Consider the following 56495-nt stretch of genomic DNA (forward strand, 5'->3'; position numbering starts at 1 on the left):
GCCGCGGGCACCGCCCGGCCTCGCTCGCCCGCCGGGACGTCATGGTCGCCGGCACCGGCGGGATCCTCACGCTGCCCTGGGACGGCGAGGCGGGGACCGTCACCGACGAGACGGGCACCGCGCTGCTCCCGCCCGGCGGCGCCGACGGGTTCGCCGCCCAGATCGCCGCCTGGGCCGACGCCGTCACCGGAGGGCCGCAGGCCGTGACGGGCGCCGACGGGCTGCTGGCCGTGGCCATGGGGGTCGCCGCCGAACGATCGATCGCGACCGGCGCGCCCGTCCGGGTCGCCGACGTCCTGAAGGAGGCGCCCTGATGCGCGCGCTGAGGGTGCTGCCCTGGGGGTCCGGCGGGTTCGGGACCCAGGACCACCAGCACGACATGTACCTTCCCGCGTTCCACGGGCACGCCGGGTTCACGGTCGTGGAGAGCGGGGCCCCCGACCTCACGCGGGCCGTCCGGGAGACGGGCGCCGAGGTCGTGTGCGTGTGCGCGCCTCCGGCCGAGCGCGCGGACCGCGTCGTCGAGGCCCTGCGCGCCGGCTGCCACGTCCTCGCCGACAAGCCGCTCGCCCCGGACGCCGCGGGGGTCGAGGCGATCGCCGCGGCCGCGGCGGAGACGGGCCTGGTCTGCATGCCCGCGCACCACCACCGGTTCGGCGCCGCCGTCCAGGCCGCCGCGAGCGCGCTCGCCTCGGGACGCGTCGGGCTGCCCTGGAACGTGCAGGCCGACTTCCTCGTCGACGGCGGCGACCCGTGCCCGGACGGCGAACTCGTCAACTTCGGCCTCTACCCCGTGGACGTGGTGCGGGCCCTCACCGGGCAGGCCGTCCGCCGCGTGCACGCCCTGCCCGCCGGCGGCCGCGGCGGGATCTTCGTCCTGCTGCTCGACCACGAGCACGGCCTCACCAGCACGATCACCGTCGGCCGGCTGCGCGGGACCGCGGACGCCCCGGGCATGGCGCTGCACCGCTACCGCGTCAGCGGATCCGGCGGGGTCATGGACGTCGACGCCGCCCGGCCGGGCGCGTCCGTCCGGACGGTGACGGGGAACCGCGCCGCCTGGCACGGCCCCGGCACCGTCGGCCGGATGCTCACCGCCCTGCACACCGCCGTCGTCACCGGGCGCCCGCCGGAGGCCGGCCCGGCCGACGCCCTCGCCGCGCTGCGCGTCACCGACGCCGCGGCCCGCTCGCTCGCCCTCGGCACGCCCGTGCCGGTCGACTCCCCGGAGGTCTGATCCATGAAGTTCGCGACGTACCGCCTGCCGGACGGCGGAGTCCGCCACGGCGAGATCGTCGACGGCGGCCGCGTCACCGACCTCGGCCCCGGCGACCTCTCGCCCGTGGTCGCCGCGCTCGCCGGCGGCGGCCCCGGCCCGGCGCCGTCGGGCGGCCCGGTCCGCGCCCTGGACGAGGTGACCCTGCTCGCGCCGCTGCTGCGTCCCGGCAAGGTCCTCGCGGTCGCCGCCAACTACCAGGAGCACGTGACCGAGACCGGCGGGGAGCCGATCGACAAGGCGCGGATCTCGCCGCGGCTGTTCATCAAGCCCGCCACCTCCGTCAGCGGCCCCGGCGAGGAGATCGCGCTGCCGTCCGTCAGCCCCAGCATCGACTGGGAGGCCGAGCTGGTCGCGGTGATCGGGCGCGGCGGCAAGGACATCCCGGTCGAGGACGCCCTCGCCCGCGTCGCCGGCTACACCATCGGCAACGACGTGTCGGCACGGAGGATGGACTACGGCCACGAGCGCGACACCGACGACCCGGCGGTCGCGTTCTTCGACTGGCTGAACGGCAAGTGGCTCGACGGGTTCGCCGCGCTCGGCCCCTACCTCGTCTCCGCCGACGAGGTGCCCGACCCGCAGAAGCTCGACGTGACCCTGGAGGTCAACGGGCGGGTCCGGCAGCACGGCGACACCGGTCAGATGATCTTCAACGTCGCGGAGCTGGTGGCGTTCGCGTCCCGGCTGATGACGCTGGAGCCCGGCGACGTGCTCTACACCGGCACGCCGTCCGGGGTGGGACTGGCATCGGGGGAGTTCCTGTCCGCAGGCGATGAGATGACCGTGCGCGTGAGCGGGCTCGGAAGCCTGGTGAACCGCGTCCGCTGAGCGGACCAGTGGCCGGGCGCGCTCCCGGCCACCGCCGAGAAGAGGGCAAGTCAATGACCATTCGTTCCGGCAGACCGACGGCCGGCGGACCCCGGCGGGCCGTCGCGGCCGTGCTGGGCGGCGTGCTCGCGGCCGCGGCACTGGCCGCGTGCAGCTCCGACCCGACGCAGAACTCCTCCGGCGGGGACGCGGGCGTTCTGAACATGTACCTGTACCAGAAGCCGAAGACGTTCAGCCCGCTCGCGCCGAACAACGGGCCCGACCAGCTGGTCATGTCCTTCGTCTTCGACTCGCTGTACGGCGCGGACGCGTCCTACGGGCTGAAGCCGCACCTGGCCGCCGCCGCGCCGGAGGTGTCCGGCGACGCCAAGACGATCACGTTCAAGCTGAGGCCGGACCTGAAGTGGAGCGACGGCAGGCCGCTCACCTCCAAGGACGTGGTCTTCACCTACACCGCCCTCGCGAACCCGGCCACGGGCAGCGCGCAGGCGGGCAGGTTCGCCGCGGTGACCGGCGCCAAGGCCCTGGCGGAGGGCAAGGCCGACGCGCTGGCGGGGGTGACCGCGCCCGACGCCTCCACCGTGAAGATCACCACGACGCGGCCGGCGGCGGGCCTGCCCGGACTGGTCGGCAACACCCCGATCCTGCCGGAGCACGTCCTCGGCGGCGTCCCGGCGAAGGGGCTCGGCGACAACGGGTTCTTCACCAGGCCGACCGTGGGCTCGGGGGCGTTCGCCTTCGTCGACTACAAGACCGACCAGTACGTGGAGCTGAAGGCCAACCCCCACTTCCGGGAACCGGTGTCGATCAGGAAGGTGTACCTGAAGCCGGTGACCTCGGACGTGGCCACCGCGCAACTGCGCACCGGTGAGATGGACCTCACCCAGGTCTCGCCGACCGACCTGCCGACCGTCAGGAAGATGGACGGCGTCAAGGTGGTGTCGGCCAAGAGCCCCGGCTACACCCGGATCGCCCTCAACCAGACCCAGGGCCGGTTCAAGGACGCGCGCGTCCGGCAGGCGCTGCTCACCGCGATCGACCGCGAGGGGCTGGTGGGCAAGGTGCTCGGCGGCGCCGGCGCGGTCGTGAACTCCAGCTTCTACGGCGACGCCGCGACGTCGGCGAAGGAGGGCTACGCCTACGACCCCGGCAAGGCGAAGAGCCTGCTGGCCGCCGCGGGCTGGGACGGCTCCAAGCCCGTCACGCTGTCGTGGATCCCCGGGCAGCGCGACCGCGACACCGCCGTGACGGTCATCCAGAGCCAGCTCAAGGCCGCCGGCGTGAACGTGGAGCTCAAGCAGGTGCAAGCGGACGAGCTGCTCTCCTCGTACGAGAAGAAGTCGTTCGACATGGCGCTGTTCGGCGGCGGCAACTACGCGACCGAGCCGTCCACCGTCGCGACCATCGACGCCTGCGACCAGGGGTACCCGGCGGGCGGCAACATCGGCCGCTTCTGCGACCCGAAGCTGGACGGCCTGCTGTCCGAGGCCGACGGGGTCGCCGATCCGGCGCGGCGCAAGGGCCTGTTCCAGCAGGCCGCCGAGGTCGAGAACGCGCAGGTCCCGTACCTGTGGCTGTACAACCCGGACGCGGTCTGGGCCTACCGGACGCGCCTTTCGGGCTTCGAGCCGTGCGGCCTGCCGACCAACGAGGTCGGGACCTGGGACTTCGCGAACTGGAAGCTGAGCTGACCGGCCCGGGGCCGGGGCCGCGGGCCCCGGCCCCGGCCGGCACCGACGAGAGGGGGTGAGGCGTGGCGGCCTACGTCGTCCGGCGCCTGCTGGTGAACGCGCTCGTGTTCCTGCTGATCAGCGTCGGGATCTTCGTGCTGGTGCGGGTCGCGCCCGGCGACCCGGTCCGCATGATGGTCGACCCCGAGCAGATGCGCGGCGGCGGCGCCGCCTTCATCGAGGCCAAACGGCACGAGCTCGGCCTGGACCGGTCCGTCGTCGTCCAGTACGGCCGCTGGCTGTCGGGCGCGCTGCACGGCGACTTCGGCTACTCCTACGTCGGGCACCGCCCCGTCTCGGCGGTGCTCGGCGAGCGGGTCGGGCCGACGCTGCAGCTCATGGCCGCCGCCCTGGCGGTCGCGCTGGTGGTGTCGGTCGCGCTCGGCGTCGCAGCCGCGGTGCGCCGCAACACCGCGGTCGACTACGGGGCCACCGCCCTCGGCCTGGCCGCGGTGTCGGTGCCGCCGTTCTTCCTCGGCATCGTCGGCATCTACCTGTTCTCCCTGAAATGGGGCGTGCTGCCGTCGGCCGGGATGACCACGCCGGGCGGGGGCGGCCCCGCCGACCAGCTCCGGCACCTGGTCCTTCCGGGGCTGATCCTGGCGCTCGTCACCGCCGGGCCGTTCACCCGCTACGTGCGCGGCGGCCTGGTGGACGAGCTGGGCGCCGACTACGTCCGCACGGCCGAGGCCAAGGGCGCGTCCCGGGCCCGCGTCGTCCTGCGGCACGCGCTGCGCAACGCGCTGATCCCGCTGATCACCGTGGTGATGTACCAGATCCCGCAGATGCTCGCGGGCGCGGTGGTGATCGAGCAGGTCTTCGCCTGGCCCGGCATGGGGCAGCTCGCGGTCAGCTCGATCGGCCAGCACGACTACCCGGTCATCGTCGGGTTCGCGCTGTACGTGGCGGTGCTCGTGCTGCTCTGCAACCTGATCGCGGACGTGCTGTACGCCGTCGTCGACCCGAGAGTGAGCCTGCGATGACCGCGACGCCCGCCGGCGCGCCGGCCGAGAAACCGAGAAGGTCCGGCAAGGGGGAGGCGGGCCCGCCTCCCCGGAACGCGCCGGGCGGCGGGGGCCGGGCGGGTTCCGCGTCGCCGCGGGCGCGGGCCGTGCGCCGGTTCCGCCGCAACCGGCTCGCCGTCGCCGGGGGCGCCGTGCTCGGCGCGGTGATCCTGGCGTCGCTGCTGGCTCCGCTGATCGCCGGCCATCCGAACGCGGTGGACCTGGACGCGGTCCGCGAGGGCCCGTCCGGCGCGCACTGGTTCGGCACCGACACCTCCGGCCGCGACGTGTTCGCCCGCACCCTGCACGCGGGCCGGGTGTCGCTGCTGGTCGGGCTGGCCGCCGCGCTCGGCGCCGTCGTGGTCGGCACGCTGTTCGGCTCGGTGTCCGGGCTGCTGGGCGGCGTGGTGGACAACGTGATCATGCGGATCGCCGACATCGTCATGTCGTTCCCGACCGTCGTGGTGATCCTGGTGCTCGCCGGGATCGTCGGGCCGAGCGTGACCGTGCTGATCGTCGCCATCGGGCTGACGCAGTGGCCGGTCGCGGGCCGGGTGGTGCGGGGCGTGACGCTGTCGCTGCGCGACCGCGAGTACATCCAGGCGGCCGAGGCGAGCGGGGCGAACGCGTGGTGGCTGATCCGCAAGCACATCGTCCCCGCGGCGCTGGCCCCGGTCACGGTGACCGGCACCCTGGCCGTCGCGCAGGCGATCATGCTGGAGACCACCGCGTCCTTCCTCGGGCTCGGCGTGCGGCCGCCGCAGGCGAGCTGGGGGAACATGCTGAACGACGCGCAGAACCTGACGCTGATCCAGACGATGCCGTGGCTGTGGATCCCGCCGGGCGTCGCGATCGCCCTGACGGTCCTCGCCGTCAACTTCGTCGGGGACGGGCTCCGCGACGCCGTCACGCCGGGAGGGCGCACATGAGCGCGCCCGCCGGGAAGGCGAGCCCGCGGGAGACCCCGGGCGGGGCGGCGGGACGCCCGCTGCTGGAGATCGAGGACCTGGTCGTCGAGTTCGCCGGCGACGAGGGGACCGTCCGGGCCGTGGACGGCGCCGGCTACACCGTCGCGCCGGGCGAGACGCTCGGCGTCGTCGGCGAGTCGGGGTCGGGCAAGAGCGTCACGGCGATGTCCGCGCTCGGGCTGGTCCGGCCGCCGGGCCGGGTCGTCTCGGGACGCGTCGTGTTCGACGGGGCCGACCTGCGCGCGATGCCCCCGCGCGAGCTGCGCCGGCTGCGCGGCGGCCGGATCGCGATGATCTTCCAGGACCCGATGACCGCGCTCAACCCCGTGCTGTCGGTCGGCGCGCAGATCCGCGAGGCGCTGCGGCTGCACCGGCCGGACATGTCGCGCTCGCAGGCGCGCGAGCGGGCCGCCGAGCTGCTGGCCCTGGTCGGGGTGCCGGGTGCGGAGCGGCGGCTGAAGCAGTACCCGCACGAGTTCTCCGGCGGGATGCGGCAGCGCGCGATGATCGCGATGGCCATCGCCAACGACCCCGACCTGCTCATCGCGGACGAGCCGACGACCGCGCTGGACGTGACCGTCCAGGCCCAGGTGCTGGACCTGCTGCGGCTGACCCGGCGGGAGACGGGCGCCGCCACCGTGCTGATCACCCATGACCTCGGCGTGGTCGCCGAGCTCGCCGACCGCGTCGTGGTGATGTACGCCGGGCGGGTCGTCGAGCACGGCCCCGTCGAAGCGATCTTCGACTCGCCCCGGCACCCCTACACGCGGGGGCTGCTGGAGAGCCTGCCCGCGCTGGACGGCGACGCCGGGGAGCTGACCCCCATCCCCGGCGCGCCGCCCGCGCCGGGCGAGATCGCGCGGGGGTGCGCGTTCGCGCCGCGCTGCCCGATGGCGCGGGACCGCTGCCGGGCGGAGCGCCCCGAACCCGTCCAGTCCGGCCCGGGGCGGGCGAGCGCCTGCCACTTCCACCACGAGATGGCCCCGCCCGGCGGGGAGAAGGGAGGCGACCGATGACCGGAACCGGCGGGCCGCGGCCCGAGCCGCGGCCGGACGAGGTGCTCGGCGTCACCGGCCTCACCCGGCACTTCCCGGTGCGGTCGGGGCCGCTGCGCCGGCGGACCGGCAGCGTCCACGCCGTCGACGGCGTCGACTTCTCCCTGCGCGCCGGGCGGACGCTCGGCCTCGTCGGTGAGTCGGGCTGCGGCAAGACGACCACGGGACGGATGGCGGTGCGGCTGCTGGAGCCCACCGCCGGGCGGATCACCGTGGCCGGGCGCGACGTCACCCGCGCGCGCGGCGCCGAGCTCCGCGCGCTGCGCCGCGACCTGCAACTGGTCTTCCAGGACCCGTACGCGTCGCTGTCGCCGCGGATGACCGTCCACGACATCGTCGCCGAGCCGCTGCGCGTCCAGGGCCGCTACGAGGACGGCGGGCCCGAGCGCGTCGCCGAGCTGCTCGACATGGTGCGGCTCGCGCCCTCGCACGCCCGCCGGTACGCGCACGAGTTCTCCGGCGGGCAGCGCCAGCGCATCGGGATCGCCCGCGCGCTCGCTCTCGGCCCGAAGGTCCTCGTGCTGGACGAGCCGGTCAGCGCCCTGGACGTCTCGATCCAGGCGCAGGTCGTCAACACGCTGCGGGAGCTGCAGCGCGAGCTGGGCGTGGCGTACCTGTTCATCTCGCACGACCTTTCGGTGGTGCGGCACGTATCGCACGAGATCGCCGTGATGTACCTCGGGACGATCGTGGAGCGCGGCACCCGGGAGGAGATCTTCGGCGGCCCCGCGCACCCGTACACGCAGGCGCTCCTGTCGGCGGTGCCGCGCACGCGGCCGGGCGCCCGCGGCGGGCGCGAGCGGATCATGCTGACCGGGGACGTGCCGAGCCCGATCGACCCGCCCTCCGGCTGCCGGTTCCGCACCCGCTGCTGGAAGGCGCGCGACATCTGCGCGACCGAGACGCCGCCGCTCGTCGCCCGCCCCGGCACGGGCCATCCGGCCGCCTGCCACTTCGCCGAGCCGGCCGTCGCGCCGGCCACCGCCTGACCTCGCCACCGAAGGAGTCACCATGCACGACGCCGACCAGCGCCTGGCCGCCGCCTCCCCGGACCCCGGGCCTGCGGGGGAGCGCCCGGCCGTCGCCGCGGCGCGCCGCTCGGGGGCGGTCCTCGTCGCCTCCGGACAGGTCGCCGCCCGCGACGGCGGGCTCGTCGCCGAGGGCCGCGTCGGGGACGAGGTCACGCTCGACACGGCCCGCGCCTGCGCGCGGCAGTGCGCCCGCAACGTCCTGGCCGCCGTCCGGGACGAGCTGTCCGGAGACGGCGGGCTCGGGGCGGTCGAGCACGTCGAGTCGGTGTCGGTGTGGGTCGCGTCCGCGCCCGGGTTCACCGACCAGCACCTGGTGGCCGACGCCGCGACCGCGCTGTTCACCGAGGTGCTCGGCGACGGCCCCGGGCGGCACGCGCGGGTCGCGCTCGGCGTCGCCGCCCTGCCCACGGGAAGCCCGGTCGAGGTGGGGGCCACGTTCCGGCTGCGACCGGAGGCGGCCGCGTCGTGACCGATCTGCTCATCACCGGCGGGACGCTCGCCGACGGCACCGGGGCCGCGCCGCGGCGGGCCGACGTCGCCGTCGCCGGCGGGCGGGTCGAGCGGATCGGCGACCTGGCCGGACGTCCCGCGGCGCGGACGATGGACGCGTCGGGGCACGTCGTCGCACCGGGGTTCGTGGACGTCCACACCCACTCCGACCTGACCCTCCTGTCGGCGCCCGAGGCGCGCAGCGCCGTCCGGCAGGGGATCACGACCGTCGTGGTCGGCAACTGCGGCCTCGGCGTGACGCCCGTCGCCGGGCACGATCTGGAGGCGCTGCGCGCCGCCGCCGGCTACCTCGACCTGGACCCGGCCGTCCGCTGGGACTGGACGGACCTGCCCGGCTACCTCGCCGCGCTCGACGCCGCGCGCCCCGCCGTGAACGTGGCCGCGCTCGTCGCGCACACGCCGCTGCGCGCGGCGGCCGTCGGGTTCGGCGACCGCCCGGCGGACGCCGCCGCGCTCGACCGGATGCGGGGGCTGCTCGGCGACGCGCTCGCGGCGGGCGCCGCCGGCGTCTCCACGGGGCTGGTCTACGCGCCCGCCTGCTACGCCCGGGAGGACGAACTGGAGGCGCTCGGCCGCACGGCCGCGGCGCACGGGCGGCTGTTCGCCTGGCACGTCCGCGACTACGCCGACGGGCTGCTCGACTCCGTGCGCCAGGCGCTGCGGGTCGCGGCCGCGACGGGCTGCCGCACCCAGATCTCGCATCTGGTCGCGGTCGGGCGCCGCAACCACGGCTCCGTCGCGCGGGCGCTGGAGCTCATCGACGCGGCGCTGGCCGCCGGCCTGGACGTCGGCTTCGACATCTACCCCTACCTCGCCGGGAACGCGCCGCTGTCGCAGCTGCTCCCCGCATGGGCGCAGGAGGGGGGCGAGGGGGCGATGCGGGCCCGGCTCACCGGCCCCGCCGTGCGTGCCCGCGTCCGGGACGAGTGGCGGGACCTGCCGAACGCGTGGGACGACATCGCCGTCGGGGGCCGCGCCGTCACCGCCCTCGCCGCCGACGCCGGGACCGGCCCGGCGGACCTCGTGCTCGACCTGGTCGCCGAGCACGGCAACGCCGTCCAGATGGTGGCGGGCGGGCGCAGCGAACACGACCTCGCCGACGCGCTGACCCACCCGGCCGGCGTGATCGGCTCGGACGGCCAGGCCCTCGACCCCGCCGGGCCGACCGGCCGCGGCACGCCGCACCCCCGCTCCTACGGCTGCTACCCGCGGCTGTTCGCCGCGCACGTCCGGCCGGGCCGGCTCGGGCTCGCCGAGGCGGTCCGCAAGTGCACGTCCGCGCCCGCCGAACGGGCGGGGCTCGCGGGGCGCGGCGTCCTGCGGCCGGGGGCGGTCGCGGACATCGTCGTTTTCGACCCCGCGCGCATCGCCGATCGGGCTACGTTCGCAGCACCCCAGCGGTATCCGGACGGGATCCGCGCGGTCGTCGTCGGCGGCCGCGCCGTCGTCGAGGACGGCGCGCACGGCGACGCCCGGCCCGGCGAGATCCTGCGCGTCCCCTGAACCGCGCATCCCCAGAACAGAGACGAGGCACCCATGGACAGAGCCAGAGGGACGAGAGCCGCCGGCGCGCGGCCCGCGGCCCGCCGCGCCAACGTGGACGACGACCGCCCGGCGGCGGCCAACTACCACGCCAACGCCCTGGCGCGGGGCCTGGCGCTCCTCGAACGTCTCGCCGCGCAGGGCGGCTCCCTCACCCTGAACGACTTCTCGGCCGGCACCGGCCTGCCGAAGAGCACGCTCGTGCGGCTCCTCGGCGTGCTGGAGGAGATGGGCTACGTGGTCCGCGCCGACGAGCGGCCCGCCTACCGGCTCGGCCACAAGACCCTGACGCTGTCCACCGCGTACCTGACCGGGCTGGACCTGTCCCAGGTGGCGGGCGGCCACCTGGCGAAGGTCGCCGAGGCCACCGGCCAGACCGCGAACCTCGGTGTGCTGGACGGCCGGGAGGTGCTGCACGTGTGCGTCCGCGAGCCCGACCGGCCGATCCGCTTCCACACCATGCCCGGCACCCGCGACGCCGCCCACTGCACCGGACTCGGCAAGATGCTGCTCGCCCGGCTCGCCCCGTCGGGGGTCGCCGCGCATCTGCCGCCCGAGCCGTTCCCGGCCCGCACCGAGCACACCCTCACGACGGCGAGCGCCCTCGCCGAGGACCTGCGGGCCACGGCCGAGCGCGGCCACGCCCTCGACGACAACGAGGGCAGCGTCGGCCTCCGCTGCGTCGCCGTCCCCGTCGAGGTGGACGGCGACTGCGTCGCCGCGCTCAGCGTGTCCGGGCCGTCCGCCGAGTTCGACGGCGACCGCCGCGCCCGCTACCTGGACGGGCTGCGGGCCGCGGCGGCCGGCCTCGCGGCCGACGCCGACGTCGTCGCCGCCCTGGAGTACCTGCGCTCGTCCCTGCGCTCCGGCGCGCCCCGCACCCGGGAGGATGCTTGATCGACTTCCACACCCACTGCCAGCGGCCCGAGCACTGGGGCCCCGAGTGGGACCATCACTGGAAACCCGTCTACGGGCGGGGAGCCCACGAGTTCACCCCCGCCGACTACGACCGCGCGATGGCGGACGTGACCGCGGCGTGCGTGTTCGGCATCCGCGCCACGGCCGCCGGGGTCCTCACCCCGAACGAGTACACCGAGAGGTTCTGCGCGCAGACCTCCACGGAGACGATCGGGTTCATGGCGCTCGACCCCACCGACCCCGACGTGCTCGACCAGCTCGCCGACGGCGTCGCCCGCGGGCTGCGCGGCATCAAGCTGTACCCGGTGCTGGCGCTGTTCGACCCGCGCGACACCGTCCACGACCCGTTCTACCGGGCCGCGGCCGACGCGGGGCTGGTCGTCCTGTGGCACATGGGCGCCACGCCGAGCCCGGCCGGCGACCTGTCGGTCAGCAACCCCCTGGTCGTGGACGACGTCGCGCGCCGCCACCCCGGCCTCGTCCAGATCATCGCGCATCTCGGGCATCCCTGGCAGCGCGAGACGATCGTGACCCTGCGCAAGAACCGCCGGGTGTACTCCGACGTGTCGGCGTGCTGGGCCCGTCCCATGGACGGCTACCTGGCGCTGGCCCGCGCCCAGGAGTGGGACGTGGTCGACCGGCTCGTCTTCGGCTCCGACTTCCCGCTCTGGACGCCCGCCGAGGCCGTGGCCGGGCTGCGCGCGATGGCGGGACAGCGCCCCTCCGGCTTCCCGGAGATCAGGAAGGAGACCGTCGAGTGGCTGCTGGACGGGGACCCGCGGCCCCGGATGGGACTGGCGTGAACGCCGACCTCCCGCCCGGCGGGCTGCCCCTGGACGCCCTGCCGACACCCGCGCTGGTCGTCGACCGGGCCCGCATGGAGGCCAACCTGGCCGCCATGGCGGGCGCGATCGGCGCCGCCGGGGTCGCGCTGCGGCCCCACTTCAAGACGTCCAAGTGCCTCGCGGTCGCGCGGCGCCAACTCGCCCACGGCGCGCGGGGGTTCACCTGCGCCACGCCCGCCGAGGTGCGGCTCCTCCAGGACGCGGGCGTCGAGGACGTCCTGTGGGCGCACCAGCCGGTCGGGCCGGCCAAGGTCGCCATCGCCGTCCAGGCCCTGGCCAGGGGAGGGCTGACCATCGCGCTCGATTCGCTTGAGGTCGCCGAGCCGTTGTCGCAGGCGGCCTCCTCCAGCGGCGTCACCGTGCCCTTCGTCCTGGAGGTCGACACAGGCCTGCACCGGGCGGGAGTCGACCCCGGCAGGGCCGTCGACACCGCCGGCGCGCTCTGCGCGCTGCCCGCTCTGGAGATGCGGGGCGTCCTCACCCATGAAGGGCACCTCGCCGCGCACGGTCCCGACCGGCCCGGGCTGGAGGCTGCCGGCGACCTCGCCGGACGCACGCTGGCGCAGGTCGCCGAGGCGTTGCGCACCGCGGGGCACGAGTGCGGGCTGGTCTCGGTCGGCTCGACGCCCGGCGCCACGTCCGCGCCGTTCGCCGCGGGGGTCACCGAAGCGCGTCCCGGTACCTACGTCTATTTCGACGCGAACCAGGTCGGCCTGGGCAGCGCCGAGATCGGCCAGTGCGCGCAGACCGTCCTGACCCGCGTCACCAGCGCCCAGCGCCCAGGAACGGTGATCATCGACGCCGGGATCAAGGCGATGAGCTCCGACTCCGTCGCGACCGCGGGAACGCTGGGCGTCGTCTGCGACGCGTCGGGCGATCCGCTGGACGGGCTTGAGTTCGCGGGCGGCAACGAGGAGCACGGCTACCTCACCGGGCCCGGCGCCGCCGGCCTGCGCGTGGGCGACCTGCTGCGCGTCGTCCCCAACCACGCCTGCGGCACGACCAACATGTGGAGCGCGCTGTACTTCGCGGACGGCGGCCGCGCCGTAGAACGCCACCCGATCCGGGCGCGCCATTAACCGAATTCGAGCATTGACATGGAATGATATTCCGTGTTCTATCCGGAAACCATGCGAATGCATCGAGGTATTTCCATCGCCGTGGGCGCGCTGCTCGCGCTGGGGCTTCCGGGCGCCGTGGCGCACGCGGGCCCGTCCGCCCCGCCGGCCCCGGACCGTCCCGACGTGATCGTGGCCCAGGCCGCGCCGGGCAAGAAGCTGCACTTCCCCAACATGGAGCGGCTCGCCGACGGGTCCCTCGTCGCGGTGGCGCGGGAGGGGGCCGGGCACACCGGACAGGACGGCCGGCTGCTGATCCTCGACAGCCGGGACGGCGGCCGCACCTGGTCGTCGCCCAAGGCCGTGCACGACTCCCCGTACGACGACCGCGACCCGATGATCACTCAGCTCCGCTCGGGCCGGCTCCTGCTGAGCTGGTTCCAGATCGACTACTCGGTCGCGCCGCCCGAGCCGATGGGCGTGTTCGTCCGGCACAGCGACGACGGCGGGACCACCTGGTCCGAGCCCGCGGCGGTGCGGACCTCGATGAGCGGCGAGTCCGACGTCGTCGACACCTACGAACTGGGATGGGCGGCGAGCCACGGCCAGATCAAGGAGCTGCCCTCCGGCGAGCTGATCATCCCGCTCTACGGCACCGTCCCCGACGACCGCTGGCAGCGCGCCACGGTCGTGCGCAGCCCGGACGGGGGCGAGACCTGGCACGCGAACACCGAATCGCTGATCGCGTCCGCGCAGGGCACCCACTACCAGGAGCCGGTGCTCACCGTCCTGCGCGACGGGACCGTCCACGCCCTGCTGCGCATCGGCACGGCGGCCTCCACGATGGGCGCGGTCCACTCCCAGGAGTCCTGGTCGCGCGACGGCGGCCGCACATGGTCGCCCCCGGCCGAGATCGACCTGGTGACCTCCTCGGCCCACACCGAGGTCCTGCGGAACGGCGACGTCTTCCTCGCCTACGGCGACCTTTCCGGGCACTTCACCAACCGCCGCGGCACCGTCGGCGCCGTCCTGCGCGACCCCGGCCGGCCGTGGACGGGGGCGCCGCGCGAACTGGTGTACGACTCGGGGACCGGCGACCAGGCCAACCCCGCCGTCGCGGAGGTCCGTCCCGGCCGGGTCCTCGTGCTCGGCTTCGACTCGAACCGGAGCCAGCTGGTCGGCGACTTCGTCGACGTGGCGAGCATCCGGCCCGAGCCGGCGGATCCGCGCCGCGTGGACCTCGCCGCCCTGAACGCCGCGGGACGGCTCGGCATCGACACCGACCTGCTGTACACGACTCCGGGCCGGCCGAACGTGGGACGCGCCGGCCCGATCGACGGCGTGGTCGGCTACTACGACGCCGCCTGGAAGGCCACGGCGGCCCCCGCCCAGTACACGATCACGTTCGACGGGCCGACCAGGGTGACCGAGGCGGGCGTCGCGCTCAAGCCGGGCTACGCCGAAGCGGCGAAGGTCAGCGTCCGGACCGCGGACGGCGCGTGGCACAGGGTCGGGGACCTCGACCACACCGTGCGGTGGGGGGACGACCTCACCTGGTTCCGCGTCGACGCCGGCGCCCCGGTCGACAGCATCAAGGTCGAGATCACCCGGTCCGACGGTGCGGCCGTCCTGGCCGAGTTGGGCGTGCGCGCCCCCGCCGCCCCCTGACGCCGAACCCTCGCGTCCCGCCGAACGGCCGGCACGCCGCCCCGCGTGGCGTGCCGGCGCTCGCCGCCGGGCCCGCTCGCGCGGCGGACGGGCGTCACAGCGACTCGATGAGGCGCAGGGACGCCTTGATCTCCTCGTCGGTGGGGGCGACGTCGACGGTCTCTCCGGAGAGGTGGCTCTCGTAGGCGCCGAGGTCCAGCAGCCCGTGTCCGCTGAGACCGGCCAGGACGACCCGCTCCCGGCCCTCCTCGCGCGCCCGTACCGCCTCGTCGATCGCGGCGGCGACGGCGTGGGCCGACTCGGGGGCGGGAACGAGCCCCTCCGCCTTCGCGAACGCGGCGCCGCTCTCGAAGACCCGGGTCTGCGGGTAGGACGTCGCCTCCACCAGGCCGTGGTCGTACATCGCGCTGACGATCGGAGCGGCGCCGTGGTAGCGCAGGCCTCCGGCGTGGATGTGGTACGCCGTGAACGCGTGGCCGAGGGTGTACATCTTGACCGCGGGAGTCACACCGGAGTAGTCGGTGTAATCCATCATGTAGCTGCCCCTGGTCATCTTCGGGCACGCGTCGGGTTCGACCGCCAGGAACCGTGTGCGGACGTTCTCCGCCGGCGCCGCCCGGAAGAAGGGGAAGGTCAGCCCGGCGAAGTTGCTGCCCGCTCCCATCGCGCCGATCACGACGTCGGGGAACTCGCCGGCCAGTTCCATCTGCAGCAGCGCCTCCTCGCCGATGACCGTCTGGTGCATCAGGACGTGGTTCTCCCCGCTGCCGATCGAGAACCGCGCCTGGCTCCGGCCGTTGGCGTACTCGATCGCCTCGGCGTTCGCGATCCCCAGGGTGCCCGGCGACTCCGGGTCGGCGCGCAGGGCGGCCCTGCCGACCTCCGTCCTCGTGCTGGGACTCGGGATCACCTCGGCGCCGTTCAACCGCATCAGCGTGCCCCGGTACGGCTTCTGCTCGTAACTGGACCGCACCATGAAGACGGTGCACGCCATCCCGTACGGGTGGCACGCCATCGCGAGCGCGGTGCCCCACTGGCCGGCGCCGGTGCCCGTCACCATCTCCTCGACGCCGGACCTGCCGTAGTAATAGGCCTGCGCCAGCGCGGTGTTCATCTTGTGGCTGCCGGACGGGCTCGTGCCCTCGTACTTGAAATAGATGTGCGCCGGGGTGCCGAGAGCGGTCTCCAGCCTGGACGCGCGGAAAAGGGGGGTCGGCCGCCAGCGCTGGTATTCGGACCGGACGGGGCCGGGGATCTCGACGAACCGCTCGCGGCCGATGCTCTGGCGGTACATCGACAACGGCAGTTGCGGTCGCAGCGGTGCCGCACCGCCGTTCTCCGGCGGCGCCGGCCGCGCTGGGGGCACCTCGATCGGAAGGTCCGCGAGGACGTTGTACCAGTGCGTGGGAACCCTGTCGCGGTCGAGTTCGAAAGCCTCGCGCATCTTACGCTTTTCCGCCCTCCGCGCCGATGATTCCGCTGATCATGTCGACCAGGCTTCCCACGTTCCTCAGTTCCGCGTCCATGACGTCCTCGTCGTCGATTTCGATGTCGAACTCTTTCTCGATCTCCACGAGGGTGTGCAGCAGGCTCAGCGAGTCCATTCCCACGGTCGGCGAGAAGAGCGAGACGTTCTCGTCGAGCCGTTCGGGGGCGATGTCCAGATCGAGAACGCGGATCATGATGCTCTTGATCCGCGCCGCCAGGTCGACGTTGCCGGCACGATCCATGGCATGCACCTCGTCTGGGGGCGTCGGCCTCGGAAACGGTGAAGGAAAGTCGGCTCGGCGGGAATCGCTCCCTGCGGATGGAATGCGCTCGCCGGGGGGAGAACAGCGCCTCGCATACCGGCGAGCCGGCCGTCCGAGCCTCGGTTCTCGCCGACGAACCGGTGGCGGGCCGTCCATGGCCGGAACGTTTTCCGCTTCGATTGGTTGACGGTCCGTACCGTACGACAGGCGTCCGGGGGGCGCAAGAGGCCGTACGAGGCCCCGCGCCGCGCCCATTTGGCAGAAGTTGGGCTTCTCAAGATCGCTTCACGGATGCACAATGGCAGCGATCGGTGCGGCGCGGCCGGGTTTCCCGCAGTCCGCCCGGCGGACCGGAGGGGCGACGCTTGCGATTCCGCACGGTGGTGGCGCCGACACGGCGATCCGCGGCGCGCGCGTCGCCGGGCGCCCGGCCATGACGCCGCCGTTGTAAAGCAGGCGGTCGTCCGGCGATTCTCGATATGGCATGACATCCCGCTCGGGGTATTGGAGAGCCATGCGGATCGAATGGGACGATGGCCAGGACGGGCTGTACCGCGATTTCCGCGCGTTCGGCGAAGAAGCGCTGAGCAGGGATGTGGCCGAGCGGGACAGGGCCGGAGTGTTCAGCCGCGACGATTGGTCCCGTTGCGCCGGACAAGGCGTGCTCGGACTGCTCCTGCCCTCGGAGTACGGGGGGTCGGGACGCGGTCCCCTCGACTACGTCCAGGCGATGGAGGGGCTCGGCCACGGCTGCCTCGACAACGGCCTCATGATGGCGATCGGCGCCCACGTGCTGGCCGTCGAGGTGCCGGTCTGGAAGTTCGGCGACGAGGGCCAGCGCCGCCGGTACCTGCCCGGACTCGCCGCCGGCCGCCTCGTCGGGGCCAACGCGATGACCGAGCCGGGAAGCGGCTCGGACGCGCTGGCGCTCGCCACCACGGCCGAGCGCGACGGCGACTCCTATCTCCTGACCGGACGCAAGCGGTACGTCACGAACGCGCCGGTCGCCGATGTCTTCATCGTCTACGCGACCGTCGACCCGGAACTCGGATTCACCGGAGTCACCGCCTTTTTGGTGGAGCGGGACGACCCCGGCGTCTCGGTGAAGGAGCAGGCGGAGAAGATGGGCCTTCGCACCGCCCGCTGGGGAGAGGTCGAGCTGGACGCCTGCCGGATCCCCGCCTCCCGCAGGCTAGGCGCCGAAAGGCAGGGATCCGCGGTGTTCGCGCGGACGATGGCGTGGGAACGGGCACTCCTCCTGGCGCCGTGGCTCGGGGTCATGCAGCGCGAGATCGACGAATGCACGCGCTTCTGCCGAAGGCGCCGCCAGTTCGGCAAGCACATCGGGCGCTACCAATCGGTCTCCAACCGCATCGTCGACATGCGGATCCGCTGGGAGATATCCCGCATGCTCCTGCGCCGCGCGGCGGCGGAGCTCGACGGCCCGGAGGCGAGCATCTTTCCCGAAGTCGGCAAGCTGTACGTGAGCGAAGCGGCGGCGGACGTCTTCACCAGCGCGATGCAGGTCTACGGAGCGCTCGGCTACTCCTGCGACGGGCGCGCCGAACGCAATCTCCGGGACGCCCTCGGAATGACGATCTCGTCCGGCACCTCGGACCTGCAGCGAGTGATCATCTCCGGAAAGCTCGGCCTCGCCTGGCCGGACACCGGGGGAGACGGGGAGGGAAGGTGAACGGTCTGAACGACCGCCTGCGCCATTGGGCCCGGGTCCGGCCCGACGCTCCGGCGGTCGAGTCGCAGGGCGAGGCGATGACCTACGGCGAGCTGGATCGGCTCAGCTCGGCCCTGGCCCGCACGCTGATCGACGGCGGAGTCGTCCCCGGTGACAGGGTCGCCCTGTGGCTGCACAAGTCGATCGAGTCGGTCGTCGCCGTGCACGGAGTGCTGAAGGCCGGTGCGGCCTACGTGCCCATCGACCCGAGCGCGCCCTACAAGAGGGCCGGCCACATCATCGCCCACTGCGAGGTCGCCTGTGTGATCGCCCAGGACGACCGGGTCGAATGGCTGCGGAAGAACTCGTCCTGCCGGATCGTGTCCGTCGGCCCCGCGCCGGACGCGTCCGTCATCGGCTGGGAAGAGGCGGTCGCCGCAACCTCGGCGGAAGGCGCGCGCGAACCGGTCGTCGACGTCCACAGCCCTGCCTTCATCCTCCACACCTCGGGATCCGAGGGCATTCCCAAGGGCGTGGTGCTCTCCCACGGAAATGCTCGCGCGTTCGTGGAATGGGCGGTCGACGAGTTCGGCCTCGGCCCCGCCGACCGGGTCTCCAGCCATGCGCCGTTTCACTTCGACCTGTCCGTGCTGGACCTGTTCGCCACCTGCGCGGCGGGCGGCTGCGTGGTGCTGGTGCCGGGGAGCCAGGTCGGGCTCGGGGGCGCCCTCACCAGGTTCGCGGTCGAGTGGCGCATCACCGTCTGGTACTCGGTCCCGGGCGCGCTGACCCGCATGCTCGCCGCGAAGAACGGCGGGCTGCTGGCCGGGTCGCGGCTGCGGGTCGTCCTGTTCGCCGGTGAGACGTTCCCGATCGCCCGGCTCCGGGAGTTGCGCTCGCTCATCCCTGATGCGGACTTCTACAACCTCTACGGTCCGACGGAGACCAACGTCTGCGTCTTCCACCGCGTCCGCGAGTCGGACGTCGCCGGCCACCGCCGGCACCCCGTGCCGATCGGACGCGCCTGCCCGTACGCGGCGACGTTCGTCGTCGACGGGTCCGGGCGCCCGGTGGTGCACGAGCCGGGAGCGTCGGGGGAGCTCTGCGTCGCCGGGGACTCGGTCATGCTCGGCTACTGGCGGGACGGCGGCCTCACGGCGGAGAAGACCGTGCGGATCCCCCGGGACGGCGCGGAGCCGCTGGACGCGTACCGGACCGGGGACCTGGTCCGGCTCGACGACGAGCTGAACTACGTGTTCTGCGGGCGCGAGGACGACATGGTGAAGATCCGCGGCCACCGCGTCGAGATCGGCGAGATCGAGGCGGTGCTGTCGGCAGCGGACAACGTCCGGGAGGCCGCGTGCGTCGCGGTCGACGACGGAACCGGGGAACGGGTCGTCGAAGCGTACGTGGTGCCCGCCGCGCACCCCCTGGACGTCTCCCAGGTGCGCCGGCACTGCCTGACCGAGATCCCGCGCTACATGGTTCCGGAGCGGTTCCATGTCAGGTCGGCGCTCCCGGTCACCGGCACAGGGAAGATCGACCGGAGGCGGCTGGGCGAGACCCGGGCGGACCCGCGATGAAGGTCCTGGCGGAGACCTGGCGGAGCGCCGCGATCGGCCGGGAGAAGACGGTGAACGTCCTTCTGCCGTCGAGGTACTCGTCGGCCGGCCGGGCCTTTCCGGTGCTCTACCTGCTGCACGGCTTCGGCGGCAACCGGAACACTTGGCTCCGGTGCGGCGACCTCTCGACCGCCGTGGACTCGGCCGGGCTGGTCGTGGTCCTTCCCGAGTCCGGCCGCTCATGGTTCATCAACGACGCGCGGGGGCGGCGCTACGAGGACTACCTGGTGGAAGAGGTCGTCGGCCATGTCGACGGCGCCTTCAACACCGTGGCGTCCCGGGACGGGCGGGGCATCGGCGGGTTCTCCATGGGCGGGGCCGCGGCCCTCTACCAGGCGTTGCGGCACGGCGAGGTGTTCTCGGTCGTGTGCAGCAACGCCGGCGCCTTCGAGGCCCCGTTGCGCGAAGGCGATCCCTACGACGATCTGCGGTCCGGGCAGAGGCTGGCCATGCCGACCACGCGGGACCACGAGCGCGTCTGGGGGCCGGTCGGCAGCGAGGTCCGGCGCGAGTACGACCCCTACCGGGCGATCCGGGACCGCGACGCGAAACACGCGATCGACGTGCACCTCGACGTCGGCCTGGACGACTATCCCCGGATGATCGAAATGAACCGCAGAATGCGAGCGGCCCTTTCGGACGGTTCCGTGCCGCACCGGTACCGGGAACGGCCCGGCGGGCACGACTGGGAGTTCGTCAACGCCGGTCTTCCCGACCTCTTCGCGTTCGCCCGGAGCCGCCTCCTGTCCGCCTGATCTGCGCGCACCCCCAAGACGACGACGGAAGGAGCGCACGTGTGCGGCATAACCGGATGGGCCGACTGGACGAGGGACCTCTCCCAGCAGGGCCCCGTCGTGACCGGCATGACGCGGACGCAGGCCCCGCGGGGCCCGGACGACGAGGGCACGTGGCTCTCCCGCCACGCCGCACTGGGCCACCGGCGGCTCGCCGTGATCGACATCGAGGGCGGGCGGCAGCCCATGCTGCGGAACGGGCGGCACGGCGAGCCGGTCGTCATCACGTTCAGCGGCGAGATCTACAACTTCCACGAACTCCGTGCGGAGTTGCGCTCGGCCGGCTGGTCGTTCGGCACCCGGTCGGACACCGAAGTGCTGCTGACGGCGTATCTCCAGTGGGGTGCGGATCTCGTCACGCGACTCAACGGCATGTACGCCTTCGCCATCTGGGATGAACGAGCGCAGCGACTCCTCCTGGTCAGGGACCGCCTCGGCATCAAGCCGCTCTACTACGCCGAGCTGGGCGACGGGCTCATTTTCGGCTCCGAGCCCAAGGCCCTGCTGGCCCACCCCGAGATGAGGGCCGAGGTGGACCTGGAGGGCCTCGCCGAGCTGACGGCCGTCCCGCGCGCGAGGACGCCCGGCCACGCCGTCTACCGCGGGATGCGGGAGCTCAAGCCCGGATGCCTGGTCGTCGCCGACGCCTCCGGCTGCCGCGAACGCCGGTACTGGCAGGTGGAGGCCCGCCCCCACGCCGAGGACTTCCGCACGACGACGGCCGAGATCCGCTCCCTGCTCACCGACGTCGTCGGGCGCCAGATCGTGGCGGACGTACCGGTCGGGACGCTGCTGTCCGGAGGGATCGACTCCAGCGCCATCACGGCCCTGGCAGCCCGGGAGTTCGCGGGAGAACTGGCCAGCTACTCGGTGAGCGTCCCGGCGCCCGCCCGGCCGGGGAGCGACCTGTGGCGGCCCAGCCCGGACGAGCCCTACGCGCGCCTGGTCGCCGAACGGCTCGGGCTCAAGCACTCCGTGGTCCAGGTCGGCACCGACAGCCTCGTCGAGGGGATCGGCCGCGGCCTGCGGGCGCGCGACCTCCCCGGATGGGGCGATCTCGACATCTCGATGTACCACCTGTTCCGCGGGGTCCGGGAGGACTGCACGGTGGCGCTGTCGGGGGAGTCCGCCGACGAGATGTTCGGCGGCTACACCTGGCAGGTCGACGAGCGGTACGTCCGGCACACGTCGTTCCCCTGGATGTACGCGCGGCGCCAGCCGCAGGTCCTGCTCCGCGAGGAGGTGAGGCGCGCGATCCGGCCCGAGGACTACGAGGCCGACCGCTACCGCGAGGCGCTGGCGGAGGTCCCGCGCCTGGACGGCGAGGACCGCGCCGGCCGCCGGCAGCGGGAGGTCTTCCACCTAGGCCTGACCCGCTGGCTGGGCGCGCTGCTGGACCGCAAGGACCGGATGAGCATGGCCGTCGGCCTCGAAGTGCGGGTCCCCTTCGCCGACCACCGGCTCGCCGAGTACCTGTTCAACGTGCCCGCGGACCTGAAGGCCGACGGCGGGACGGAGAAGGCGCTGCTGCGCCGGGCGTGCGCGGACCTGCTGCCGGAGGAGATCGTCGGCCGGCCCAAGAGCGCCTATCCGGCCAGCCGCGACCCCGGCTACGTCGAGACGCTGAAGAACCTGGTCGTCGAGATGACCGGCGAACCGGGCGCCCCGCTCTTCGACCTCATGGACCGGGCGAAGGTGCGCCGGGCGGTCACCTCCGAACTGGACGCGCTGCCCGGTCCGATCACGGCCCGGACCTCCGCGATCGGCCTGTCCTACCTCCTCGAACTGAACCGGTGGCTCACCGGGGTCCGCGTCGTGGCGTGACCCGCGCCGTCACCGCCGCGTCCCCTCCGCCCGCCCGTAGCGCCGCCGCAGGTCCTCTTTCCGGATCTTCCCCGTCGCGGTCGTGGGCAGGACCTCCAGGAGCTCCAGCCGCCGCGGCCAGTACGCCTTGGTCATCCCGGCCTCGCCCAGCGAACTCCGCAGCTCCTCAAGGGTGACCGGGTCGGTCGCGGAGACCGGCGCCACCACGGCGCAGATCGTCTCGTCCTCGTGCTCGTCGGGCAGGCCGATGACCGCGACGTCGCGCACGCCGGGGTGCCGGCCGATGATCGACTCCAGGTCGGCGACCGGCGCGATGTTCGCGTTGCGCAGGATCATGTCCTTGGCCCGGCCGGTGATCCGGATGCCGCCGCGGCCGTCCGGGCGGGCCAGGTCGCCGGTGTCGAACCATCCGTCCTCGTCGAGGTCGGCCGCGTACAGCTCGTCCCGCCGGTAGTAGCCGAGGCACTGCGTCGGCCCCCGCACCCACAGGACGCCCTCGCCTTCGGTCCGGTCCGAGACGGGGTCGATCCGCAGCTCCATGTCCGAGATGGGACTCCCGTCGCTGTGGGCGGCCCAGTCCTCGGGGTCGTCCGGGCGGGTGATCGTCACCGGGCCGTTCTCGGTCATGCCCCACAGCGAGTACAACCGGAGCCCGAAGACGCTCTCGGTCTCGCCGATGAAGTACGGAGGTATCGGCGCCGACCCGCTGACCAGCCACGCCAGCGCGGGCAGCGCGCGCGGCGCGGACCGCTGCTCCTTGAGCAGGCTCAGCAGGTAGAAGGGCGCGCAGTAGAAGAACGTGACCCCGTGCTCGGCCATGAGGTCGAGGGCGTCGCCGGGGTCCTTGGCGTCCTGGAACGCCATGGTGCCGCCCAGTGCCAGCGGCATCAGCATGCCCTGTACGACGCCCGTGTAATGCGTGTAGAGCGCGGTGGTGTACATGACGAGCGACTCGTCGAGGCCGAAGGTCCGCGCCTCGCCGCGAATGGCGGCGTAAAGCGTGTTCTGGCTGTGGAGCACCCCTTTGGGATCGCTCGTCGTGCCCGAGGTGAACAGGACCAGATAAGGGTCGTCGGCGCCGAGTTCCCGCTCGTCGAGCAGATGGCCGTGCCGTTCCTCCCAGGCGGTTCCGAAGAAGAACGACTCGAACTCGTCGGTGCCTTCCGGGCCATGGCCGTCCGCGACGAACACGCGCTCCAGGGACGGCAGTTCGCCGGCCAGCTCGGCGCCGAGCTCGCCCAGCCGGTCCCCGTTGTCCTCGGCCATGGTGACGAGGACCCGCGCCTCGGTGACGCGCAGCATGACGTCGAGCTCGCGGCGCCGGTAGGTCTTCATGAGGGGGCAGTACACGACCCCGGCCCGGATGCAGCCGAGCGTGATCGCGGCGAGTTCCCACCTGTCGGTGAGCTGGGCCGCGAACACGTCGCCGGGACGCAGCCCGAGCTCGACCAGCGCCCCGGCGCACCGGTCGGCCGCCGCGAGGAGCTGCGCGTAGTCGAGCCGGTGCGTCCGACCGTCGGCCTGGCGCCGGGTGACCACCGCCGCCTTTCCCGGCCTTTCGCGCACGTGCCGCCGCAGGTCGTCGGCAAAGGTCTCGTCCCGCCACCAGCCGCGGTCACGGAAGTTCGCAGAGGCCATGGTCATGTCAGCACCGCAATCACATCTTCGGGAAGGGTGGACCGGTCCGCGCGCAAACGGAGATCAACATAACTCGGATTCGCCTTTCGTCACACCCCCCGGAAGTCCGCGCGCGTTGCGGTGACGCCTTTACCCGAGGGCCGCGGCCGCCCGTTCGCTCGGACCGTGCGCCTGGGCTCCATCCACTGCGGGACCAACGTCCTGCGCGCCGCCCCCGCCGGCCTGCGATGGGTGGCGCCGAATCCCGCGGGAGGCGGCGTCAGCGGCCGAGGTCCCGGCCGCCGAACCGCCAGGCGCCGAAGGCGAGGAGCGCCGCGGTGACGGCGGTGAGGACGGCCGCGTCGGTGAGCCGGAATCCGTTCTTCAGCGGTTCGCCGCCGATGTAGTAGTGGAAGGGGGTGAGCGCGCGGAGCCGGTCGGCGCCGATCCGGGGGGCGAAGCCGTTCAGGGCGTAGGCCAGCACTCCCGTCCCGGCGGTGACGCCGAAGACGAAGGCCCGGCCCCTTCCGGTGGCCGCGCCGAGGGCGGTGGACAGGGCGCCGAAGACGAGGGCCAGCAGCGCCAGGTCGAGGGTCTGCGCGGTGAAGCCGGAGACGGTGACGGAGTCCAGTTCGGCGCCGTCGCGGACGGCGAGCATCGCGGCCAGCACCGCGCCGGCGATCGCGACGGCTCCGGCGGCGAGGGCGGCGAAGCGGTGCAGCAGCAGGCGGGTGCGTCCGATCGGGTGGGCCAGCAGCAGGTCCAGGTAGCCGGACTCCTCGTCGGCGGAGATCATGCGGGCGCCGGTGGCGGCGCCGTAGAAGGTGGCCAGCAGCGGCACGAGCAGCCCGAACACCGCGCCCTGGAGGTAGCCGGCGGCCGAGGCCGGGTCGTCGAAGCCGAACCCGCTCACGGCCTCGGGCACGGTGCCGGCGGCGTCCGCGGCGACCTGCGGGTAGAAGCCGGCGTACGCCATGGCCAGCAGGCCGGTGGCCAGGGCCCACGCGGTGAAGACGCGCCGGTTGTCGAAGAGCGTCCTGGTGAACATCGAGCGGCTGAACGCGCGGCCGGGGCCGGAGGCTCCGGGAAGGCCGGCGTCGGGGGCGGTGGTCGTCATCCTGCGTCCTCGGAGGTGGGCTCGGTCACGGGCGGTCAGACACCCCATGTCGTTTGATGTCAAGCGGCATGGAGGTGTGCGTGGTGCGACCAGGCGGTCGCTTCGTCGTAGAGGGTGCGGGTCTTGAGGCATCCGTGGAGGATGCCGACGAGGCGGTTGCCGAGCTGGCGCAGGGCGGGGTTGTAGCCGGTCTCGCGGGCGCGCTGTTTGTCGTAGTAGCGGCGGGCGCCGGGCGAGGCGCGCAGGGCTGAGAACGCCTGGGTCTGCAGCGCGTCGGCGAGGCGGTTGTTGCGGACGTAGCGGGCCTGGACGGTGTGGCTCTTGCCGGAGGCCCGGGTGATGGGGCTGGTGCCGGCGTAGTTCTTGCGGGCTTTGGCGGATGCGTAGCGGGTGGGGTCGTCTCCGAACTCGGCGAGCACCCGGGCGCCGGTGATCTCCGCGATGCCGGGCATCGAGAGGTAGATCTCAGCGTCCGGGTGCGTTCGAAAATGGGCCTTCACCTGCTCCTCCATTGCGGCTATCTGCTCGTTCAGCGCGATGATCAGATGGGCGTGGGCGGTGGCGGTGGCCGCGTAAGCGGCGGTGACCGGCTCGGGCAGGCCGAGCTGCCGTTGGCGCAGCGCGGTCTGGATCGTGGCCGCTTTGGCGTCCCGGTTGCGTCGGCGGGCGCGGGCCAGGACGGCCGTGATCTGGGTGCGGGTCAGCTTCGCCCCGGCTGCCGGGGCGGGCGCCTTGATCAGCAGTTCCAGTGCGTCCGTGCTGGTCAGGGCCAGGTCGGCGTAGGCGTTCAGGGCAGCGGGGAAGTACTCCCGCAGCGTGCTGCGCAGCCGCTGGAAGGCGCGGGTGCGTTCCCAGATCAGGGTCTGGTGGGCGCGGGCGACGACCTTGACGGCCTGGGCCTGGGCGCTGTCCCCGGCCACCGGCCGCAGTTGGGCCCGGTCGATGCGGACCATGTCGGCCAGCGCGTGTGCGTCGCCCTTGTCGCTTTTGGCGCCGGAGGAGGCGTACCGCTCCTTGAACCGGGCCACCTGCCGGGGATTGATCGCATAGACCTGGTAACCGGAGGCGATCAGGGCCTGCACCCATGAGCCGCGGTCGGTCTCGATCCCGACCACGACCTCGGCGGCATCAAGGTCCCCACCGCCGTGCTCGGCGACGAGCTCGTGCAGCTTGGCGATCCCCTCCACGCCCTCGGACAACCTCGCGGCGGCCAGTTTCCGGCCGGTCTCGTCCTGGACCTCGACATCGTGGTGGTCTTCGGCCCAGTCATCGCCGATCAGCAGCACTCGTCCTCCTGGTCAGGTACTTCGCTCCTTGCAGCCTGCGGAAAGCGCGGCACGCGGCCTAATGGATCCAGTGCTCACACCCCACTGGGCGGGCACGCCACCCCATCAGCGGTCTGGCCTCCCGGCCGACCAGCAGGGGCACGGTCTGACCTCAGAAGTCGGACGGCTTCCGGCGGCGGGAGTGCTCACCTGCTGGCGGCTACGGCTACCGAGTCTCTACGACCCGGCAGCTCCCATTAGGCGGCGGCGACGGTGTCGTCGTCGCCGGTGTAGTAGGCGTGGAAGAGCTCTTCGAGGTCCTGCTCGTCGGCGTGCAGCCGGGTCACGGTGTGCCGGGCGGCCGCCTTGACCAGGGCGTCGGGGCTTCCGTCCACGCGGCAGGTGAGGACGCAGCCGCTCCCGGAGGGCTCCACCTCGGCCTCGGCGACGCCGGGCAGGGCCGCGAACTCGGCGCCCGCGACCGGGGCGGCGAAGCCGATCCGGACGCGCAGGGACGAGCGGGCCCGCAGGCCGGCGACGGTGTCGGTGGCGACGAGGCGTCCCTGGCGGATGATGGCGACCCGGTCGGCGACGGCCTCCACCTCGCTCATGATGTGGCTGGACATGAACACCGTCCGCCCGGCGTCGCGGGCCTCGGCGACCATCTCCAGGAACGTGTGCTGCACCAGCGGGTCCAGACCGGAGGTGGGCTCGTCCAGGATCAGCAGTTCGGGGTCGTGCATGAACGCCTGGACCAGGCCGACCTTCTGCCGGTTGCCCTTGGACAGGCTCCTGACGCGGGCCGCCAGGTCCAGTTCCAGCCGTTCGGCCAGCTCGGCGATCCTGCGGGCGGGGACGCCGCCGCGCAGGCGGCCCAGGAACGCCAGGCACTCTCCGGCGCGCTGGCGGCCGTCGGCGACGAAGTCTCCGGGCAGGTAGCCGACGCGCCGGTGCAGCTCCACCGCGTCGGAGCGCGGGTCCAGGCCGAGCACCCGGGCCGTGCCGGAGGTGGGGCGGATCAGGTCCAGCATCAGCCGGATCGTGGTGGACTTCCCGGCGCCGTTGGGGCCCAGGCAGCCGAGCACCTCGCCGGCGCCGACCCGCAGGGACAGGCCCGACAGGCCGCGCCGGGCGCCGTAGTTCTTGGTGAGCTCGGTCAGCTCGATCGCCGTGTGCATGGCTCGAAAGTATCAGAACTTTCAAAGATTTCTGAAGACTTTGAACTGTTAGACTTCCGCGGAGATCGCGAGCAGAGGGAGCGCCGTGGCAGACACCGGAGAGGCCGCCGAGCGGATGGCGCTGACCCTGTCGCAGGGGGGTCTGCAGAAGGCGACCGCGCGGGTCCTGGCGGCGCTGATGTTCGCCGACGCCGACAGCGTCACGGCGCCCGAACTCGCCGAACGGCTCTCCATCAGCTCCGGGTCGGTGTCCGGGGCCGTCAAGATGCTCTCCACCGTCGGGCTGATCGAGCGCGTCCCCGCCCCGGGCAGCCGCCGGGAGCACTACCGGCTCCGCGAGGGCGCCTGGGCCACGCTGATGTCCACGCAGAACGGGTTGATCCAGGCCATGTTCGAGGCCGCCGACCATGGCATCGCCGCCGCCGGCCGCGACAGCCTCGCCGCGCGCCGCCTGGAGGAGATGCGCGACTTCTACGGCTTCATGTTCCGCGAGATGCCCGCCCTGGTCGACCGCTGGCGCGCCGATTACCCCCGCCGGCGGGCGGAGGGCGGGCGGTAACCCGGTACGGGGAACGCGTTCTCGGCGACGCTCGGATCCGACGGCGTTAAGGACGCGTTAAGCGCGGGGTCGCGCGCGCTAAGAACGCGTCAACGGCTCGGGGAGATTTCCGAAAAGTGCCGTTTACTTCCTGATGCACCCCCAAAGCGGGTGCGGGTGCGACGAGCACCCGGCGCTCCACGGCGGCCGCGCGCCGCCCCCCAAGGAATCGAGCAATGTCAGATCTGGCGTTCATCCTGCTGACGGTGGCGGTCTTCGCCCTGTTCGCGCTGGTCGTGAAGGCGGTCGAGCGACTGTGACCGCAGAGAACGGAGTCGGCCTGGCGCTGGCCGTGCTGCTGGTCGCCTTCCTGGTCGCGGCCCTTCTTTTCCCGGAGCGTTTCTAGTGAACCCGACGGTCGCCGGGGTCCTTTTCCTCGGCTCTCTCGTGCTCGCCCTCGTCCTGACGCACAGGCCATTGGGCGACTATATGCACCGGGTCTATTCCGGGACCCGGCATTCGCGTGCGGAGCGCGTGCTCTACCGGCTGGCGGGGGTCGATCCCGAGGCCGAGCAGAGATGGGGCGTCTACGCGCGCAGCGTCCTGGCCTTCTCCGTCGTCAGCGTGCTGTTCCTCTACGGCTTCCAGCGGGTGCAGAACCACCTGCTTCTCGGCCTGGGATTCGACCCCGTCAAGCCCGACCAGGCCTGGAACACCGCCGTCAGCTTCGTGACCAACACGAACTGGCAGTCCTACGCGGGCGAGTCGACGATGGGCCACCTGGTGCAGATGGCGGGGCTGGCGGTGCAGAACTTCGTCTCGGCCGCCGTGGGCATGGCCGTGGCCGTCGCGCTGGTGCGCGGATTCGCGCGCCGCAGGAGCGAGCAACTCGGCAACTTCTGGGTCGACCTGACCAGGGGATCGCTGCGGATCCTGCTGCCCATCGCCTTCGTCGGCGCCGTCATGCTGGTGTCGGGCGGGCTGGTGCAGAACTTCTGGGATCCCGCCCACCACACGGTGGACACGATCGCCGGGGGCGCCCAGACGCTGACGGGCGGGCCGGTGGCGTCCCAGGAAGCGATCAAGGAACTCGGGACGAACGGCGGCGGCTTCACCAACGCCAACTCCGCGCACCCCTTCGAGAACGCGGCGTCGTGGACGAACTGGCTGGAGATCTTCCTGATCCTGGTCATCCCGTTCGCGCTCACCCGGACCTTCGGCCGCATGGTGGGCCAGCCGCGGCAGGGCTACGCGATCGCCGCGGTGATGGGGCTCCTCGCCCTGGTGAGCGTCTCGCTCACGATGATCTTCCAGGGACTGCACCACGGCACGGTGCCCACCGCGGTCGGCGGGGCGACGGAGGGCACGGAAGCGCGTTTCGGGGTGCTGAACTCCGCGGTGTTCGCCGCGGCGACCACGCTGACGTCGACCGGCGCCGTGGACTCCTTCCACGACTCCTACACGAGCCTCGGCGGCATGATGACGCTGGTCAACATGATGCTGGGCGAGGTGGCGCCCGGCGGCGTCGGCTCGGGCCTGTACGGGATGCTGGTGCTCGCCGTGATCACGGTGTTCGTGGCGGGGCTGATGGTGGGCCGCACGCCCGAGTACCTGGGCAAGAGGATCGGCTCGCGGGAGATCAAGTTCGCCGCGCTGTACTTCCTGGTCACGCCCGCGCTCGTGCTGGCCGGGAGCGCCGCGGCGACGGCGACCGGGAGCGGCCGCGCGGGCCTGCTGAACTCCGGGCCGCACGGGCTGTCGGAGATCCTCTACGCCTTCACGTCCGCGTCCAACAACAACGGCTCGGCGTTCGCCGGCCTCACCGTCAACACGGTCTGGTACGACACGGCGCTGGGCCTCTGCATGGCCTTCGGCCGGTTCCTGCCGATCATCTTCGTGCTGGCCCTGGCCGGCTCGCTGGCCCGCCAGGGGCACACCCCCGAATCGGACGGCACCCTGCCCACGCACCGGCCCCAGTTCGTCGGGCTGGTCGCGGGCGTCACCGTCGTCCTCGTCGCGCTCACGTTCCTGCCCGCGCTCGCGCTCGGGCCCCTGGCAGAAGGAATCCACTGATGGCCACGACCCAGACCGAGCGGGCGCCCGCGCAGTCACCCGTCCCCGAACCCCCGGGCCGCGTCCGGGGCGGCCTGCTCGACCCGCGGCAGATGCTGAGGTCCCTGCCGGACGCGGTCCGGAAACTGGACCCCCGGACGCTGTGGCGGAACCCGGTGATGCTGATCGTCGAGATCGGCGCCGTGTGGTCCACGGTTCTGGCGGCCACCGACCCGACCTGGTTCGCCTGGCTGGTCGTCGTCTGGCTGTGGCTCACGGTGGTCTTCGCCAACCTGGCCGAGGCGGTGGCCGAGGGCCGCGGCAAGGCCCAGGCGGACACGCTCCGGCGGGCCAGGCGGGACATGACGGCCCGGCGCCTGGTCGGCTGGCGGCCCGGAGCCGCGGACGCGCGGGAGGAACCGGTCCCCGCGCCCCGGCTCGCGCCGGGCGACATCGTGGTCGTCGAGGCCGGGCAGACCATCCCCGCCGACGGGGACGTGGTCGAGGGCATCGCGAGCGTGGACGAGTCGGCGATCACGGGGGAGTCGGCGCCGGTGATCCGGGAGTCCGGCGGCGACCGCAGCGCGGTGACCGGCGGCACCCGGGTGCTGTCGGACCGCATCGTGGTGCGGGTGACGCAGAAGCCCGGCGAGAGCTTCATCGACCGGATGATCGCGCTGGTGGAGGGGTCGAGCCGGCAGCGGACGCCGAACGAGATCGCGCTGAACATCCTGCTCGCGGCGCTCACGATCGTCTTCCTGCTCGCCACCGCGACGCTGCAACCACTGGCGATCTACTCGAAGGACACCAACCCCGGTGTGCCGGATTCGCCGGCTCTGGATGCTCATGGGGTCACCGGGATCGTGCTGGTGTCGCTGCTGGTGTGTTTGATTCCGACGACGATCGGGGCGTTGTTGTCGGCGATCGGTATCGCGGGGATGGATCGGCTGGTGCAGCGCAACGTGCTGGCGATGTCGGGGCGTGCGGTGGAGGCCGCGGGCGACGTCAACACCCTGCTCTTGGACAAGACCGGCACCATCACCCTCGGCAACCGGCAGGCGGCGGAGTTCCTCCCGCTCGCCGAGGTGCCGGAGGAGGAACTGGCCGACGCGGCGCAACTGGCCAGCCTCGCCGACGAGACGCCCGAGGGCAGGTCGGTCGTCGTCCTGGCCAAGCAGCGGTACGGACTCCGCGAGCGCACGCCCGGGGAGCTCTCCCACGCCGAGTGGGTGCCGTTCACCGCCCAGACCCGCATGTCGGGCGTCGACCTGGACGAGGGGGCGGGGCGGTCGCTGCGCAAGGGCGCGGCCGGCGCGGTCAGCGACTGGGTCCGGCGGCGGGGAGGCGCCGTGCCCCCGATGCTCGGCCAGATCGTGGACGGCATCTCCGCCTCCGGCGGGACACCGCTCGTGGTCGGTGAGTCCGCCGGCGGGGGAGCGCGCGTCCTCGGAGTGATCCACCTCAAGGACGTGGTCAAGCAGGGCATGCGGGAGCGGTTCGCCGCGATGCGGGCGATGGGCATCCGCACCGTCATGATCACCGGCGACAATCCGCTGACCGCCAGGGCGATCGCCGACGAGGCCGGCGTGGACGACTTCCTCGCCGAGGCCCGGCCCGAGGACAAGCTCGCCCTGATCAAGAAGGAGCAGGAGGGCGGACGCCTCGTGGCCATGACGGGCGACGGCACGAACGACGCCCCCGCCCTCGCCCAGGCCGACGTCGGGGTCGCCATGAACACCGGCACCTCCGCCGCCAAGGAGGCCGGGAACATGGTCGACCTGGACTCCGACCCGACCAAGCTGATCGAGATCGTCCAGATCGGCAAGCAACTGCTGATCACGCGCGGCGCGCTGACCACGTTCTCCATCGCCAACGACATCGCCAAGTACTTCGCGATCATCCCGGCGCTGTTCGTGACGCTCTTCCCCGGCCTGGACGCCCTCAACGTCATGCGGCTGTCCAGCCCGCAGTCGGCGATCCTGTCGGCGGTGGTGTTCAACGCGCTGATCATCGTCGCGCTGATCCCGCTGGCGCTGCGCGGCGTGACGTACAAGCCGAGCAACGCCTCCAGGCTGCTGTCGCGCAACCTCGGCGTCTACGGCCTCGGCGGCATCGTCGCCCCGTTCGCCGGCATCAAGCTCATCGATCTCATCGTCCAGTTCCTTCCGGGGATGTCCTGACATGCGTATGCCAACCTGGATCCGCCGCCACGTGGCCGCGCTCCGAGCGCTGCTGGTGCTCACCGCCGTGCTCGGCGTCGCCTACCCGCTCGCCGTCTTCGCGGTCGCCCAGATCCCGGGGCTCAAGAGCCGGGCCGACGGGAGCGTCGTGAAGACCGCCGACGGCCGCACGGCCGGCAGCGCCCTCATCGGCCAGGCGTTCACCGGAAAGGACGGGAACCCGCTCAGGCAGTACTTCCAGAGCCGCCCCTCCGCGGCCGGCGACGGGTACGACCCGACCTCGACGGCCGCGAGCAACCTCGGGCCCGAGGACGTCCTCGACACCCTCGCCGACCCCGCCGCGGGCGTCGAGGGGGAGCAGAGCCTGCTCACCCAGGTCTGCTCCCGGAGCAAGGCCGTCGGCGACCTGGAGGGCGTGGACGGCCGCCGGCCGTACTGCACGCCGGACGGGGCGGGCGCGGTGCTCAAGGTGTTCGGAGCGCGGGCCGCCGACGGGACCATCCCCAAGCCCACCAGGGTCGTCAGCGCCAACCAGGCCTGCCCCGCCGCGCCCTTCACCGCCGCCTACAGGGGAGTCCGGGTCGAGTGCGCCAGGCCGGGCGAGGACCTCGCCTCCGGCCTGACCGTCCCGGTCAGGGGGGACGCGCCCGCGAAGCCGCGGGTGCCGGCCGACGCCGTCACCGCGAGCGGCAGCGGCCTGGACCCGCACATCACGCCCGCCTACGCGAAGCTCCAGGCGCCGCGGGTCGCCAGGGCGCGCGGCGTCTCCGAGGCGCGGGTGCTGGCGGCCGTGCGGCACAACCGGACCGCCCGCGCGCTCGGGTTCATGGGGGAGCCGGTGGTGAACGTCGTCCGGCTCAACCTGGAACTGGACCGCGACCACCCGTACCGGGCACAGGGGGACTGATCATGACGCGCGGGCGGCTCCGCGTCTATCTGGGGGCCGCCCCGGGCGTGGGCAAGACGTACGCGATGCTCGCCGAGGCGCACCGGCGCCGGGCCCGCGGAACCGACGTCGTGGTGGGGTACGCCGAGACGCACGGCCGCCCCCTGACCGTCGAGCGGCTCGCCGGGCTGGAGACGCTTCCGCGCGCGACGGTCGAGTACCGCGGGACGGCCTTCACCGAACTCGACACCGCGGCCGTGGTCGCCCGCCGCCCGCAGGTGGTGCTCGTCGACGAGCTGGCGCACACCAACGTGCCCGGCTCCCGCCACGCCAAGCGCTGGCAGGACGTCGAGGAGATCCTGGAGGCCGGGATCGACGTCGTCTCCACCGTCAACGTGCAGCACCTGGAGTCGGTGAACGACGTCGTCGAGCAGATCACCGGCGTGCCGCAGCGCGAGACCGTCCCGGACGAGGTCGTGCGCCGCGCCGACCAGGTCGAACTCGTCGACATGGCGCCGGAGGCGCTGCGCCGCAGGATGGCGCACGGCAACGTGTACGCCCCCGAGAAGGTCGATGCCGCGCTCGGCAACTACTTCCGCGTCGGGAACCTGACCGCCCTGCGCGAGCTGGCGCTGCTGTGGCTGGCCGACAAGGTCGACGACCAGCTCGACCGGTACCGCGCCGACCACGAGATCCACGGCACCTGGGAGGCCCGGGAACGCGTCGTCGTCGCCCTCACCGGCGGACCCGAGGGCGACACCCTGATCCGCCGCGCCGCCCGCATCGCCGACCGCACCAAGGGCGCCGACCTGCTGGCCGTGCACGTCCTCCCCAGCGACGGCCTCACCGGCGCCGACCCCGCGCACCTCGTGCGGCAGAGGGCGCTCGTGGAGAACCTCGGCGGCGCCTACCACCAGGTCGTCGGCGCGAACGTGCCGGACGCGCTGCTGGACTTCGCCCGCGGCGTCAACGCCACCCAGCTGGTGCTGGGCGCCTCCCGCCGGGGGCGGTTCGCCCAGATGTTCTCCCGGGGGGTCGGGGTGACGACGACGGCCCACTCCGGCCCCATCGACGTCCACCTGGTCACGCACGAGGAGGTCAGCAAGGGGCGCCGGGCCCGGCCGCCTCGCGGGGGGCTCACCCGCCGGCGGCGCACCGCGGGTTTCGTGCTGGCCGCCGCGCTCCTCCCCCTGCTCACCCTGGTCCTCCACCATCTGCAGGGGGAGTTCTCCCTGCCCAGCGACATCCTGCTGTTCCTCGTCCTGGTGATCGGGGTGGCGCTGGTCGGCGGCCTGTATCCCGCGGTCCTCACCGCCGTGTCCGGGTCCCTCCTGCTGAACTACTACTTCACCCCGCCGCTCGACAGGTTCACGATCTCCGAGCAGGAGAACCTGCTCGCCCTGGTGGTCTACGTCGTCGTGGCCGCCGCCGTCAGCGCCGTCGTCGACCTGAACTACCGGCGCAGCCGGGAGGCGTCCCGGACCCGGGCCGAGGCCGAGGTCCTGTCCGCCCTCGCGGGCGGGGTGCTCCGCGGCCAGAGCACGGTGCGCGACATCCTGGAGGACCTGCGGCAGACCTTCGGCCTCACGGCGGTGACCCTGCTGGAGCGCGGGCCGGAGGGCGCCGGGGCACTCGGGACGCACGGCGATCCGGACCGCTGGAGCATCGTGTCGACGGCCGGAGGCCCGCCCTGCACCGCTCCCAAGGCGGGCGAGACCGAGATCCCGATCGGCGACGACCTCGTCCTCGTGGCGCGCGGCCGGACGCCGCGGGCGGAGGACCGCCGGGTGCTGGAGGCCTTCGCGGCGCACGTCGCGGCCGCGCTGCGGCAGCAGCGGCTGTCCGCCGAGGCCGAGCGGGCGCGCCCGCTGGCCGAGGCCGACCGGATCCGCACCGCCCTGCTGGGCGCCGTCAGCCACGACCTGCGGACGCCGCTGTCCTCGGCGAAGGCGGCGGTGGACAGCCTGCGCAGCCCCGACGTCACCTGGATCGAGGATGACCGCGACGAACTGGTGGACACCGCCGCCGAGTCCCTGGCGCGGCTCGACCGGCTGGTGGCCGACCTCCTCGACATGAGCCGGCTGGAGGCCGGTGTGCTCGCCGTCCATCCGCACCCCCTGGCGGTCGAGGACGTCGTGCCCCGCGCCGTGTCCTCCCTCGACCGCCTCGACGCGACCGGCGTGCGCGTCCGGATCTCCGGAGGACTGCCCGAGGTGTCGGCCGATCCGGTCCTGCTCCAACGGGTGCTGGCGAACCTCGTCGCCAACGCCGTCCGGCACAACCCGCCGGGAGAGCCCGTCACGGTGACCGCGAGCGCCCACGCGGACCGGGTCGAGCTGCGCGTGATCGACCGCGGCCCCGGCATCCCCGTGTCCGAGAGGGACGCGGTCTTCGCGCCCTTCCAGAGGCTGGGCGATCGGGACAACGGCACCGGAGTCGGTCTCGGGCTCGCGCTGTCGCGGGGGATGACCGAGGCGATGGGCGGCACACTTCTCGCCGAGGAGACCCCCGGCGGCGGGCTGACGATGGTGGTCGCCCTGCGGGCCGGCCGGTCGCGCGAGCCGGGGCCGCGGCGAGGGGCGCCCGGCGAACGGCAAGAGCCCGCCGGGCGTTAAGAAAACGTCAATTCCTGATTCGCCGGGGCGGACCGCACAGGGGCGCTCACCAGGCTTTGCTAGATTTCGCCAGGCCCCATAAAGGGACGATTCAGGCGAGGGGGAGGCGGCGCTCGGCATGGGCAGGCGGGGCGCATGGCGCATCTATCTGGGCGCGGCGCCCGGGGTGGGCAAGACCTACGCCATGCTGAACGAGGGCCGGCGGCGCGCCGGGCGCGGCACGGACGTGGTCGTCGGAGTCGTCGAGACCCACGGGCGCTCCCGGACGGCCGAGCAGATCGGCGACCTGGAGGTCGTCCCGGCCCGCCGGACGCCCCACCAGGGGGCGTGGCCCACCGAGATGGACGTGGACGCCCTCCTGGCCCGCCGTCCCGAGGTCGCCCTGGTCGACGAACTGGCCCACGCCAACGCCCCGGGAAGCCGCAACGCCCGGCGATGGCAGGACATCGAGGAGCTCCTGCGGGCGGGCATCGACGTGATCTCGACCCTCAACGTCCAGCACCTGGAATCGCTCAGCGACGTCGTGGAGGGCATCACCGGGATCCGGCAGGGCGAGACCGTCCCGGACGCGGTCGTCCGGCGGGCGGACCAGATCGAGCTGGTCGACATGACCGCCGAGGCGCTCCGCCGGAGGCTCGCGCACGGGAACGTCCACGCGGCGGACGAGACCGGCGCCGCGCCGGCCGGCTACTTCCGGGAGGGCAACCTCACCGCCCTGCGCGAGCTGGCGCTGCTGTGGGTGGCCGACCGCGTCGACGAGGGCCTGGCCCGCTACCGCGACCAGCACGGCATCACCGAGCCCTGGGAGGCCCGCGAGCGCATCGTGGTGGCGCTCGGCGGCGGCCCGGAGGGCGACGCGCTGGTCCGGCGCGCGGCCCGCATGGGCGCCCGGGCCGGGCGCGCGGACCTCCTCGCCGTCCGGGTGGTGCGCAGCGGCGGCCTCGACGAGGGTTCCGCGGCCGCGCTCGCGCGCCAGCGCGCCCTGGTGGAGAGCATGAACGGGACGTTCCACCAGGTGGTGGGCGACGACGTGGCGACGGCGCTGCTGGAGTTCGCCCGCGGCGTCAACGCCACGCAGCTCGTCGTCGGGGCCGGGCGCCGCTCCGGCCGGCGGCGGATGCCGGGGCCCGGCATCGGGACCGCCGTGACCCGGGAGTCCGGCCACTTCGACGTCCACATCGTCGGGCACGAGCACTCCGGGAAGCGCCCCGGCGCGGCCCGCGCCGGCGGCCCGGCGCTCAGCCGCCGCCGCAGAGCGGCGGGATGGGCCCTCGCCGTCGCCGGGCCTCCCGCGCTGACCGGCCTCCTGGCCGGCACGGGCCTGGAGGTCGGTCTGGTCATCGACATCCTGTCCTACCTGGTGCTGACCGTCGGGGTCGCCCTCGCGGGAGGGCTGTGGCCGGCCGTCGCCGCCGCCGTCCTGGGCAGCCTTCTGGCCAACTGGTACTTCACCCCGCCCTTCCACACCCTCACCATCGGCGACCGCGACAACGCCCTCGCGCTGCTGATCTTCGTCGGGGTGGCGGCGGCGGTCGCCTCGGTGGTGGACCTGGCCGCGCGCCGCTCCCGGCAGGCGGCGCAGAGCGGCGCCGAGGCCGCGACGCTGAGCATGCTGGCCACGAGCGTGCTGCGCGGCGAGAAGGCGCTGCCCGCCCTGCTGGAACGGATCCGCGAGACCTTCGGCATGGCGTCGGTCGCGCTGCTGGAGAGGTCGGGCGACGGCTGGACGGTCCTCGGGTCGACCGGCGCCGACCCGTGCCCCGACCCCGACGGGGCCGACGCGCAGGCCAGGGTCGGCGAGGGCGAGGGGGCGGACGGGGGCGGCGAGACCGTGCTGGCCCTGCGCGGACGCGTCCTGCCCGCCGCGGACCGCCGGGTGCTGTCGGCCTTCGCGTCCCAGGCCGCCGCCGCGCTGGAGTGGCGGCGGCTGGCCGAGGAGGCGGGGCGGGCGCGGCGGCTCGCCGAGGGCAACCGGATCCGCACCGCCCTGCTCGCCGCGGTCTCCCACGACCTGCGCACCCCGCTGGCCTCGATCAAGGCCGGCGTGAGCAGCCTGCGCCAGACCGACGTCGACTGGGATCCGGAGGACGAGGCCGAACTGCTGGCCACCGTCGAGGAGTCGGCCGACAGGCTCGACGGCCTCATCGGCAACCTGCTCGACATGAGCCGCCTGCAGACGGGCGCCGTCTCCCCGCTGACCCAGCCGGTCTCCCTGGAGCAGGTGGTCGCGCCCGCCCTCCAGGGCGTCCCGGCCGGCCGCGTGGAGGTGGACGTCCCGGAGAGCCTTCCCCCGGTCCTGGCCGACCCCGGGCTGCTGGAACGGGCGCTGGCCAACGTGGTCGAGAACGCCGTCCGGCACGGCGCGGGCGCCGTCGTCCTGTCGGCCGGCGAGCTGCGCGCGGACCGGCGGCCCGGCCGGGTCGAGATCAGGGTCGCGGACCGCGGCCCCGGAGTGCCGGAGCCGGCCAAGGAGCAGATCTTCGCGCCGTTCCAGCGCCTCGGGGACTCCCCCCGGGGCGCCGGCGTGGGGCTGGGCCTGGCCGTGGCCCGGGGCTTCACCGAGGCGATGGGCGGCACCCTGCGGGCCGAGGACACGCCGGGAGGCGGCCTCACCATGGTCTTCGCGCTGCCGGCCGCCGGCGCGTGCGGGGACGGCTCCGCGTCCGGCGGCGAGGACGGGGGATCACCGTGACGCGCGTACTCCTCGTCGAGGACGAGCAGCAGCTCGTCCGGGCGCTGCGCATCAACCTGAGGACGCGCGGCTACGAGGTGGACGCCGCGCCCGACGGCCGCACCGCCCTGGACCTGGCCGCCCAGCGCAGGCCCGACGTGGTGGTGCTCGACCTCGGACTGCCGGACATGGACGGCGTCGAGGTGATCGAGGGGCTGCGCGGCTGGCTGAACGTGCCCATCATCGTGCTCTCCGCGCGGCACGCCTCCGAGCAGAAGGTCCGGGCCCTGGACTCCGGGGCCGACGACTACGTCACCAAGCCGTTCGGCATGGACGAGCTCCTGGCCCGCCTGCGCGCGGCGGTCCGGCGGGCCGCCCCGGCCGAGCGGGCCGCCGCCGTGGTGGAGACCGCGGACTTCACGATCGACCTGGGGGCCAAGCGGGTGACCAGGGAGGGCCGGGAGATCCGCCTGACGCCCACCGAGTGGAACATCCTGGAGGTCCTGGTCCGCCACCCCGGCGCCCTGGTCGGCCAGCGGCAGCTCCTCCACGAGGTGTGGGGCCCCGCCTACGACAAGGAGACCAACTACCTGCGCGTCTACCTCGCCCACCTGCGCCGGAAGCTGGAGCCCGACCCGGCCCGCCCCCGCCACCTGATCACCGAGCCCGGCATGGGCTACCGCTTCGAGCCCTGATCCGGGCCGCCCTCCCCGCGCGGGCGGCTCACCCCCGCGTGACGGCGGCGGGCGGGGGCGGGGTCCAGCGCGCGTTCTTCGGGGCGACCCCGAAGTCGGCCTTGAGCTCCGGGGGAACGGCGTAGTGCATGACGCGGCCTCGCGTCAGCGACGACAGCTCCAGCATGGTGACGAGGTGGCCGAGCCGGTCGGAGATCTGCTCGGCCCACGGCCCGCGGTCCTCGACCCACTCCAGGGCGCCCAGCAGGGCCGGGGCGATCCTGATGAGGGAGTCGAACCGCGTGCGGGGGACCTGGAGCCAGTCCGCGGACGTGTCGCCGATGAGGTAGCGGATGAGCGCGGGCACGACCGGGTCGAGCAGCGTCCCGGGCACGACCTCCTCGTACAGGTCGATCAGCTGCCGGGTCAGGTGCGCCCCCTCGGGGGAGGGGCCCATGTGGCGCACCATGTACCGGTCGGAGAACTCCCTCGCCGCCTCCAGGTCCGGGGGGATGCTGCCGGGCTCGATGCCGAGGATGACGCCGACGACGCGCCAGGCGTAGTAGTAGGCGTCCGCGCCGTCGGCCGTGATGTGGACGCCCATGCGGTGCAGGGCGTCCAGGACCTGGATGCTGAACATCATCAGCCCGCCGAGCATGTCCTCCTGGCAGATCGCGACGGGCTCGGGCCAGCGGTTCTCCTCCTTCAGGTGCCGGCGGATGGAGGCGTGCAGCAGCCGGACCTTCTGCGCCGCCGGGAGGAACCGCCCGCCCGCCTGGAACGCGTCGGGCCGCATGAGGTAGACGGTGAACTGCCCGGTCTCGGCCATCCGCCGCGAGGGGTAGGCCAGTGAGTGCGTGGCCGACAGCAGTCTGGCCACGTGCGGGACGACGTAGCAGGCCGGCATCGCCGCGAACGACAGGGCGGTGGAGACGTGCACGTCGTTGTCGACGAAGAACCGCCGCGCCTGCTCCATGACGCCCCAGTCGATCCAGTCCGGCGGGGCCGCGGTCGCCTGGAGGTAGTCGCGCGCCGCGTCCGGCAGGCCCTCGGGGAGCGCCTGGCCGGACGTCGTGAACCAGCGCATGAGGGTGTTGTACCTGCCCACCTGCCCGCCGCTGAACAGGGCTTCGACGGTCGCGTCGGCGAGCGGGTCGCCCTTCAGCCGCAGAGCGTCCATGTACCGGTCGGTGTAGTCAGTCATCGGCGGTCACCTCGCAGATCAGTCGGGCCAGGGCGTCGGCGGCGTCCGGCCGGGTGCCGGCGAGCGCCGCGCGCGCGGCGCTCGCGCGTTCGTCGATCATCTGCCGGACGCGGGCCGGCGCCCGGGAGCGGAGCATGATCTCCCGGATCTCGGCGGCGCCGGCCGGGGTGAGCGGCCCGTCCAGCAGGTCCCGCAGGCGGCGGCGGTCGGGCTCGGGGGCTTCGGTCAGGGTCAGCGCGAGCAGTGCGGTGGGCTTGCGGCCGGCCAGGTCGTCCAGGAGCGACTTGCCGGTCCGGCACGGGTCGCCGAACACGCCCCACAGGTCGTCCCGCAGCTGGAACGCCTCGCCGAGCGGACGGGCGTAGGCGGCCAGCGCGGCCAGCGTCGGCGCGGCGGCCCCGCCCAGCACCGCGCCGATCCGCAGGGGCCCCTCGACGGTGTAGGAGCCGGTCTTGAACCGCACGATCGTCAGCGAGCGGGCCACGTCCGGCGGCGCGCCGGTCCGCAGGATCTCCAGGCACTCGCCCGCGACCAGCTCGCGGCCCATCGCCGTCCACAGCGGCACCGCCCGGCCGAGGAAGGCCCGCGGCAGGCCCGAGCAGTGGAACAGCTGCGCGGCCCACGCGACCAGCAGGTCGCCGACCATGATCGCGAGGGCGTCGCCGAGCTTCTCCTGCGCGCTCGGCCGCCCGCGCCGCATCGGGCTGCGGTCGATGACGTCGTCGTGGACGATCGCCGCGGCGTGCACCAGTTCCAGGGCCGCGGCGGCGCGGACGACGGCGTCGGTGTCCGGCTGCCCCGCGGCGCGCCACCCCCAGTAGCAGAACGCCGGGCGGATGCGCTTGCCGCCGTCGACCGAGATCCGCAACTGGTCGGCGACGGGCTCCAGCTCGCCGTCCAGGGCGAGCAGCTCGGCGACCTCCGCCTCGACGAACTCCTCCAGCGCCCGGTCGACCCGGGTCCGAAGGTCAGCCATCCTGGGGCCGCGCGGCGGCCTGGCGGGCCAGGACCTCCATGTGCGCCTCCGGAGCCGCGCCGCTGCGCCGCAGCGCCAGCTCTCCGCGCGCGCGGAGCTCCTGCCGCACCTCGGCCGGACCGGGCATGCGCCGGGCCAGGCCCCGCAGTCCCTCCGCCACCACGTCGGCGACCCCGGCCGCCAGGCAGAGCGTTTCGTTACGCGGACCGGCTCTTCCATCAGACTGCGCCATCGTCACCTTCCGCTCATTCGTAGTCGCAGTCAGTGATATCAGGAAAGCGGTGGGACACCACCGAAACGGGCTGTGAGGACTGCCTCGCCGCCGCATGACGGAATAGTCACTCCCAGAGTGTTGCGGCGGGGGACGCGTCCCGGGCGCCGGTCCAGGGACGGAGCTTCTCGGGGTTGCGCACCGCCCAGATGCGCCTGATCCGTCCGTCCGCGATCTCGAACGCGTAGACCGTCACCGTGACGCCGTCCTGCCGGGCGATCAGGCCGGGCCGGCCGTTGACCGTGCGCTCCAGGAGCGTGACGCCGGCCACCCGGCGGATGAGTCCGGCGATCGCGTGCGCGATCCGCTCGCCGCCCTCGATCGGGCGGAGCACGGTCTTGACCAGGCCGCCGCCGTCGGCGGTGAGGACGGCGCGCGGGTCGAGGAGGCCGATGAGGGCGTCGACGTCGCCGGCCTCCAGCGCCCGCCTGAAGTTCCTGACGACACCCGCGCGGCCGCTGGCCCGGGCCGCGGGCGGCGTGGAGGCGCGGAGGCGGCGCCTGGCCGAGGAGGCGAGCTCGCGGCAGGCCGCCGGGGTGCGGCCGGTGATCTCGGCGACCTCGGCGAAGGGGTAGCGGAACACGTCGTGCAGGATGAGCGCGACGCGTTCGGCCGGGGTCATCGAGTCGAGCACGACGAGGAAGGCCATGCCGACCGACTCGTCCAGGAGGCGGTAGGAGAGGCCGATCAGCCGGCGCCGCTCGCCGATGACCGCGCTCGGGCCCGCGCCGGGCCGGTCGTGTCCTGCTGGCGGATGGTCGGTCATGTCCCGCTGGCTCCCTGGATCGGATGCGCCCTCACCACTTCGACGAGACACCGCGCCGGAATGTCAGGCCGCCGCACGGCCTGACATTCCGGCGGGCCGCGTCGTCGGACTGGCGACGCGGCCTCGTCCGAGGCCGCCGCGTTCGGCGCGACAAGGAGATGATCATGCCTGCACGCGGCGCGGCCCCGGTGGCCGGGCCCGGGGACGGCACGGCAGGGGCGGCGGGCCCGGACCCGAGGCGGTGGCTGATCCTCGCCGTCATCGCCGCCGCCCAGCTCATGGTCGTCCTCGACCTGACCGTGATGAACCTCGCGCTGCCGTCGGCGCAGCGTGCGCTGGGCTTCTCGGCCGCCGACAGGCAGTGGGTCGTCACCGCGTACGCGCTGTCGTTCGGGAGCCTGCTGCTGTTCTGCGGACGCCTGGCCGACCTGGCCGGCCGCAAGGCGACCTTCCTGACGGGGCTCGTCGGCTTCGCGGCGGCCTCCGCCGTCGGCGGCGCCTCGGTCGACTTCCCGATGCTGGTGGCGGCGCGCGCCTGCCAGGGGGCCTTCGGCGCCCTGCTGGCGCCGTCCGCCCTGTCGCTGCTGACCACGACGTTCCAGGACCCCGGGGAGCGGGCCAGGGCGTTCGGCGTCTACGGCGCGGTCGCGGCCGCGGGCGGCGGCCTCGGCCTCCTCCTCGGCGGCGCGCTGACCTCCTCCCTGTCCTGGCGGTGGTGCATGTACGTCAACCTGGTCTTCGCCGCGATCGCGATCATCGGGGGAGCGGCGCTGATCGGACGGCAGCGGCGAACGCCGGGGGGCCGCGTGGACGTTCCGGGCGTGATCGCGGTGGCCGGCGGGATGCTCTGCCTGGTCTACGGGTTCTCCAACGCCGCGTCCCACCGCTGGGGCACCCCCTCGACCTGGGGCCTTCTCGCGCTCGGCGTCGCCCTGCTGATCGTGTTCGCGGCCTGGCAGACCCGCGCCGCGCACCCCCTGCTGCCGCCCCGCATCGTGCTCGACCGCGCCCGCGCCGGCGCCTACCTGACCATCCTGATCAGCGGCGCCGGCACGTTCGGCGTCTTCCTGTTCCTGGTCTACTACATGCAGGTGACCCTGGGGTACTCGGCCGTCGGGTCGGGGCTCGCCATGCTGCCGATGGTGGTGCTCAGCGGCGCCGTGGCCGTCCTCGGCAACACCAGGCTGATGCCGCGGTTCGGCCCCCGTCCGATGGTCGTCGCCGGCATGCTGCTCGACGCGGCCGCCATGGTGTGGCTGACGAGGATCGGCATGAACTCGGCCTACGGGACGACGCTGCTCGGGCCGCTCATGGTGATCGGCGCCGGCATGGGCCTCATCTTCGGCATGGCGGCCGCCGCCGGCACCTCCGGCGTGGCGCCGCGGGACGCGGGGGTGGCCTCGGCGAGCATCAACACCGGGCAGCAGCTCGGCGGCTCCATCGGCACCGCCCTGCTCAACACCGTCGCGGCCGGCGCCACCAGCGGCTACCTGGCCGACCACCCGCACGGACGGCCGACGCCGCAGATGCTCCAGCTCGCGGCGGTCCACGGGTACACCACGGTGTTCTGGTGGTGCGCCGGCATCTTCGCGGCCGGCGCCCTCGTCTGCGGCGCGCTCCTGCCCCGCGGCCCGCTCGCCCGCCCCGCGGAGGCCGCGCCGCGCGAACCGTCCGGAGAGGCCGTCGCGGCAGGTCAGCATGGACGGACACCGTCTGGTTATGAGTAACCAGGTGACGTCCTTGAGGAACGGACCTCGTGGTCGCGGAGCGGGCCGACGGCCAGGCCGCCGGCACGGCAGGTCGCCACCACGGCGGGGAGGGCGCCGAGGGACGCCGTCCACGCGCCCGGCGCCGAGGTGGCGTCGCTGTCGTGCAGGAGGAGCGTCGCGCCGCCGTCCAGGCCCGGGGAGAGCTCGGCCAGCACGGAACGGGGCGTCGCGGAGGCCGTCCAGTCCTTGCCCCAGGCGGTCCAGAGGACCGGCCGGAGGCCGTCGCGGTGGGCCGCGAAGAGGGCTTCGGCGGTGAGGACGCCGTACGGGGGCCGGTACCAGGAGGGGGCGACGCCGCAGACGTCCTCGATGAGGCGGACGGTGCGGCGGACTTCGGCGCAGACGCGTCCGGGGCGGGTCCTCAGGGCGTTGTCGTGGTGCCATCCGTGGACGGCGATCTCGTGACCGTCGGCGACGATGCGTCGGCCCAGGGACGGGGCGCGCTGGAGCATCGCGCCGAGGACGAAGAAGGTCGCGCGGCAGCCGAGACGGGACAGCTCGTCCAGGAAGAGGGGCGTGGAGCGGGCGTCGGGCCCGTCGTCCAGGGTGAGCGCGACATGGCGCGCGTCGCCGCGGCCGGCGAGACGGGGCGTCAGGAGGCGGACGGGCGGAAGCCAGGTCGCGGCGGGCAGGGCGTGCGCCAGGAGGACCCCGGCGAGTGCCCGCGTCAGATGCGACATGGGACCAGTTTCACAGGGGGAGGCATCGCATGGGCAAACGGCTCCTCATCCTCACGGCGGCCATGGGGGCGGGCCACGACGTCGTCGCGGGGGAGTTGGCGCGCCGGATCGCGCCGCGGGGCGTGGAGGTGTGCGTCGTCGATGTGCTGGATCTGGTGCCGCTGCGGCTCGGGCGCGGGCTCAGGCGGATGTACGGGGCGATGCTGCGCGGGGCGCCCTGGCTCTACGAGTGGATCTACCAGGCGTACTTCGTGGCGCCGCGCCCGCCGCCCGCGTCGCCGCTCACGGTGCTGATCGCCCGGGGGCTGGAGCGGCGGGCGCTGGAGCCGCCGGACGCGGTGGTGTCGACCTTCCATGTCGCGGCGCAGGTCGCGGGGTGGATGCGCGCGCGCGGGCGGCTTGCGGCGCCGTCGTTCGTGCTGGTGACCGACTTCGCCGCCCACCGGATGTGGTGGCACCCGGGCAACGACCGCTACCTGTGCCCGGACGACGTCTCGGCGCGCGCGGTCGCGGAGCGGACGGGGTGCTCGGCGAACCGGGTCGCGCCCGTGGTGCGGCCCGGGTTCCGCCACGCCGGCGACGGCGGACGGCTGCGGGCCGCGGTGGGCGCGCGGCCCGGGGAGCGCATCGTGCTGATCTCCGCGGGGGCCTGGGGCATCGGCCGGGTGACCGAGACGGCCCGCGGGCTCGCGGCGTCCGGCCGGTACCTGCCGGTCGTGCTGTGCGGGCGGAACCGGCGGCTGCGGGCCCGGGTCCGCAGGGGCGGGGCCGGGCACGCCCTCGGCTGGCGGGACGACATGCCCGGTCTGATGGCGGGCGCGTACGCGCTGGTCGACAACGCGGCGGGGCAGACGTGCCGGGAGGCGTTCGCGTGCGGGCTGCCGGTCGTCTCCTACCGGCCCATCCCCGGCCACGGGCGTGAGGGCGCCGAGGCGATGGCGCGGGCGGGCCTGAGCGACCTCGCGCGGTCGCCCGCCGAGCTCCTGGAGGCGCTGGACGGGCTCGGGAGCGAGCGGGTGCGCGGGACCCGGGCGCGGCGGGTGGAGCTGCTGTTCGACGCCGTCCGTGCCGATCACGTCATTCGCGCCGCGTTGGGGTGACGGCGCGCTCGTCGTGCAGCAGGGGGGACCGGGCGATGACGGCGCTGCCGACCAGGATCAGCACGATGCCGAGGATCTCCGCGATGATCCACAGGCCGGTCCGGATGCTCTCCTCGAAGAGGCCGACGCCCAGCAGGATGCTGGCGGCCGGGTCCGTGACCGTCAGGGCGGGCTGGACGGCCACCAGGCTGCCGCTCTGCAGCGCGTTCTGGAGCAGGTAGAGGCTCACGACCCCCGCCGCGGCCATCGCGTAGAGCTCCCATGACGTCAGGACGGCGGCGATCCCGTCGGAGAAGTCGCGCGTGGCCGTCCTCATGAACGCGGCCGTCAGCGCGAAGCCCAGGGACGTCGTGACGCCGAGCAGCACGCCGCGGGCCGGGCCGCGGATGGACCACGCCGCCGCCACCAGCGCGGCGGCGCAGCCCACCGTGGCGGCCGTCGCGATGATCCACTCGCCGGGTCCCGGCACGCCCAGGCCCTCGCTGGGGGCGGCGGCGATGAGCAGCGCGGCCAGCCCCACGGTGAGGACGCCGACCCCCGTCCACGGCACCTGGCGCAGCCCGCGCGGCGGAAACCACGCGATGAAGATCATGGTGAACGGCAGCTCGGAGGCCAGCAGCGGCTGGACCAGTGCCAGTCCCGCCATCGACAGCGCCGCGGCCTGCAGGACGAACGCGGCGATGAGCGCGCCCACGCCGCCGATCCAGAGCGGCTCTCGCAGCAGGTCGAGGATCAGGGACGGCTTGAAGGCGTCGTCCTCGGGCGCGGCCCGGGCGGCCCGCCGCTGGAGCACCGACGCCAGGGCGTTGGCAGCTCCGCCGAGCAGGCTCAGGATGACGGCGATCACTGGTCCGCGTCCTCGTCCCGCGATGCCAGCTCGCCCGGTTTGCCGAGATACGGCGACCGGCCGAGGACGACGATCCCCGCCACCATGCCCGCCAGCCCCAGCGCCTCCAGGGCCAGGTCACGGGTGGACAGCCGGATCCCCTCGCCGAAGACCGCGATGCCGAGCGCGATCGCGGTCAGCGGCTCGGCCGCCGTGCTGGCGGGCAGCGAGATGCGCAGCGGCGCCGCGTCGAAGGCGCTCTGCGCGAACAGCAGGGCCAGGGCCCCGACGCACACCAGGCCGTAGGGCTGCCACGTGGTGAAGGCGGCGGGTATGCCCCGGCCGAAGAGCAGGACGACGCTGCGGGTCAACGTGTCCTGGAGGCCGAAGAGCAGCCCGGCGGCCGAGGCGAGCAGCATCGCGCGGACGCGCAGGTCCCGGTGGCCTCCTCCCACCGCCACCAGCGCGGCGAGGATCAGCACGACCGCCCCGCCCAGCCAGCGGAAGGACAGCGTGCCGGGCGGCGTGCCTCCGTGCGGCCGCCCGACGCCCAGGAACAGCGCGACCCCGCCGGTCAGCATCAGCGACCCCAGCAGCGCCCGGACGCCGAACGGCTCCCGGTAGATCACATGCGCGGCGATCAGGGCGAAGACGAGGTTGACGGTGAGCACCGGGGTGGCCTGGGTGACGCCGATGAGGTCCAGCGCGAAGGCGAAGACGAGCTGGCCGGCGATCATCAGGGCGATCCCGCCCAGCCACAGCCGGCTGTGCAGCAGGTCGAGCAGCAGGCTCGGATGCAGGATCCGCCCCAGCGGCTCCTGGAAGGCGGCGTGCTGCTGCGCCACGAACCCCAGTCCGATGAGGCAGGCCGCCACCACCGCGACGGCCACCCCGAGAAGGCTCATCCTGATTCACGATTCCCCCGCCGTGACTCTCGCGAGCGGTCCTCTACCCGGGTCCGGTTGTCCGAATCCGGCTTCCCGTGCAGACCGAAACAAGGAGAGACGATCTTTGCCAGGTCGGGCGGTACGCGCCCGCGGGGCCCCGTCGCAGTTCACGGTGCGCGCGGCCGGATCTGTGGCCATCCCCACAGGCTTGAAATGCGACTTTTGAATTCCGATTAAAATATGATCAAGCCGTGCACCTGACCCAGTCGACCGACCTGGCCCTGCGCGTGCTGATGCTGCTGGGCGCGCGGAACGAGCGGCGGTCCGCCGCCGAGCTCGCCGAGCTGCTGCGGGTCGCGCCGCAGCACATGGCGAAGATCGTCCAGCGGCTCCGCCGGGAGGGGCTCGTCAGCACGACCCGCGGCCGCGGGGGCGGCGTCGTCCTCGCGGGCGGGGTGCCCGACATCCCGGTCGGCGAGATCGTCCGAGTGCTGGAAGGGCCCGGCGAGGCGGTCGAGTGCGACAGCCCGCCCTGCCCGCTGCGCGGCGGCTGCCGCCTGCGCGGGGCGCTGCGGGCGGCCCAGGAGGCCTTCCTGGCGTCGCTGGACCAGGTGCGACTGCGTGATCTGGTGGCCGATCCGACCGGACCGGTCCTGCTCTCCCTGGCGCCCCCGGCGTCCGCCGGCGCGCCGCCCCTCGCGGAGGAAGGTCCCTGATGCTCTCGTCCGACCACGCCGAAGTCGTGCGCGCCACCCTGCCCGCCGTCACCGCCAACGGCGCCGCGATCACCGGCGGGTTCTACGCCGCGATGTTCGCCGCGCACCCCGAGCTGCGGAACCTGTTCAACCAGGGCAACCAGGCCAACGGCGAGCAGCGCCGCGCCCTGGCCGGCTCGGTGGCCGCGTTCGCCGAGCACCTGGTGACCGAGGAGTCGGCCGTCCCCTTCCAGCGGATCCTCTCGCGGATCGCGCACAAGCACGCCTCGCTCGGCGTCCGCCCCGAGCAGTACACGATCGTGGGCCGGCACCTGATGGACGCGGTCGCCGAGGTGCTCGGCGACGCGGTGACGCCGGAGGTGCACGCGGCCTGGTCCGAGGTGTACTGGCTCTTCGCGACGCTGCTGATCGCGGAGGAGGCCCGCCTGTACCGCGACGCCGCCTGCGATCCGGCGGCGCCGTTCCGGTTGTGGCGCGTCACCGAGCGGCGGGACGAGGCCGAGGACGCCGTCTCCCTCGCCCTCGCCCCCGCCGACGGCGGCGCGGTGCCCGCGCACCGGCCGGGCCAGTACGTCTCCGTCGCGGTCACGCTGCCGGACGGTCTGCGCCAGCCCCGCCAGTACACGCTGTCGGGGGCGACCGAGGAGACCGTTCAGATCACGCTGCGGCGCGTGCGGGGCGGCGCCGCCGCCCCCGACGGCGCCGTCTCGACGTTCCTGTTCCAGGACGCCGCCGTCGGCGACGTGGTGGAACTGTCCCCGCCGTTCGGCGACGTGGTGCTGGAGGACGACGGCGATCCCCTCGTCCTGATCAGCGCGGGGATCGGCATCACCCCGGTCGCCGCGATGGTCGGCCACCTGGCCGCCGGACGGCCGGACCGCCGGGTTCTGGCCGTGCACGCCGACCGGAGCCCCCGCACCCACGCGCTGCGGCGGCAGATCGCCCGGGCGGGCGCCAGGATGACCGGCTTCCAGCAGCTGACCTGGTACGAGGACACGGACGGGGACGAGGGGCGGGAGGTCCGGGCCGGCCGCGTCGACGTCGCCCGGCTGCCGCTGCCGGACAAGGCCCGCGTCTTCATGTGCGGGCCGATCCCGTTCATGCGCGAGATCCGGCGCGGGCTGGCCGACGCGGGCGTCTCGGACGAGCGCGTCCACTACGAGGTGTTCGGCCCCGACCTGTGGACCACGGGCGGCTGAGCCCCGCGGGCGGGAAGCCGCCACCGTTAATCTGCGGGATGTGACTCCGTGCGCACCGCCGGGGCCGCCCCGTCACCCCCGATCCGTTTCCGGGTGGATGATTGACGAGGCCGCAATTGGCAACAGGTGCCCTGGTGAGATGAGAGGGATCTGGGGCGAGAGGCGCCCGTTCAGGGGATGACCGGCATTCCGGCAGGTGGTGGTCGTGCTGGTGGTGATGAGGCGGCGGCCGCACGGGCGCCGCCCGCGGTGGCGCCGCGCCGCCGCGCCTCGTCGTGGACACGCACTTCCACGGCGACCACACGTTCGGCAACTGCGTCTTCACGCCCGAGGCCGTCGTGGTCGCCCACGAGGGCACGCGGGAGGAGGCGATCCTCGCGGACCTGCACCTCACGGGCCTCTGGCCGGACGTCGACTGGGGCGGCCTCCGGCTCGAACCGCCGGCCCTCACCTACGAGCGGCGGATGACGCTGCACGCCGGGGACGTGCGCGCCGAGCTGTTGCGCCTCGGCCCCGCCCACACCCGCGACGACACCGTCGTGTGGCTGCCGGACCAGCGCGTCCTGTTCGCCGGGGACCTGGTCATGTCGGGCGTCACCCCCTTCTGCATGATGGGCTCGGTCGAGGGCTCGCTCCGCGCGATCGAGACGGAGCGGTACCTGCGCTGGACGCGCGACCTGGCCCGGCGCGGCCTCTCCGACGGGCCGGACCCGCGCCGGCGAGCGCATGGCCGTCCGCGAGGCCGAGGCGGCGTTCGGGCGGGGCGAGTGCTTCGTCGAGCGCTACCTCGACCGTCCCCGGCACGTCGAGACGCAGTGCCTGGCCGACCGGCACGGGAACGTCGTCGTGGTCTCGACCCGCGACCGCACCCTGCAGCGCCGCCACCAGAAGATCGTCGAGGAGGCCCCGGCGCCCTTCCTGACCGAGGACCAGCGGCGGACGCTGTACGAGTCGTCCAAAAGGATCCTGCGGGCCGCCGGATACGTCGGCGCGGGCACCTGCGAGTTCCTGGTCGCCCCCGACGGGGCGCTGTCCTTCCTGGAGGTCGACACCCGGCTCCAGGTCGAGCACCCGGTCAGCGAGGAGGTGACCGGTCTCGACCTGGTCGGGGAGATGTTCCGCATCGCCGAGGGCGAGGCCCTCGGCTACGGCGGCCCGGCCCCGCGCGGCCACGCGATGGAGTTCCGGATCAACGCCGAGGACCCGGGCCGCGGCTTCCTGCCCGCGGCCGGAACCCTCGCGACCTGGCGGCCCCCTCGGGCCCGGGCGTGCGCCTGGACGGCGGCTGCGCCGAAGGTCAGGAGATCTCGGGACGGTTCGACTCCCTGCTCGCCAAACTCATGGTCACCGGAGCGACCCGCGACGTCGTCCTGCGGCGCGCCCGCCGGGCCCTGACGGAGTTCGAGGTGGCCGGGATCCCGACCGTCCTGCCCTTCCACCAAGCGGTCGTCGAGGAGGAGGCCTTCACCGGCGAGCCCTTCGGCGTCCACACGGCCTGGATCGAGTCCGGCCAGGCGCCCTCGATCCCGCCCTGCCCGGACCCCGCGGAGGCCCCCGCCCCGTCCGCGCGCAAGCCCGTCACCGTCGAGGTGGACGGCAAGCGCGTCGAGGTCGTCCTGCACACGGCCCCAGGCGCTCCGGCGGCCCCCTCCCGCCGCAGAACGCGCAGGGCCAAAGCCAAGGAGCGCGACGGCGACGCCCTGGTCTGCCCGCTCCAGTCCACCATCGTGAAGGTCCTCGTCGAGGAGGGCGACGCCGTGGCGGCCGGCGACCCCGTCGTCGTGGTGGAGGCGATGAAGATGGAGCAGCCCCTGACCGCTCACAAATCCGGCGTCGTCTCCGCGCTCGACGCGGGCCCGGGAAGGCCCGTGGCCAATGGCGCCCAGATCTGCCTGATCCGCTGATCGCGTGTCCGGCCGCCCGGCGGCGGCCGTCTATCGAAATTGCACTGGATCGGTTCGCTTAAGTGAACCGGATGCCTTAATGTGCGCGGGCCGACCAGTACCTCGTTCTCGAGCATCGAATTCCTGTGATTCGCTTGCCATGTGAGGAAACTGATAGGAAACTTAACTATCAATAGTCCCCCCGCCCCAAGGACTCCCCATGTCAGTGCGGACACCTCTGCGCCCCTCGCCGGCCGTGGCGACCGAGCGCCCGGCCCGTTACGCCCTCGCGGCAGGACGGCTCTTCCTGGGCTGGACCTTTCTCTGGGCCTTCCTCGACAAGCTCTTCGGCCTCGGCAAGCCCACGGAGAAAGGCTGGCTGGCCGGCGTCTCGCCGTCCAAGGGATTCCTCAGCCATGCCGAGGGCCCGTTCAAGGAGATCTTCCACGCGATGGCGGGAAGGGCCTGGGTCGACGCCCTCTTCATGCTCGGGCTCGGCGGCCTCGGCGTCGCGCTGATCCTCGGGATCTGCCTCCGCCTCGCCGCGATCGGCGGCACGGTCCTCCTCCTCATGCTGTGGGCGGCGTCCCTCTGGCCGGACACCAACCCCTTCATGGACATGCACTGGATCTACGCCGCCACGCTGATCGCCGCCGCGCTCGCCGACGCCGGAGGGACGCTCGGACTCGGACGGTTCTGGGAGAGGCTCCCGGTGGTCCGCAGCCACCGGCTCCTCCGCTGACGGCGGGGCGCAGGCGCGTCGCCGCACCTGGAACCGGTGTCACCGAAGCACCGGAAGCTCGCTGGAGAAAATCCGTTCCCCATCAACTCGCGTGCCCCTCCCATTGGCCGCGCTCGCCGCTCCGGCGGATGGCGGGAGGCCATTGTGACCTGGAGGAAATAACTGCGAGTAATGGCGTAGGTGCATACTGTTCCTGCAGTCCGAAAGGAAGGAACTCATGGACCTACAAATGATCCAGTCGAGCGTCGAGGCGCCGTCCGAGACCTCCGCCGACGCCGTCTTCACCGGCACCGCGGTCTTCGTGGCGCACGGCCAGGTGATCCTCAACGCCACCTCGAACGCGTTCACCTTCGGCACGCGCGTCGTCGCCTCCATCGTCGAGATCGACAACGCCGGCGTCCCGTTCATCGGATCGGCCCGGATGACCGTCCACAACGTCCGGCCGTACCAGGGAGGCGTGCAGGTCTGGGCGAACATCGAATGGAACACCAACCTGCGCGTCCGGGTGAGCTACCTCTGGGAGACCTGATCCGGCTCCAGCGTCGGGTCCGCAGTGCCGCCCACTGCGCCGGCGCGCACGTCCACGCAAGGGGTCCCGGCCATGGCCGGGACCCCTTCCACTTGCGGCGGACGACGGCGGCAGAGGCCGTGCCGCCCGCGGATCGCTCACCGTGATCATCTGATCGCCGTTTGTGCGTCCGCGTGGAGGGGATCTTCGTCCTGCGGGGGCATCCGGCCGTGTCGGCTCGCGGCGCCTTCACCCACCGAGAGGACCGGACAGGCGAGTCCAGGGGAGGCACGGTGCCGGCGCTCCATGACGTTCTGCAGCGGTTCCGCCCTGCCGGTGCGCCCGGCCCGGCGGCGGCCGTCCCCTCCGAGCACCGGGCCGTGGAGGACGAACTGGAACCGGTCTTCGCCCGGTTGGAGCCGGCGGAGCGGGAACGGCGGCGCACCGTGGCGGCGGCACACGAGCGGGCGCGGCGGCTCACGGACCAGGCCCGCCGCCGGGCGGCCGGCCTGGTCGAGCGGGCACGGAAGGCGGCGACGGGGGAACGGGCCTCCGCCGCGGCCGAGGCGCTGCGGGCCGCCGAGGCCGACGGGCAGCGGTGGCGGGCCGCCGCGGAGGACGAGGCGAGACGGATCCGGGAAGCCGCGAACACCCGGCTGGACGGCCTGGTCGCCCGCGCCGCGGATCACGTGGAAGGCTTTCTGGACGAAACGAGGCCGTCGCCGTGAGCGCGGGCTTCGTCGCCGGCCAGGTCCGGGCCCGGGCGCTCGCGCGGAACGTGCTCGGCCCCGAGCCGGCCAGGGCCGTCGCGCGGGCGGGCTCCCTGGCCGAGGGGGTCGCCGGCCTCGCGCCGACCCCCTACGGGAAACGTCTTCCCGGCGCGCCGACGCTGGACGCCGCGCAGCACGCGGTCGCGGACTCGCTGCTCTGGCATCTGCGCGTGCTGGCGGGCTGGCTGCCGCCTCGGGGCGTGACCGCCCTGCGGGCCCTGGCCGGATGGTTCGAGATCGCCAACGTCGACGGCCTGCTCCAGCGCCTGGAGGAACGGCCCGCCGAGGAGCCGTACGCGCTCGGTGCGCTCGCGACGTCCTGGCCAGTGCTGGCGGACGCCCCGGACGCGGGTTCGGTGCGCGAGCGCCTCGCCGCCACGCCGTGGGGCGACCCCGGGTCGGCCGACCCGTACGACATCAGGCTGTTCCTGCGTCTGTCGTGGGCCTCGCGCGTCTCCGGCCTCGACGCGCGGACCGGGGGTTGGGCGACGGGCGCGACGGCCGTCCTCGTCGCCGGCGAGCGGTTCGGCGACGGCAGGGAACTCCCCGATGCCGCCCTCGTGCGGGCACGGAGGTTGATCGGCCGTGCGGCGGTGGAGGCGCCCAGCGTGCCCGCCATGGCCGGCCGGCTCGCCCGGGGCGCCCGCTGGTCCCTTGAGGGCGTCGACGACGCGGCCGGCCTCTGGCAGGCGGAGGTCCGCTGCTGGCGGCGGCTGGAGCAGGACGGCGACACGCTGCTGCGCGGCTCCGCGTTCGGTCTCGGCCCGGTCCTCGGGGCGGCGGCCGTCATGGCCGCCGACGCCCGGCGGGTGCGCGCCGCGCTGGAGGCGGCGGCGCTCGGCGGCGGACGGGTGGAGGCCTACGATGAGGTGGCCTGAGAGCCTGTGGCCGGTGCGGATGGCGCGCGTCGCGGTCGTGGCGCCCGCCGAGGCGCTGCGGGACGCCCTGGCGCGGGTGGCCGACGCCGGGGTGGTCGAACTCGATCCCGGACGCCGCCCGCCGGGCGGAGGCAGCGGCGCCTCGTCCCCACCGCGGCGGGCGGGTGCGGCGGACGTCGAACCGGCGCTCCTCGCGTCGGCCCCCGATCCGCGCCGGCTGGCCGAAGGGGATCGCCCCGACCTGCTCGAAGGCGAAGCGCAGCTGCGGGAGCGCGCCGCCGCCGCGGTCCGCAGGGGGCACGTGGCCGCGGTCGCCGGCTGGATGCCCCGCGCGGCTCAGGCGGCGCTCGCCGCCCGGCTCGCCGAGGTCGGCGCCGCCCTGGTACGGCTGCCGCACCCGCGCGGGGTGGACGCGCCGTCGCTGCTGCCGGGGGAGGACCGCCGGGAGAGCCTGCGCGGCTCTCTCGTCCCGCTGGTGGCGACCTACGGGCCCGTCCCGTACGCCGACCTCGATCCGACCCCGCTCGCGTGGGCCGCCTACGTTCTGATGTTCGGGATCATGTTCGGCGACGCGGGCCACGGGCTGCTGCTGCTGGCGGTCGCCGCTGCCCTGCTCGCGGGACGCCCGCACCTGCCGGCCCGCTGGTGGCGGGCGTGGCCGTTCGTGCTGGGGGCCGGGGTCACCAGCACGGTCTTCGGCGTGCTGTACGGGGAGTTCTTCGGCCCGACGCGCGTCGTGCCGCGGCTGTGGCTGTCGCCGCTCGACAGCCCGGTCGAGCTGCTGGTGTCCGCGGTGGGCCTCGGAGCCGTGCTGCTGGCCGGGGCCTACGCGCTGGGCATCGTCAACCGGTGGCGGGAAGGGGGCTGGTCCGCCGCCCTGTACGAGCCCTCGGGCGTCTCCGGCGCGTCGGTCTTCCTCGGGGCCGGCGCCCTGGCCGCGGGCGCCCACTTCCATCGGCCCGCCGCCGCCGTCGCCGGCGCGGCCGTCGCGGTCGCCGGGCTGGCACTGGCCTTCACCGGTTTCCTCGCCAGAGCGGGCGGCGGCGGCACGGGCGCGGTCGAGGCGGTCGTGGAGCTGTTCGACCTGGTCGTGCGGCTGGGCGCCAACGTGGTGTCGTTCGCGCGGCTGGCGGCCTTCGGCCTGACGCACGCGGCGCTTGCCGCGGTCGTGTGGACGGGGACCGCCGCGCTGTGGCACCGCGGCGGCGTCCCGCGCACCGCCTCCGCGGCCGTGTTCGTCCTGGGGACGGCGCTGACCTTCGCCCTGGAGGCGCTCGTCGCGGGGGTGCAGGCGCTCCGGCTGGAGTACTACGAGCTGTTCTCCCGGCTCTTCACCACGCAGGGCCGGCCGTTCCGGCCCTGGCACATTCGCATGACGGCAGAGGAGGTGGACGCCCCGTGTCCACGGATGTGATGGCGGCCGGGCAGGTGGCGGCCGCGAACTGGGCCCCGTTCGTGGGCGCCGGGATCGCGGTCGCCGGGGCCTCGATCGCCGCCGGCGTCGCGGTCGCCTACACCGGCGCCGCGGCGCTCGCCGCGCTGAGCGAGCGCCCCGAGCTGTTCGGCCGCGCGATGGTCATCGTCGGGCTCGCCGAGGGCATCGCCATCTACGGTCTGATCATCGGCATCATCCTGATCGGGAAGGCATGACCGCGCCCGGTCGCGTCGCCGTGCTGGGGGAGCGGGCCCGCGTGGAGGGCTACGGCCTCGCCGGGGCCCTGGTCAGCCCGGCGGACGGCCCGGGTGAGGTCCGGGCCGCCTGGGAGGCGCTCGGCGACCGGGCGGCCGTGGTCGTGCTGACGCCCGCCGCCGCCGCGATCCTGGAGGAGGCGCGCCGCCGGCGCCCCGAGGTCATGACCGTGGTGATGCCGCCATGAGCGCCGGCCGGCGCGGGGGAGCGCGCTCGCCCCGGTGCGCGAGGCGCTGGCGGAGGCGGCCCGCGCCGAGGCCGCCCGCCTGGTCGCCGGCGCGGAGCGCGACGCCGGCGCGATCGTGGGCGAGGCCCGTGCCGAGGCGTCCCGCATCCTGGACGGCGCGCGGGCGGAGGGGCGCGCCGACGGGGCACTGGCCGCCGCGGCGGCCCGCTCCCGGGCCCGCGCGGCGTCACGGGCGGTCGTCCTCGGCGCGCGCAGGCAGGTCTACGAGGAGCTGCGCCGCCGGGTCGGCGCCGAGGTGCGGACCCTGCTCGGCGGCCCGGACGCGCCCGCGAACGAGGAGGCGCTGGCGGCGCGGGCCCGCACGCTGCTCGGAGCCGGCGCGCTGGTCGAGCGGGCGCCCGGCGGCGGTCTGGTGGCCCGCGCCGCCGGCGCGGAGGTGGACCTGTCCGCAGGCGCCCTCGCCGATCGGGCGATGGCGGCCCTCGGGACGGAGGTGGCGGGCCTGTGGGCGCCGAGGTGACCCGCGTCAACGGCCCCCTCGTGGAGACGGC

General features: G+C 73.8%; 52 protein-coding genes and 2 pseudogenes (2 of these 54 only partly in view). 41 read left to right on the plus strand and 13 right to left on the minus strand.

Annotated elements, in window-relative coordinates; translation table 11 throughout:
• The 14 genes from ACQEU6_RS03840 to ACQEU6_RS03905 all read left to right on the plus strand — a co-directional run.
• Window positions 1-314 carry the 3' portion of a Gfo/Idh/MocA family protein gene (locus ACQEU6_RS03840; RefSeq protein WP_499329194.1) on the plus strand. It extends 709 nt beyond the left edge of the window, so the window shows 314 of its 1023 coding nt (coding positions 710-1023); its start codon lies beyond the left edge, outside the window; its stop codon occupies window positions 312-314.
• Entirely contained in the window at window positions 314-1237 is a 924-nt protein-coding gene (locus tag ACQEU6_RS03845; protein ID WP_499329195.1) for a Gfo/Idh/MocA family protein, read from the plus strand. The genes ACQEU6_RS03840 and ACQEU6_RS03845 overlap by 1 nt, the downstream gene beginning before the upstream one ends.
• A gap of 3 nt (window positions 1238-1240) precedes the next feature.
• Window positions 1241-2107 (plus strand): fumarylacetoacetate hydrolase family protein, encoded by an 867-nt coding sequence (locus tag ACQEU6_RS03850; protein WP_499329196.1) that lies wholly within the window; start codon window positions 1241-1243, stop codon window positions 2105-2107.
• 53 nt (window positions 2108-2160) lie between these two features.
• The gene (locus ACQEU6_RS03855; protein ID WP_499329197.1) at window positions 2161-3798 is read left to right on the plus strand and encodes an ABC transporter substrate-binding protein; all 1638 of its coding nucleotides are present in this window, start codon (window positions 2161-2163) and stop codon (window positions 3796-3798) included.
• A gap of 62 nt (window positions 3799-3860) precedes the next feature.
• The gene (locus ACQEU6_RS03860) at window positions 3861-4820 is read left to right on the plus strand and encodes an ABC transporter permease (RefSeq protein WP_499329198.1); all 960 of its coding nucleotides are present in this window, start codon (window positions 3861-3863) and stop codon (window positions 4818-4820) included.
• Window positions 4817-5770, plus strand: a complete 954-nt coding sequence (locus ACQEU6_RS03865) for an ABC transporter permease (protein WP_499329199.1) — start codon at window positions 4817-4819, stop codon at window positions 5768-5770. The genes ACQEU6_RS03860 and ACQEU6_RS03865 overlap by 4 nt, the downstream gene beginning before the upstream one ends.
• Complete coding sequence (locus ACQEU6_RS03870) at window positions 5767-6825, plus strand: ABC transporter ATP-binding protein (protein WP_499329200.1); 1059 nt, start codon at window positions 5767-5769, stop codon at window positions 6823-6825. The genes ACQEU6_RS03865 and ACQEU6_RS03870 overlap by 4 nt, the downstream gene beginning before the upstream one ends.
• Entirely contained in the window at window positions 6822-7853 is a 1032-nt protein-coding gene (locus ACQEU6_RS03875; RefSeq protein WP_499329201.1) for an ABC transporter ATP-binding protein, read from the plus strand. Before ACQEU6_RS03870 ends, ACQEU6_RS03875 begins: the two co-directional genes overlap by 4 nt.
• Window positions 7854-7875: 22 nt before the next feature.
• Window positions 7876-8364, plus strand: coding sequence for a RidA family protein (locus tag ACQEU6_RS03880; RefSeq protein ID WP_499329202.1), 489 nt, complete (start codon window positions 7876-7878; stop codon window positions 8362-8364).
• Entirely contained in the window at window positions 8361-9908 is a 1548-nt protein-coding gene (locus ACQEU6_RS03885; RefSeq protein WP_499329203.1) for an N-acyl-D-amino-acid deacylase family protein, read from the plus strand. The genes ACQEU6_RS03880 and ACQEU6_RS03885 overlap by 4 nt, the downstream gene beginning before the upstream one ends.
• A gap of 33 nt (window positions 9909-9941) precedes the next feature.
• Window positions 9942-10844 carry an IclR family transcriptional regulator gene (locus ACQEU6_RS03890; protein WP_499329204.1) on the plus strand — a complete coding sequence of 301 codons (903 nt, stop codon included), beginning with the start codon at window positions 9942-9944 and terminating at the stop codon, window positions 10842-10844.
• Window positions 10841-11668, plus strand: coding sequence for an amidohydrolase family protein (locus ACQEU6_RS03895; protein ID WP_499329205.1), 828 nt, complete (start codon window positions 10841-10843; stop codon window positions 11666-11668). The genes ACQEU6_RS03890 and ACQEU6_RS03895 overlap by 4 nt, the downstream gene beginning before the upstream one ends.
• Entirely contained in the window at window positions 11665-12789 is a 1125-nt protein-coding gene (locus ACQEU6_RS03900) for an alanine racemase (RefSeq protein WP_499329206.1), read from the plus strand. The genes ACQEU6_RS03895 and ACQEU6_RS03900 overlap by 4 nt, the downstream gene beginning before the upstream one ends.
• 57 nt (window positions 12790-12846) lie before the next feature.
• Window positions 12847-14436: a sialidase family protein gene (locus tag ACQEU6_RS03905; RefSeq protein ID WP_499329207.1), complete on the plus strand. Its 1590-nt coding sequence runs from the start codon at window positions 12847-12849 to the stop codon at window positions 14434-14436.
• A gap of 94 nt (window positions 14437-14530) precedes the next feature.
• On the opposite strand, the gene ACQEU6_RS03910 is transcribed toward ACQEU6_RS03905, so the two are convergent.
• Both ACQEU6_RS03910 and ACQEU6_RS03915 read right to left on the minus strand, forming a co-directional pair.
• Window positions 14531-15880, minus strand: coding sequence for a TrpB-like pyridoxal phosphate-dependent enzyme (locus tag ACQEU6_RS03910; protein WP_499329208.1), 1350 nt, complete (start codon window positions 15878-15880; stop codon window positions 14531-14533).
• Between the two features lies 1 nt (window position 15881).
• Entirely contained in the window at window positions 15882-16166 is a 285-nt protein-coding gene (locus ACQEU6_RS03915; RefSeq protein ID WP_499329209.1) for an acyl carrier protein, read from the minus strand.
• Window positions 16167-16701: 535 nt separating this feature from the next.
• Here ACQEU6_RS03915 and ACQEU6_RS03920 point away from each other — a divergent pair.
• From ACQEU6_RS03920 to asnB, 4 genes are read left to right on the plus strand one after another with little or no spacing between them, the layout of a single operon-like run.
• The gene (locus tag ACQEU6_RS03920) at window positions 16702-17880 is read left to right on the plus strand and encodes an acyl-CoA dehydrogenase family protein (protein ID WP_499329210.1); all 1179 of its coding nucleotides are present in this window, start codon (window positions 16702-16704) and stop codon (window positions 17878-17880) included.
• Window positions 17877-19442, plus strand: coding sequence for an amino acid adenylation domain-containing protein (locus tag ACQEU6_RS03925; protein WP_499329211.1), 1566 nt, complete (start codon window positions 17877-17879; stop codon window positions 19440-19442). Before ACQEU6_RS03920 ends, ACQEU6_RS03925 begins: the two co-directional genes overlap by 4 nt.
• Window positions 19439-20236 (plus strand): alpha/beta hydrolase, encoded by a 798-nt coding sequence (locus tag ACQEU6_RS03930; RefSeq protein ID WP_499329212.1) that lies wholly within the window; start codon window positions 19439-19441, stop codon window positions 20234-20236. The genes ACQEU6_RS03925 and ACQEU6_RS03930 overlap by 4 nt, the downstream gene beginning before the upstream one ends.
• Window positions 20237-20275: 39 nt before the next feature.
• Complete coding sequence (gene asnB / locus ACQEU6_RS03935) at window positions 20276-22099, plus strand: asparagine synthase (glutamine-hydrolyzing) (RefSeq protein WP_499329213.1); 1824 nt, start codon at window positions 20276-20278, stop codon at window positions 22097-22099.
• 9 nt (window positions 22100-22108) lie between these two features.
• Here asnB and ACQEU6_RS03940 read toward each other — a convergent pair whose 3' ends face one another.
• The 4 genes from ACQEU6_RS03940 to ACQEU6_RS03955 all read right to left on the minus strand — a co-directional run bounded on the left by ACQEU6_RS03940 (window position 22109) and on the right by ACQEU6_RS03955 (window position 27276).
• Window positions 22109-23743: an AMP-binding protein gene (locus ACQEU6_RS03940; RefSeq protein WP_499329214.1), complete on the minus strand. Its 1635-nt coding sequence runs from the start codon at window positions 23741-23743 to the stop codon at window positions 22109-22111.
• A gap of 253 nt (window positions 23744-23996) precedes the next feature.
• Window positions 23997-24833 (minus strand): ABC transporter permease subunit, encoded by an 837-nt coding sequence (locus tag ACQEU6_RS03945; RefSeq protein WP_499329215.1) that lies wholly within the window; start codon window positions 24831-24833, stop codon window positions 23997-23999.
• Window positions 24834-24892: 59 nt separating this feature from the next.
• The gene (locus ACQEU6_RS03950; RefSeq protein WP_499329217.1) at window positions 24893-26119 is read right to left on the minus strand and encodes an IS110 family RNA-guided transposase; all 1227 of its coding nucleotides are present in this window, start codon (window positions 26117-26119) and stop codon (window positions 24893-24895) included.
• Between the two features lie 236 nt (window positions 26120-26355).
• Window positions 26356-27276 (minus strand): ABC transporter ATP-binding protein, encoded by a 921-nt coding sequence (locus ACQEU6_RS03955; protein WP_499329218.1) that lies wholly within the window; start codon window positions 27274-27276, stop codon window positions 26356-26358.
• 85 nt (window positions 27277-27361) lie between these two features.
• Here ACQEU6_RS03955 and ACQEU6_RS03960 point away from each other — a divergent pair, with 85 nt between their 5' ends.
• The 8 genes from ACQEU6_RS03960 (at window position 27362) to ACQEU6_RS03995 (ending at window position 38913) form a co-directional block, all read left to right on the plus strand.
• The gene (locus ACQEU6_RS03960) at window positions 27362-27835 is read left to right on the plus strand and encodes a GbsR/MarR family transcriptional regulator (protein ID WP_499329219.1); all 474 of its coding nucleotides are present in this window, start codon (window positions 27362-27364) and stop codon (window positions 27833-27835) included.
• A 295-nt stretch (window positions 27836-28130) separates the two neighbouring features.
• Window positions 28131-28220: a K(+)-transporting ATPase subunit F gene (gene kdpF / locus ACQEU6_RS03965; RefSeq protein ID WP_499329221.1), complete on the plus strand. Its 90-nt coding sequence runs from the start codon at window positions 28131-28133 to the stop codon at window positions 28218-28220.
• The gene (gene kdpA / locus ACQEU6_RS03970; protein ID WP_499329222.1) at window positions 28220-29887 is read left to right on the plus strand and encodes a potassium-transporting ATPase subunit KdpA; all 1668 of its coding nucleotides are present in this window, start codon (window positions 28220-28222) and stop codon (window positions 29885-29887) included. The genes kdpF and kdpA overlap by 1 nt, the downstream gene beginning before the upstream one ends.
• Window positions 29887-32046 carry a potassium-transporting ATPase subunit KdpB gene (gene kdpB / locus ACQEU6_RS03975; protein ID WP_499329224.1) on the plus strand — a complete coding sequence of 720 codons (2160 nt, stop codon included), beginning with the start codon at window positions 29887-29889 and terminating at the stop codon, window positions 32044-32046. The genes kdpA and kdpB overlap by 1 nt, the downstream gene beginning before the upstream one ends.
• 7 nt (window positions 32047-32053) lie before the next feature.
• The gene (locus ACQEU6_RS03980; protein WP_499340086.1) at window positions 32054-32953 is read left to right on the plus strand and encodes a potassium-transporting ATPase subunit C; all 900 of its coding nucleotides are present in this window, start codon (window positions 32054-32056) and stop codon (window positions 32951-32953) included.
• Window positions 32954-32955: 2 nt separating this feature from the next.
• Window positions 32956-35547: a sensor histidine kinase gene (locus ACQEU6_RS03985; RefSeq protein ID WP_499329225.1), complete on the plus strand. Its 2592-nt coding sequence runs from the start codon at window positions 32956-32958 to the stop codon at window positions 35545-35547.
• Window positions 35548-35665: 118 nt separating this feature from the next.
• Window positions 35666-38239, plus strand: a complete 2574-nt coding sequence (locus tag ACQEU6_RS03990; protein WP_499329227.1) for a sensor histidine kinase — start codon at window positions 35666-35668, stop codon at window positions 38237-38239.
• A complete protein-coding gene (locus ACQEU6_RS03995) occupies window positions 38236-38913 on the plus strand; it encodes a response regulator (protein ID WP_499329229.1) in 678 nt (225 codons plus the stop codon). The genes ACQEU6_RS03990 and ACQEU6_RS03995 overlap by 4 nt, the downstream gene beginning before the upstream one ends.
• Window positions 38914-38941: 28 nt before the next feature.
• On the opposite strand, the gene ACQEU6_RS04000 is transcribed toward ACQEU6_RS03995, so the two are convergent.
• From ACQEU6_RS04000 to ACQEU6_RS04015, 4 genes are all read right to left on the minus strand, one after another.
• Window positions 38942-40096, minus strand: coding sequence for an oxygenase MpaB family protein (locus tag ACQEU6_RS04000; protein ID WP_499329230.1), 1155 nt, complete (start codon window positions 40094-40096; stop codon window positions 38942-38944).
• Window positions 40089-41072, minus strand: coding sequence for a polyprenyl synthetase family protein (locus tag ACQEU6_RS04005; RefSeq protein WP_499329231.1), 984 nt, complete (start codon window positions 41070-41072; stop codon window positions 40089-40091). The genes ACQEU6_RS04000 and ACQEU6_RS04005 overlap by 8 nt, the downstream gene beginning before the upstream one ends.
• Complete coding sequence (locus tag ACQEU6_RS04010; protein ID WP_499329232.1) at window positions 41065-41304, minus strand: hypothetical protein; 240 nt, start codon at window positions 41302-41304, stop codon at window positions 41065-41067. The genes ACQEU6_RS04005 and ACQEU6_RS04010 overlap by 8 nt, the downstream gene beginning before the upstream one ends.
• Before the next feature lie 106 nt (window positions 41305-41410).
• Entirely contained in the window at window positions 41411-42109 is a 699-nt protein-coding gene (locus ACQEU6_RS04015) for a sigma factor-like helix-turn-helix DNA-binding protein (RefSeq protein WP_499329233.1), read from the minus strand.
• Between the two features lie 164 nt (window positions 42110-42273).
• Here ACQEU6_RS04015 and ACQEU6_RS04020 point away from each other — a divergent pair, with 164 nt between their 5' ends.
• Complete coding sequence (locus ACQEU6_RS04020; RefSeq protein WP_499329234.1) at window positions 42274-43836, plus strand: MFS transporter; 1563 nt, start codon at window positions 42274-42276, stop codon at window positions 43834-43836.
• On the opposite strand, the gene ACQEU6_RS04025 is transcribed toward ACQEU6_RS04020, so the two are convergent.
• On the minus strand, window positions 43827-44558 hold the full coding sequence (locus ACQEU6_RS04025; protein ID WP_499329235.1) for a polysaccharide deacetylase family protein: 732 nt from the start codon (window positions 44556-44558) through the stop codon (window positions 43827-43829). The genes ACQEU6_RS04020 and ACQEU6_RS04025 overlap by 10 nt on opposite strands.
• A 29-nt stretch (window positions 44559-44587) precedes the next feature.
• Here ACQEU6_RS04025 and ACQEU6_RS04030 point away from each other — a divergent pair, with 29 nt between their 5' ends.
• Window positions 44588-45658: an MGDG synthase family glycosyltransferase gene (locus tag ACQEU6_RS04030; RefSeq protein WP_499329236.1), complete on the plus strand. Its 1071-nt coding sequence runs from the start codon at window positions 44588-44590 to the stop codon at window positions 45656-45658.
• Here the strand turns inward: ACQEU6_RS04030 and ACQEU6_RS04035 are convergent.
• Window positions 45636-46505 carry a DMT family transporter gene (locus ACQEU6_RS04035; protein WP_499329237.1) on the minus strand — a complete coding sequence of 290 codons (870 nt, stop codon included), beginning with the start codon at window positions 46503-46505 and terminating at the stop codon, window positions 45636-45638. The genes ACQEU6_RS04030 and ACQEU6_RS04035 overlap by 23 nt on opposite strands.
• Window positions 46502-47389: a DMT family transporter gene (locus ACQEU6_RS04040; protein WP_499329238.1), complete on the minus strand. Its 888-nt coding sequence runs from the start codon at window positions 47387-47389 to the stop codon at window positions 46502-46504. The genes ACQEU6_RS04035 and ACQEU6_RS04040 overlap by 4 nt, the downstream gene beginning before the upstream one ends.
• A 233-nt stretch (window positions 47390-47622) precedes the next feature.
• Between ACQEU6_RS04040 and ACQEU6_RS04045 the strand changes: the two genes are divergently transcribed.
• The 13 genes and pseudogenes from ACQEU6_RS04045 to ACQEU6_RS04105 all read left to right on the plus strand — a co-directional run.
• Window positions 47623-48087, plus strand: a complete 465-nt coding sequence (locus ACQEU6_RS04045) for an RrF2 family transcriptional regulator (RefSeq protein ID WP_499329239.1) — start codon at window positions 47623-47625, stop codon at window positions 48085-48087.
• The gene (locus tag ACQEU6_RS04050) at window positions 48087-49286 is read left to right on the plus strand and encodes a globin domain-containing protein (protein WP_499329240.1); all 1200 of its coding nucleotides are present in this window, start codon (window positions 48087-48089) and stop codon (window positions 49284-49286) included. The genes ACQEU6_RS04045 and ACQEU6_RS04050 overlap by 1 nt, the downstream gene beginning before the upstream one ends.
• Window positions 49287-49561: 275 nt before the next feature.
• Window positions 49562-49831 (plus strand): annotated as a pseudogene (locus tag ACQEU6_RS04055) (MBL fold metallo-hydrolase); the annotation flags it as partial.
• Between the two features lie 184 nt (window positions 49832-50015).
• Window positions 50016-51190: pseudogene (locus ACQEU6_RS04060) on the plus strand (ATP-binding protein); the annotation flags it as partial.
• Window positions 51191-51389: 199 nt separating this feature from the next.
• Entirely contained in the window at window positions 51390-51911 is a 522-nt protein-coding gene (locus tag ACQEU6_RS04065; RefSeq protein ID WP_499329241.1) for a DoxX family membrane protein, read from the plus strand.
• A gap of 217 nt (window positions 51912-52128) precedes the next feature.
• Entirely contained in the window at window positions 52129-52440 is a 312-nt protein-coding gene (locus tag ACQEU6_RS04070; protein ID WP_499329242.1) for a hypothetical protein, read from the plus strand.
• Window positions 52441-52712: 272 nt separating this feature from the next.
• A complete protein-coding gene (locus ACQEU6_RS04075; RefSeq protein ID WP_499329243.1) occupies window positions 52713-53147 on the plus strand; it encodes a hypothetical protein in 435 nt (144 codons plus the stop codon).
• On the plus strand, window positions 53144-54067 hold the full coding sequence (locus ACQEU6_RS04080) for a hypothetical protein (protein WP_499329244.1): 924 nt from the start codon (window positions 53144-53146) through the stop codon (window positions 54065-54067). The genes ACQEU6_RS04075 and ACQEU6_RS04080 overlap by 4 nt, the downstream gene beginning before the upstream one ends.
• Entirely contained in the window at window positions 54054-55481 is a 1428-nt protein-coding gene (locus ACQEU6_RS04085; protein ID WP_499329245.1) for a V-type ATPase 116kDa subunit family protein, read from the plus strand. Before ACQEU6_RS04080 ends, ACQEU6_RS04085 begins: the two co-directional genes overlap by 14 nt.
• On the plus strand, window positions 55466-55717 hold the full coding sequence (locus tag ACQEU6_RS04090) for an ATP synthase subunit C (RefSeq protein ID WP_499329246.1): 252 nt from the start codon (window positions 55466-55468) through the stop codon (window positions 55715-55717). Before ACQEU6_RS04085 ends, ACQEU6_RS04090 begins: the two co-directional genes overlap by 16 nt.
• On the plus strand, window positions 55714-55944 hold the full coding sequence (locus ACQEU6_RS04095; protein ID WP_499329247.1) for a hypothetical protein: 231 nt from the start codon (window positions 55714-55716) through the stop codon (window positions 55942-55944). Before ACQEU6_RS04090 ends, ACQEU6_RS04095 begins: the two co-directional genes overlap by 4 nt.
• 34 nt (window positions 55945-55978) lie before the next feature.
• Window positions 55979-56464: a hypothetical protein gene (locus ACQEU6_RS04100; RefSeq protein ID WP_499329248.1), complete on the plus strand. Its 486-nt coding sequence runs from the start codon at window positions 55979-55981 to the stop codon at window positions 56462-56464.
• Window positions 56449-56495 carry the start of a V-type ATP synthase subunit A gene (locus tag ACQEU6_RS04105; RefSeq protein ID WP_499329249.1) on the plus strand. Its footprint extends 1462 nt past the window's final position, so 47 of the gene's 1509 nt are visible here — the first part of the coding sequence; the start codon lies at window positions 56449-56451; the stop codon falls past the right edge of the window. The genes ACQEU6_RS04100 and ACQEU6_RS04105 overlap by 16 nt, the downstream gene beginning before the upstream one ends.

It is taken from the genome of Spirillospora sp. CA-108201 (assembly GCF_050936235.1).
Classification (GTDB): domain Bacteria; phylum Actinomycetota; class Actinomycetes; order Streptosporangiales; family Streptosporangiaceae; genus Spirillospora.

Bases quoted from the DNA above. Each gene is read 5' to 3' on its own strand.
- ACQEU6_RS03845 (WP_499329195.1), top strand. From the start codon at position 314: ATGCGCGCGCTGAGGGTGCTGCCCTGGGGGTCCGGCGGGTTCGGGACC.
- ACQEU6_RS03850 (WP_499329196.1), top strand. From the start codon at position 1,241: ATGAAGTTCGCGACGTACCGCCTGCCGGACGGCGGAGTCCGCCACGGC.
- ACQEU6_RS03855 (WP_499329197.1), top strand. From the start codon at position 2,161: ATGACCATTCGTTCCGGCAGACCGACGGCCGGCGGACCCCGGCGGGCC.
- ACQEU6_RS03865 (WP_499329199.1), top strand. From the start codon at position 4,817: ATGACCGCGACGCCCGCCGGCGCGCCGGCCGAGAAACCGAGAAGGTCC.
- ACQEU6_RS03870 (WP_499329200.1), top strand. From the start codon at position 5,767: ATGAGCGCGCCCGCCGGGAAGGCGAGCCCGCGGGAGACCCCGGGCGGG.
- ACQEU6_RS03875 (WP_499329201.1), top strand. From the start codon at position 6,822: ATGACCGGAACCGGCGGGCCGCGGCCCGAGCCGCGGCCGGACGAGGTG.
- ACQEU6_RS03880 (WP_499329202.1), top strand. From the start codon at position 7,876: ATGCACGACGCCGACCAGCGCCTGGCCGCCGCCTCCCCGGACCCCGGG.
- ACQEU6_RS03890 (WP_499329204.1), top strand. From the start codon at position 9,942: ATGGACAGAGCCAGAGGGACGAGAGCCGCCGGCGCGCGGCCCGCGGCC.
- ACQEU6_RS03905 (WP_499329207.1), top strand. From the start codon at position 12,847: ATGCATCGAGGTATTTCCATCGCCGTGGGCGCGCTGCTCGCGCTGGGG.
- ACQEU6_RS03910 (WP_499329208.1), bottom strand. From the start codon at position 15,880: ATGCGCGAGGCTTTCGAACTCGACCGCGACAGGGTTCCCACGCACTGG.
- ACQEU6_RS03915 (WP_499329209.1), bottom strand. From the start codon at position 16,166: ATGGATCGTGCCGGCAACGTCGACCTGGCGGCGCGGATCAAGAGCATC.
- ACQEU6_RS03920 (WP_499329210.1), top strand. From the start codon at position 16,702: ATGCGGATCGAATGGGACGATGGCCAGGACGGGCTGTACCGCGATTTC.
- ACQEU6_RS03930 (WP_499329212.1), top strand. From the start codon at position 19,439: ATGAAGGTCCTGGCGGAGACCTGGCGGAGCGCCGCGATCGGCCGGGAG.
- ACQEU6_RS03940 (WP_499329214.1), bottom strand. From the start codon at position 23,743: ATGACCATGGCCTCTGCGAACTTCCGTGACCGCGGCTGGTGGCGGGAC.
- ACQEU6_RS03945 (WP_499329215.1), bottom strand. From the start codon at position 24,833: ATGACGACCACCGCCCCCGACGCCGGCCTTCCCGGAGCCTCCGGCCCC.
- ACQEU6_RS03955 (WP_499329218.1), bottom strand. From the start codon at position 27,276: ATGCACACGGCGATCGAGCTGACCGAGCTCACCAAGAACTACGGCGCC.
- kdpB (WP_499329224.1), top strand. From the start codon at position 29,887: ATGGCCACGACCCAGACCGAGCGGGCGCCCGCGCAGTCACCCGTCCCC.
- ACQEU6_RS03980 (WP_499340086.1), top strand. From the start codon at position 32,054: ATGCCAACCTGGATCCGCCGCCACGTGGCCGCGCTCCGAGCGCTGCTG.
- ACQEU6_RS03985 (WP_499329225.1), top strand. From the start codon at position 32,956: ATGACGCGCGGGCGGCTCCGCGTCTATCTGGGGGCCGCCCCGGGCGTG.
- ACQEU6_RS03990 (WP_499329227.1), top strand. From the start codon at position 35,666: ATGGGCAGGCGGGGCGCATGGCGCATCTATCTGGGCGCGGCGCCCGGG.
- ACQEU6_RS04000 (WP_499329230.1), bottom strand. From the start codon at position 40,096: ATGACTGACTACACCGACCGGTACATGGACGCTCTGCGGCTGAAGGGC.
- ACQEU6_RS04005 (WP_499329231.1), bottom strand. From the start codon at position 41,072: ATGGCTGACCTTCGGACCCGGGTCGACCGGGCGCTGGAGGAGTTCGTC.
- ACQEU6_RS04010 (WP_499329232.1), bottom strand. From the start codon at position 41,304: ATGGCGCAGTCTGATGGAAGAGCCGGTCCGCGTAACGAAACGCTCTGC.
- ACQEU6_RS04015 (WP_499329233.1), bottom strand. From the start codon at position 42,109: ATGACCGACCATCCGCCAGCAGGACACGACCGGCCCGGCGCGGGCCCG.
- ACQEU6_RS04020 (WP_499329234.1), top strand. From the start codon at position 42,274: ATGCCTGCACGCGGCGCGGCCCCGGTGGCCGGGCCCGGGGACGGCACG.
- ACQEU6_RS04025 (WP_499329235.1), bottom strand. From the start codon at position 44,558: ATGTCGCATCTGACGCGGGCACTCGCCGGGGTCCTCCTGGCGCACGCC.
- ACQEU6_RS04030 (WP_499329236.1), top strand. From the start codon at position 44,588: ATGGGCAAACGGCTCCTCATCCTCACGGCGGCCATGGGGGCGGGCCAC.
- ACQEU6_RS04040 (WP_499329238.1), bottom strand. From the start codon at position 47,389: ATGAGCCTTCTCGGGGTGGCCGTCGCGGTGGTGGCGGCCTGCCTCATC.
- ACQEU6_RS04050 (WP_499329240.1), top strand. From the start codon at position 48,087: ATGCTCTCGTCCGACCACGCCGAAGTCGTGCGCGCCACCCTGCCCGCC.
- ACQEU6_RS04065 (WP_499329241.1), top strand. From the start codon at position 51,390: ATGTCAGTGCGGACACCTCTGCGCCCCTCGCCGGCCGTGGCGACCGAG.
- ACQEU6_RS04070 (WP_499329242.1), top strand. From the start codon at position 52,129: ATGGACCTACAAATGATCCAGTCGAGCGTCGAGGCGCCGTCCGAGACC.
- ACQEU6_RS04085 (WP_499329245.1), top strand. From the start codon at position 54,054: ATGAGGTGGCCTGAGAGCCTGTGGCCGGTGCGGATGGCGCGCGTCGCG.
- ACQEU6_RS04095 (WP_499329247.1), top strand. From the start codon at position 55,714: ATGACCGCGCCCGGTCGCGTCGCCGTGCTGGGGGAGCGGGCCCGCGTG.